Genomic DNA, 57,671 nt, shown 5'->3' on the forward strand with positions numbered 1-57,671 from the left:
CATTACGGGCAGGTGCGCAAATCCGGGGAGCCCTATATTTTGCATCCGCTCGCGGTGGCTGACATTCTCGTCAATATGCAGATGGATACGACTTCGGTGATTGCCGCACTGCTTCATGACGTGGTGGAGGATACGACCGTTTCTTTGGAAGTTGTACATGAGAAGTTCGGCGCGACATGTGCGATGATCGTTGACGGGCTGACCAAGCTGGAGAAGATCAAGTTCAAAAGCAAGGAAGAGCATCAGAATGAAAATTATCGCAAGATGTTCGTCGCCATGGCTCAGGATATTCGCGTCATCTTGATCAAGCTGGCGGACAGGCTGCATAACATGCGTACGCTGAAGCATCAGTCGGAGGAAGCGCAGCGGCGCATTGCCGACGAAACGCTGGAGATTTTTTGCCCGATCGCGCACCGGCTCGGCATATCGGCGATCAAGTGGGAGATGGAAGACATCGCACTGCGCTACTTGAATCCGCAGCAGTACTATCGGATCGTCAACCTGATGCAGAAGAAGAGGGCCGAACGGGAACAATATATCAATGACGTGATTTCCACGGTACGCGACAAACTGCATGAGATGGGGATCGATGGAGATATTTCCGGCCGGCCGAAGCACATCTACAGCATTTATAAAAAAATGACCGTAAAAAACAAGCAGTTCAACGAGATCTACGATTTGCTTGCTCTGCGGATCATCGTGGACAATATTAAGGACTGTTATGCGACGTTAGGCATTATTCATACGCTCTGGAAGCCGATGCCGGGCCGGTTTAAAGACTATATCGCGATGCCGAAGCCGAATATGTACCAGTCGCTGCACACGACGGTCATTGGCCCCAAAGGCGAACCGTTGGAGGTGCAGATCCGTACATTCGAAATGCACCGTACGTCCGAATACGGGGTTGCGGCTCACTGGGCGTATAAGGAGGGCACAAACGTACCGTCGGGCAGCTATGAAGATAAAATGCATTTTATTCGTGAGATTATTGAGCTGCAAAACGAGACGCAGGATGCCCAGGAGTTTGTAGAATCGCTCAAAATGGACTTTTTCTCCGATTTGGTTTTCGTTTTCACGCCGAAAGGGGAAGTCATCGAGCTGCCCGCGGGATCCGTACCGCTGGATTTTGCTTACCGGATCCATACGGAGGTCGGCAACCGGACGATCGGTGCCAAGGTGAACGGAAGAATTGTGCCTCTGGATCATAAGCTTAAAACAGGCGACATTGTGGAAATTCTCACCTCCAAGCATTCGTACGGCCCGAGTCAGGATTGGGTAAAGCTGGCCCAATCGTCTCATGCGCGCTCGAAAATCCGCCAATGGTTTAAGAAGGAGCGGCGTGAGGAAAATGTCTTAAAGGGCCGGGAGATGATCGAACGCGAGTTGAAGCGGCTTGGTTTGGAGCCATCCGCGCTGATGAAAGACGATGAGATGCTGGAGGTTGCCCACAAATTCAACTTCCAGGAAGTAGAGGATATGCTGTCTGCTGTCGGCTTCGGCGGGATTACGGCGGCGCAAATCGTTACGCGCTTGACGGAGAAGATCCGCAAAGAGGCCCAGGAAGCGCAGCAGCAAGCGCTGCTCACCTCCGAAGTCAAGGAGATGAAAGCTCCTGCGGAGAAGGAGCGCAAAGGCCGTCCGACGAACGGAGTTCGGGTCAAGGGCGTGGACAACCTGCTTGTCCGTTTTGCCCGCTGCTGTAATCCGGTTCCGGGCGACAGGATTATCGGATATATTACCCGCGGCCGCGGGGTCTCCGTCCATAGGGATGACTGTACGAATATTCCTTCGCCCGAGTTCAGCGATGAAGGAAACCGCGTGATTGAGGTCGAGTGGGTGGAGGATGTCGAAGCCAACTATAACGTGGAGATTGAAATTACCGGCCATGACCGGCGCGGCTTGCTCAACGAAGTGCTGCAGGTCGTGTCCGAGAGCAAAACGACGATATCCGCCGTATCCGGGCGCTCGGACAAGAACAAGATGGTGATGATCCACATGACGATCCTGATCAAGAACATTGATCATTTGCATTCGGTTGTCGAGAAAATCAAGCGGATCAAGGATGTATACTCGGTTCAGCGCATTATGCAGGCTTGACCCGCGATCTACTACGATAGGAAACGGAGATTGTTGATACATGAGAGTCGTATTGCAGCGCAGCAAGAACGCCGCGGTAACCGTGGACGGCCAAACCGTGGGCAAGATTTCTCACGGGCTGGTGCTGCTCGTCGGAATTGCCGACGGCGATACCGAACAGGATGCCGCCTATATCGCGGAGAAAGTGGCCGGATTGCGTATTTTTGACGATCAGGCCGGCAGGATGAATCTTTCCGTGCTGGAGACGGGAGGGCAGGTGCTTTCGATTTCGCAATTTACCCTTTACGGGGACTGCCGCAAAGGACGCCGCCCGAATTTTATGGGAGCTGCGCGTCCCGAACACGCCGAGCCGCTGTACGACCGGTTTAACGATTTGCTGCGGGAGCGGGGGCTTCAGGTGGAAACGGGACGCTTTGGAGCGAGGATGGACGTATCGCTCGTGAATGACGGGCCGGTGACTTTGATTGTGGAAAGCAGGCAAGCCTAACCGCGCTTTGCCGGGCAGGAAGGATAAGTCCGTAAGGTTTTGGGGAAAATGGGGACATGGCGTAGATGTTGCCGATTCGTATCTAAATAAGGAGCTGACTCCATACCATGTACCGATCTCCAAAAGAACAACGGATGTTATTGCCCGAGCTCCAATTGAGTTTGGGTTCTGGACGTACGGAAGAAGCGGCTGCGCTGCTGCCTTCCGGGCTTGCTGATGGCGAAGCGGGCTCAGCCTTTTCTTCCGTAAGCGAGCAGCTTAAGCGGACCATGCGCAAAACTTCCCGCTAACCCTTCGAAACCGCGGGCGTGTTCCAGAACTAAAGCAAACGAAAAAGGGCTCCGGATGGGGCTTTTGTTTTGTCAATATTTCATCATGGCAGGGGGATGATGGATGAAGATCGAATTTGAACGGATTGGCTTTGAAGGGCAGACGACGGAGATATTCCATATCTGTAAGCTGTTCTTTGATGAAGTCGAGGCGGTATACGAGCCTGCGTCCGATGCGCGGCTGCACATGCTCATCCAGGTGCAAGCGGATACGTCGGACGGGATGATGACGGCCTACGTGCGGATGGTCGACAGAATCGGCCGACAAACCTATGAAAACCGGCACAGCCGGGCGATAAAGTCCGGTGACGAAGGGGTTAAACGTTCCGTGAAGCGGGCCGTCGGCTATGGCCTCCTGAAAGTGCTTGGCGATTATACGGGGATGGAACAGGCCTGGGGGACGCTTACCGGCGTTAGACCTACCAAGCTGATGCACAACATGATGATGACCAAAAGCATCGAGAGCTGCAAGCAGATCCTGCGTGACGAATATTTGGTTTCGGAGGCTAAGTTGGAACTGCTTGCAGGCATTGCCGAACGTCAGCTTAGGGTGATTCCGGATTTGTTCCGTCTGGAACGCGAGGTGAGCATTTATATCGGCATCCCTTTTTGCCCGACCAAATGCGCTTACTGCACTTTTCCGGCTTATGACATCCGGGGCAGCAACGGATCTGTCGAAGCTTTTCTGGAGGGGCTGCACTATGAAATTCGCGAAATGGGACGCTGGATGCGCGAAGCCGGTGTTGCGATCACTACGATATATTGGGGCGGGGGCACTCCGACGAGCATTACCGCCGAGCAGATGGACGCGTTGTTCGTTGCGATGCATGAAGCGTTTCCCGCGATCGATAAAGTGCGTGAACTGACGGTCGAGGCGGGACGTCCCGATACGATTACCGAGGACAAGATCGAGGTGATGAAGCGCTGGAAGGTAAACCGGATCAGTATCAACCCGCAGAGCTTCACCCAGGCGACACTGGACACGATCGGGCGTCATCACACCGTGACAGAAACGATTGACACCTTCAAGCTGGCCCGTAAGCTCGGCATGAACAACATCAATATGGATCTGATTATCGGGCTGCCCAATGAAGGAATGAATGAGCTGCAGCGGACGTTGGATGAAACGGCGAAGCTGATGCCGGAGTCGCTTACGGTGCACACGCTGTCGTTCAAGCGCGCTTCCCGGATGACCAAGAACAAGGACGATTATGAGGTGGCCAAGCGAGACGAGATTACTGAAATGATCCGGGCTGCTTCGGAGTGGACGGAGCGTAACGGTTATAAGCCGTATTACATGTATCGGCAAAAAAATATTCTCGGCAACCAAGAAAATGTAGGTTATTCTTTGGAGGGCTTTGAAAGCTTGTACAATATTTTGATGATGGAAGAGCGGCAGACCATTATCGGGCTTGGCTGCGGAGCGGTAAGCAAGGTGTTGTTTCCCAAGGTAGCACACGAGGACGGCTTCGAGCAGCGTATCGAGCGTTTCCCAAATCCGAAAGAGCCGTCTGTCTATAATCAGGCCTATAAGGAATATATCGGCAAAAAAATTCGACTTTTGAATGAAGCTTACGATGTTGCGGTGAAAAAGATGTAATTTTTTGAAACCATTTGCGCCCGTTTACGTATAAACGCACTGTCTGTCCCCCTATGGCTGACTTCCGAGGCATAATTTGGAACTTACATTTTCTTTATTACATGATTAAGAGGTGTTGTATGGCGGTAAAAGCGAGAATTTCCAATGGCGGCAGCGCAAAAGGATATGTTTTGTTACTGGCGCTGATGGTGTTGATTGCGGCAGGAGCCAGCGGTTTGTATTGGTGGAAATCGGAAAGCACAAAGGCGTACGAAGGCCGTACAGGCGTACCCCAAAAGCTTACTGATGTGAAAACGGTGGAGGTTCCTAAAGACAGTTATGACGTCATTGTGGCCGGCACGGATCCTGAAGGTGTTGCAGCAGCGGTTTCCGCATCCCGCAACGGGTTGAAAACACTGCTTGTCGATGGGCACAACCGGGAAATTCTCGGTGGTTTGATGTCCCTGGGTTGGCTGAACAGCCTTGATATGAATTATGAGCCCGATAAAGGGGTGCTTCATAAAAGAGAGATTTTGAATAAAGGTATTTTCGCAGAGTGGTATGCCAAAATCGAAGGCGATTCTTTTGATGTGATTACGGCGGCAAACGCCTTCAATGAGCTTGTGGCCAATGAGAAGAACGTGGATGTGCTGCTCAAGGTGAAAGAGATGGAGCCGGTAGTCAGCGAGTCGGGATCGACGTCTACCGTCACAGGATTGAAGATCACCTTGGCTGACGGCACCGTCAAAACGGTTCAGACCAAGGCTCTGATCGATGCGACCCAGGATGCGGATATGGCCGCGGCAGCCGGCGTACCTTACACCACGGGCCGGGAGGATTTGGGCGATCAAAAGTCGCGCATGGCCGTTACGCTTGTGTTCCGTTTGAAAAATATCACGCCCGAGGTTTGGCAGAAGATGGCGCAGCGGCTGCAAAACGACAATGATCCCGGAACGGGCATCAACGAAATGAGCGCTTGGGGTTACAAGGATATGAAGGATTACCCGCCGATGAACAAGGAACGGGTCGCGATGCGCGGGCTCAATATCGGCAGGCAGAACGACGGTACGATGCTGATCAACGCATTGCAAATTTTTGGAATCGACGGCACGGATCCGAAATCGAAGGAAGAAGCGTTTCAACTTGGCAAGGAAGAGCTTCCGCATATCGTTGATTATATGAAAAAGAAGTATCCCGAGTTTGCCGGCATCGAGCTGGACGCGACTGCCCCTGAGCTGTATGTTCGTGAGACGAGGCATATTCAGGGAGAATACAGGCTGAGCATCATTGACGTGCTGGAGAACCGCGATCAATGGGACCGGATCGCCTTCGGCTCCTATCCGGTTGATATTCAGCGCATGTCGCCTGCGGATACCGGAGCTGTGGTAACCGTACCGCAGCAGTATGCCGTTCCTTTCCGCAGCATCGTTCCGCTCAAGGTGGACGGATTGCTGGTCGTCGGACGCTCGGCAAGCTTCGATACGCTTCCGCACGGTACGGCCCGCGTGATTCCTGTCGGGATGGCTACCGGTGAAGCAGCGGGAGCCGCAGTGAAGATTGCCAAAGAAAAGGGACTCACGTTCCGGCAAATGGCTGCGAATAAAGATGCGATCACGCTGCTGCAGGAAACGTTGAACAACCAAGGCATGGTGCTTCAGCCTTTCAGCATCAAGCCGCAGCCGTTCATGGAGCACAAAGCGTATGACGGACTGAAGGTTGCGGTTTCGCTGGGGCTTGCTACCGGCGGGTATGATAACAATTTTGCCCTGGACGACAAAAGCAACCAGCAGAGGGTGGCGAATATGCTGGAGGGTATGCGCAAATTCAAGCCGGAGACGCTGTCCGGCAGCCCTTCGGCTGCTTTAGGAAAAGACACGGATCCGAAAAATCTGCCGGTTTCCATCGAGCAAGCGGCATATATGGTTGCTCTGATGCTCAAGGTGGATGCCACCCGGGAAAACGCGGTTGAAGTTCTGCAAAGCAGAGGCTTCCTGAAGCCGGAAACGGTCGAGGCCATTGCGAATAAACAGGAGCTTACGAACGGTGACACTTACTTGATGATCAGGGATGTGTACAATGCCGTAAAGGATTTGAAATAACTTGTCGAATTCGTTCGATACAGAGTTAGTTTTGGCTTGACTTTGGAAATCTTCATGATTAGAATATAACGTAGTCGATTGAGTCATATTCCATGATCCGTTGAAGGGACAAAGTACTTCGAATCTTGCATAGTCAGAGAGGGAAGCCGCGGCTGCAAGCTTCCTTATGCGAATCGGACGAACAGACCTCCCGGAGGACAAGCGGGGAACACCGGAATAAGAGCAGCGGAAAAACGTACCTTGGCTGCAGGAATCTTATTCGGACAGTAGCCGTTCTTGCGCAGGCGGGCGTTATCCGCTGCTGAAGTGTGAATGGAGCTTGTGGGCCAGGCTGCCGTAAGGCCATGCGCCGCAGGATTCGTTCAAATCGTGGGTGGCACCGCGGGAGATCAAACGGTTGGTGAATCTCTCGTCCCTGAATCAAATTCAGGGGCGGGAGTTTTTTATTATAGAAAGGCGTTTTCTTGTGGTCGATAAAGAAAGGAGCGGTCGATAGATGAGTATTCAAAAACCGAAAGGTACGCAAGATCTACTCCCCGGCGAGATCGAGAAATGGCAGTATATCGAGTCCAAGGCCAGAGAGCTGTGTCTGCGTTTCAATTACCGTGAAATCCGTACACCGATTTTTGAGCATACCGAGCTGTTCAAGCGCGGGGTAGGGGAAACGACGGATATTGTCGAAAAAGAAATGTATACGTTTTTGGACAAGGGCGACCGCAGCATCTCGCTTCGTCCTGAAGGAACGGCCGGTGTCGTTCGCTCTTACGTCGAAAATAAGCTTTACGGCGAACCGGATATCAGCAAGCTGTATTATATCGGGCCGATGTTCCGGTATGAACAGCCGCAGGCGGGGCGCTACCGCCAGTTCCACCAGTTCGGCATCGAGGCATTCGGCTCTGTGGATCCCGGGCTGGATGCGGAGGTCATCGCGCTTGGGTTCACCTTTTACAAGGAACTGGGGCTCAAAGACGTGACCGTGGAGATCAACTCCGTCGGCAATCCTGCGGTGAGGGAGGTCTACCGCGAGCACGTGCAGAGATTTTTCGCTCCGGTGAAGGATCAGCTCTGCAAAGATTGCCAATCCCGTTACGACCGCAACCCTATGCGCATTCTCGATTGCAAAATCGATCAAAAGTACTGTGAAGGCGCTCCGACCATTCTGGAGCATCTGGATGAAGAATGTTCGGCGCATTTTCAGGCGGTGCAGGACCATCTCCAGGCGATGGATATCCCGTTCCGCATTAATCCGCGGCTTGTCAGAGGATTGGATTACTATACGCATACTGCCTTTGAATACAAAGCGGCGGGGATCGGCGCGATCGATACGATCGGAGGAGGAGGCCGTTACAACGGTCTCGTGGGACAGGTCGGCGGAAGCGACCAGCCTGGCGTGGGGTTGGGTCTCGGGATAGAGCGCATCCTGCTTGTGCTGCAGGCGCAGGGGATTGACATTCCGGCGGCGAAACCGCTGGACGTGTATGTCATCGGCCTGGGCGATGCGGCGGAGAAGGAGTGTGTCAGGCTTCTGCAAAGCTTGCGCCTTGCCGGTCTGGCGGCGGAGAAGGATTACCTCGGCCGCAAGATCAAGGCGAAGATGAAATCGGCCGACCGGTATCATGCGACCTATGTAGCCATTCTGGGAGACGACGAGCTTGCACGCGGTGAAATCACCGTGAAGACGATGGCTACCGGAGAACAGGAAACGCTGCCGCTTTCCAGCTTTGTTCAAACGCTGCAGAGCCGGATTCGATCATAGTTGCATCAGCTTATTTTTTATTAAACTTGGAGGTAGAAATCAACATGACCCAGATGTTAAAAACGCATCATTGCGGAACATTGAGCAAGGCAAACGTCGGAGAGACGGTCATTCTGAACGGTTGGGTGCAGCGCCGCCGCGATTTGGGCGGCGTGCTCTTCATCGACCTGCGCGACCGCAGCGGTATCGTGCAAATCGTGTTCAATCCTGCTTTTTCAGGAGATGCCTTGGCTGTGGCCGACCGTGTGCGCAACGAATATGTTTTGGCGGTTCGCGGGAAAGTCGTCGAGCGGGATGCAGAGACGGTGAATCCGAATATTCCGACAGGCGAGATCGAAGTGCAGATTACGGAGATCGAGATTATGAATGCGGCCAAAAATCCTCCGTTCTTCATCGAAGACGGCATCGAAATCGATGAATCGCTGCGTCTCAAATACCGTTATCTGGATCTGCGCCGTCCGGAAATGCAGCGCACCTTAATGCTCCGTTCCAAGGCGGCCAAGGTATTCCGCGACTTCCTTGACGAGAATGGGTTTATTGACGTCGAAACGCCGATATTGACGAAGAGCACGCCGGAAGGAGCGCGTGACTATCTTGTGCCAAGCCGCGTTCATCCGGGAGAATTTTTCGCGCTGCCGCAGTCGCCGCAAATTTTCAAGCAGCTGCTGATGGTCGGCGGCTTGGAGCGTTATTATCAGATCGCACGCTGCTTCCGCGACGAAGACCTGCGCGCCGACCGCCAGCCGGAATTTACGCAGGTGGACATCGAGACGTCCTTCTTGTCGCAGGATCAACTGCTTGAACTGATGGAGCAGCTGATTGTAAGGCTGTTCCGCGAAACGGCCGGCGTGGAAATTCCCGCTCCGTTCCAGCGCATCAGCTATGCGGACGCGATCGGCAAGTACGGCTCCGACAAGCCCGATCTCCGTTTCGGACTTGAGCTGAAGGACGTGTCTGACATTGTTGCCGATTCGGGCGTTCAGGTCTTCGCGAGCGTCATCAAGAAGGGCGGCCAGGTGAAGGCGCTGAACGCTAAGGGATGCGCAACATGGAGCCGCAAGGAGATCGACGATCTGGGTGTGTTTGCGGCCCGCTACGGTGCCAAGGGTCTTGCCTGGATGACGTACAAGGAAGGCGAGCTGAAAGGGCCGATCGTTAAGTTTTTCAGCGAGCAGGAGCTTGAAGCCCTGAAGGAACGTCTGGAAGCCGAAGAAGGAGACCTGCTGCTGTTCTCCGCCGATACGAAGAAAGTAGTCGCGGATGTGCTGGGCAACCTGCGTCTCAAAATCGGACGCCAGCTTGGGCTGATCGACGACAGCCAGTTCAAATTCGCTTGGGTCGTTGATTTCCCTCTGCTCAGCTATGACGAAGAAGAGAAGCGCTATGTGGCCGAGCACCATCCGTTTACACGTCCGAAGGAAGAGGATCTGCACTATTTCGATACGGACCCGGGCCAAATTCGCGCTCAAGCCTATGACCTCGTGCTGAACGGCTACGAAGTGGGCGGCGGCTCCATGCGGATCTATCAAAGGGAAGTGCAGGAGAAAATGTTCGCGGCTCTGGGCTTTTCCAAAGAAGACGCTCAAGAAAAATTCGGCTTCCTGCTGGAGGCTTTCGAGTACGGCACACCGCCGCACGGGGGGATCGCCTTCGGTTTCGACCGCCTGGTTATGCTGATTGCCGGACGCAGCAACCTGCGTGAGACCATCGCATTCCCGAAAACAGCCAGCGCGACGGATCTGCTGACCGATGCGCCGGGAGCGGTGGACGACAAGCAATTGGAGCAGCTTTCGATACGATTGGCGTTAAAGCCGCCGACGAACAAATAAACGAATTGGAAAAGGAGTGTGAGCTTCCCTCATGCTGCACCAATTTTCCCGAACGGAGCTCGCTATCGGTCCGGAAGGGCTTGAGGTCATGAAGAACAGTACGGTAGCGGTACTGGGTATCGGAGGCGTCGGTTCGATCGCCGCCGAAGCGTTGGCCCGCACCGGCATTGGCCGGGTCGTGATGATCGACAAGGATGTCGTCGATATCACAAACATCAACCGCCAAATTCACGCGCTGATGTCGACCGTTGGCCAGCCGAAGGCGGAGCTGATGAGAGACCGTATTCTTCAGATCAATCCGGAATGCGATGCTGTCGCTCTGCGCATGTTTTACACAGAAGAAACATATGAGAAGTTATTTGAGTACCCGCTTGATTATGTGATTGACGCATCGGATACGATCAGCTATAAGATTCATTTGATCAAACAGTGCTTGCAGCGCAAGATTCCGATCATTTCCAGTATGGGCGCAGCCAACAAGATGGACCCGACCCGCTTTCAGGTGGCCGACATCTCCAAGACCTCCGTCGATCCGCTTGCCCGTGTCATCCGGCACAAGCTGCGCAAGGAAGGCATCAAGAGAGGTGTGAAGGTGGTTTTCTCTACGGAGGAGCCGGTGAAGCCGAGAGTGGACGTGACTCAAAAAATCGTTCCGGAGAATGCGCCGGATATCCGCAAAGCCAAGCAGCCTCCGGCCAGCAATTCCTTTGTGCCGCCCGTTGTCGGACTGATCATGGTGAGTGTCGTGGTGAAGGAACTGCTGGAGAAAGCCGGCATCAAGTAAAACATCGCTCGACTGAAAAAGCAACCTTGAGCCTAACAAACTCAGGGCTGCTTTTTTTGCAATATTTGGAATGCGATAAACAAGGCGGCATCGGTTTGCGCCGCGCGTCGCGGGCGTGACGGTCTGGCGGGTGTGCTCATGAGAGGGATTTTTGATATAATAAACAGCAAACGGTAAAGTTTGAATTTATCGATGCGATAAGGCAAATGAAGCTAAGAGGTTGTGTTGTGAATGGATATGGATTTGTTTACGATGGCGGCCGAACAAAATTCGTCCGGCAAGCTGCTTGCCGACCGGATGCGTCCGGTGACGTTAGAGGAATATATCGGACAGGAGCATATCGTAGGACCGGGCAAACTGCTCCGCCGAGCGATCGAGGCCGATCAAGTGACTTCCATTCTGCTCTACGGTCCGCCCGGGACGGGAAAAACGACACTTGCCCATATTATTTCCCGCCGTACCTCCGGCATCTTCGTCAAGCTGAACGCAGTGGATGCCAGTGTCAAAGATGTCCGTGAAGTGATCGATCAGGCCAAGCGTAATCGGTCATTGTACGGCAAAAAAACGATTCTGTTTTTGGACGAGGTGCACCGCTTTAATACCTCCCGCCAGGATGCTCTGCTGCCTGCGGTAGAACAAGGGATCATCATTTTCATCGGAGCAACGACGGAAAACCCGTTTCATCATGTGAACGGTGCGCTGCTGTCCCGTTCGACGCTGTTTCAATTGCAGCCGCTCACGCATGAGCATTCCCTTATTGCGATGAGGAGGGCGCTGTCCGACAAGGAGCGCGGACTCGGATATATGTCCATCGAAGCAGAGGAAGGGGCGCTGGAGCACCTGTCGAAGATGGCGGGCGGTGACATTCGGCGGGCGCTGAATGCCTTGGAGCTTGCTGCGCTGACGACGCCGCCTGATCAGGAGGGTAAGGTTCGAATTACGCTGGCGGTGGCGGAGGAGTCGATTCGCCGGCCTACCATTAAAGCGGACGAGTCTACGCAGTATGATGTGCTGTCGGCGTTTCACAAAAGCTTGCGGGGATCCAGCGACGCAGCGCTGTTCTGGTTTATGTATGCAGTGGAGAAGCTCGGGATGGACCCGATGACGTTTTTGCGGCGTCTCATCGTCATGTGCAGCGAGGATATCGGCCTTGCAAACCCCCAGGCCATGGTCCAGGCGGTGACGGCGATGGACGCCTACCATAAAATCGGGTGGCCGGAGTCGAAATATGTGATTGCCCAAGCCATCCTGTTTGCGGTAGAAAGTCCGAAATCCAATGCCATTCCCTTAGCGCTGTCCAAGGTAACGGAGGCTATGGAAAGGTTGAGGTCCGCTGAAGTACCGCTGCATTTGCGGGACACGCATTATCAAGGGGCGGAGCAGCTCGGACACAAAGGCTACCTGTACCCGCATGATTATCCGGGGCATTATGTGGAGCAGCAGTATTTGCCGGGTCCGATAAAACACGAGCGTTTTTATATAGCCACCGGTCAGGGAACGGAAGATAAAATCCGGCAAAACCAAGAAAAGCGCCGGTCCTCCAACTCCAAACGAAATGAGTGAATAACATGAAACGAAAACGGCTTATCGCAATGATCTTGATTTTATCCGCTGTTACCGTGGTTGTTTCGGCATGCGGGAGCAAGCCGGAGCAAGTCCAGACACCAAGCGGACACCAGGGGCATGAGCATACGGCAGTTGGCGATATTCAAGAAAAAACGGCTTCGGCCGATATCCTGCCCTCTTTTTTGGACAACCAGCAAGAAGAGATACGTCTCGTGTATCAAGCGGCGGGGAAAGCGACGGACATTCTCCAATGGATGCCCTGCTACTGCGGCTGCGGTGAGAGTGCGGGACACGTCAGCAACCTGAATTGCTTCATTCAAAAAGAAAATGAAGACGGCTCCGTCGTGTGGGATGATCACGGCACGAGATGCGGTGTCTGCCTGCAGATCGCCGTTCAGTCCATCAAGATGACTCAGGAGGGCAAGTCTCTGCCGGAAATCCGTAAAGCCATCGATCAGGCTTACATGAAAGGCTTTGCGAAACCGACCCCGACGCCGATGCCGATATAACCGCATAGAGTATGAATCGTCCGGCTAACATGTGAACTTAAATAGCTGTAAGCGGGTCTAGTTGCAGTAAAAAATTGCAGTGCCAAAATGAATCAAGCCTCCTGTCCATTCGCGAACAGGAGGCTTTGTTTGCTAGCGGAGCGGAAGTCTATGTGCTATTAATGCGGCTGCTCCATTGGGACATTCACTTGGAAAGTAACCCCGAATTTGTCCTTTATGATTCCGTACATAGGGCTCCAATCCGTCTTCTGAAGGGACATGACGACTTGTCCACCGTCTTCCAAAGCGGCGAAGATTTCTCTCGCTCTTGCCTCTTCTCTGGGATGGATGGCAATCTGAACCGTATCGCCTGGCTGATAAGGCATGCCTGGGAACGTATCGGAGAACATGAGATCCGAGTCGCCGACTTTCAAGTGCGCATGCATAACGCGATCCTTCATGTCATCCGTCAACGGATGATTCGGGTCTGCCGGCATATCTCCGAACGTCATGATGCCTATCACTTTCCCACCCAGCGCTTTCTCGTAAAAATGGACCGCTTCTTTCGTGTTGCCGTCAAAAATCAAATACGGGTTCAAACTGATTGACATTGTTTAACAGCCCCTTTGGAATAATTTAAACAACCAAACTCGCAAAAGTTTTTTAATCTTCTTTTTTTGCAGTTTCCACATATTTTTTGAAATTGTCTAAAATCGCCTGCCATCCGGCTTGTTGCATCTCGATGGCGTTGGTCTCTTCCGCCTCGAACAATTCGATGATTTGCGTGTCGTTGTCTTGGCGAATAAATGCGACCTTCACTTTCCTGCCGTCGGCGATCGTATAGGAGATGCTCTCGTTAATGCTCACCTCGTCGTATACTCCGCCGAAATCAAATCCAAAGCTGCCGTCTTTGGCTTCCATTCTTGAGACGAATTTACCGCCGACCTTTAGATCATTCTCGGCGTAAGGGGTGTGCCAGTCATCGGAAGCCTTATTCCATTGCATGATATGCTTCGGTTCCGTCCAATATTTCCATACGCTTTCGACGGGACAATGAACGATCGTTTCTACTGTTATCGTTACTGGATTACCTGTTCCCATAGTTTAACCTCCTTATGAACAATTTACTACACTTATATTAGCATGTAAGTGGCAGCTAGTTTTCTTTTCGATTGCTATTGTACACAGGTACATAAGTAGTACTGTCCCATAAAAGATGTGTCACATCTATGAAGATCCAGTAAGAGGATTTACTGTCGGCCGGTCGGTTGTCATTTAATAAACTCCACTGCCGGACGTTTTTTTGTTCCGGCACCAGCTCGTCCGATGGAATAAGCTATGGCGATTTTTCGTTCTAGTCTGACGGTGGATTGTATAGTGTATTAATGTATTTGTGAAATATGATTCTGGCGAAAGCCGTCGAGCGGTTTGAAGCAATTGTAAATCCAAGGGAGGTGCGCCTGTTCGCCTGAAGCGGGTGGGTAGGTAAAAGCCATTGAGTAGCGATCCGTTGACGTTGATTTTAAACGTTAGTTTTGTTCTGTTGCTGTTGTGTCTGAACGGTTTTTTCGTTGCTGCCGAATTTGCGATGGTAAAGACGTCCCGGAGCCGGATCGAAACGTTGGCGGAGAAAGGCCCGGAGAGGGCCCGATGGTCGAAGTCCGTCATGGGAAACCTCGACGCCTATTTAACCGCTTGCCAGCTGGGCATTACGTTGACCTCACTCGGGCTCGGATGGGTAGGGGGATTTGTTGTCGCAAAATGGCTGGTACTGGCTTTGGGGCCGCTGCAGCTGCCGGATGCCGTTGTACAGACGATAGCCTTCGTCGCCGCGTTCACACTCATCACCGTACTGCATATCGCCCTTGGAGAGCAGTTGCCCAAATCGTATGCTATCCGCAGGTCCGAGCAGGTGACGCTCTATGCTTCGATTCCCTTGGCAGGCTTTTACAAGCTGATGTACCCGTTCATCTGGTTTATCAATGGGTTCTCCCATGCGCTGCTTCGTCTGGCCGGAATCGAACCTCATGCGGAGCGCCCGTCGGCTCATACGGAAGAGGAGATTCGCGTTATGATGAAGGAGAGCAACCGGAGCGGATTTATTGATAGCACGGAATTGACGCTGGTGGACAATATTTTCGATTTCTCGGAGACGAATGCAAGAGAAATCATGATTCCCCGGACGGAAATGATATGTCTATATGCAAATCGAACTTATGAAGAAAATAAAATGATCGCTATCAACGAAATGCATACGCGCTATCCGGTATGCGACCCGGATAAAGATAATATTATCGGTTTCGTACATATTAAAGACTTGTTGAAATTGCCGGAGACCGCGGAAGATATGCAGGTGATCATAAGAGAAATAATCAAAGTGCCCGAATCGATGCAAATCAGCGCATTGCTTAAATTAATGCAGAAGAAAAAGACGCAGATGGTCCTGTTGATCGATGAATATGGAGGAACATCCGGTCTTGTCACCTTTGAGGATATTATCGAAGAAATCGTCGGGGAGGTCCAGGATGAATTTGACGAGGAGCGGCCAAAGATGGAGTGGAGGGATGCAGCAACCTGTTCCATCGACGGGCGTATGCTCCTCGAGGAGGTGAACAGCTACTTTGGAATCCGGATCGAAACGGATGACTATGATACGATCGGCGGATGGATTTACTCTCAGGTGGAGATGCCCCCGCAGAAGCATCAGCAGCTGACTTGGAATGATGAATACGATTTTATTATAGATGAAATCGACCATTTGCGGATTTCGAGAATATTGGTGAAACGAAAGGCATCGGATGTCGGCCCCGATCCGTCCGCACATGAAGGATGAGCCCGAGGCGGATAAACAAAGAAGTTATGTTCATGAAGGCGAACATAACTTCTTTGTTGACGTTACAGCATTTTTAAGTGTTCAAGAGAGCGTTAAAAGGAATTTTTCTTTTACAGATTATTGTATGATTTTATCGATGGTTGCGCCGCCCAGACACTCGTCACCGTCGTAGAAGACGACCGCCTGGCCCGGTGTGATGGCCTTTTGCGGCTGGTCGAACACGACCTCGCAGGCGCCGCCTTCACCGAAATGAACGGTGACGTCCTGATCCGGCTGCCGATAGCGGAATTTCGCTGTACAGCGAAGCGGTTCCTTCGGCGCCTCTCCCTTGATCCAGGTCAAATCGGTAGCCTGGAGACCCGTTGAATAGAGGGCAGGGTGTTTTTCTCCTTGAACGACATATAAAATGTTGTTCTCAAGGTCTTTGCCGGCGACAAACCATGGTTCTCCGCTGCCCGAGCCTCCGATGCCGAGTCCTTGACGCTGGCCCATCGTGTAGTACATGAGGCCGTCATGACGGCCTTTGATCTCGCCTTCGAGCGTTCTCATCTCGCCGGGCTTGGCCGGAAGATAGCTGCTGAGAAACGCCTTGAAGTTGCGTTCGCCGATGAAGCATACCCCGGTGCTGTCCTTTTTCTTGGCCGTAGCCAATCCGGCCTTCTCTGCGATCGCGCGTACTTCAGGCTTCGGCAGATGGCCGATCGGAAACATTGCCTTGGAAAGCTGGTATTGATCCAAAGCATGGAGAAAATAGGTTTGATCCTTGTTCGAATCCAACCCGCGAAGCAGCCTGTACGCTCCGTCCCGGTGCTCCACACGGGCATAATGCCCGGTTGCGATATAATCTGCGCCGAGCTCCAGCGCTTTGTTCAAAAATTCCCCGAATTTGATTTCCCGGTTGCACATGACGTCCGGATTCGGGGTGCGGCCTTTGCGATATTCGTCCAAAAAGTATGTGAATACCTTATCCATGTATTGTTTTTCAAAATTTACCGTATAATAGGGAATACCGATTTGGTCGCAAACGCGCCTTACATCTTCCGCATCGTCCTCTGCGGTACAGTGGCCGAATTCGTCCGTATCGTCCCAATTTTTCATGAAAACGCCGATAACCTCATAGCCTTGTTCCTTAAGAAGGAGCGCCGAAACCGAAGAATCGACGCCTCCGGACATGCCGAGGACGACGCGTGCTTTTTTCGTCATATGTCTCATACCCCACTTTCCTTGACTGGCATTCTTGTATTATACATCGAATTGCAAAAAGAATAAAATTTTTCATTAATATGTCACGGTTTTTCTCCCATAATACATGGTTTTATGTTACGATAGAATCGATGCAAAATGCTTATTTAACTGAAAATTGTTTTATTGCATTTATTTCAAAGATGCCAGACTGTTAATAGAGGCAGTTTGGATTGGTACACAACGACAGAAAGCTGATCAACCAGATCAAATCTATACTTTCTGATGTCATAAACGAGGTGCTCGATTTGAAGATATCCACTAAAGGCCGCTACGGGCTTACAATCATGATGGAGTTGGCCACGAAGTTCGGAGAAGGCCCTACCTCTTTAAAAAGCATCGCGGAGAAGCACCAGCTTTCCGAGCATTATTTGGAGCAATTGATCGCACCGCTTAGGAATGCGGGGCTGGTCAAGAGCATTCGCGGGGCTTATGGAGGATATATATTATCCAAATCGCCGGAGGAAATCTCTTCCGGAGATATCATCCGGGTGCTGGAAGGACCGATCAGTCCGGTTGATTTCACAGAAGAGGACGATCCTGCAAAGCGAAACTTATGGATTAGAATCCGCGACGGTATTGCACATGTGCTTGATTCCACCACGCTCGCCGATCTGATCTCCTACAAGGAAGAAGGCAGCCAGAACGACAGCTACATGTTTTATATTTAGCCTCAGCAGATTTTTCCTCCGATCAGGTTCATTCCTAAATCCTACTAGACAGATGTGGTGAAACGCTTTGAAGTTCATTTATTTGGATCACGCCGCTACGACACCCGTACATCCGGAAGTCGTGGAGGCGATGATTCCCTATCTATCTGAAATGTACGGCAATGCCTCCAGCACGCACGCGGCAGGACGGCAGGCGCGTACGGCGCTGAATGCGGCAAGGGATCGCATTGCCGCATTCGTTGGCTGCTCTCCTTCCGAACTGGTGTTCACCGGAAGCGGGACAGAGAGCGACAACATGGCATTGTTCGGTGCGGCAGAAGCGTACCGGTCCCGCGGCAAGCATATCATTACGACAAGCATAGAGCATCACGCGGTTCTTCATGCTTGTGAGCGGCTGGAGCAGCTTGGCTATGAGGTCACCTACCTCCCGGTTGACCGTTTCGGTCAGGTTTCCTTAGCGGATGTAGAAGAAGCCATCCGTCCGGATACCATCTTGATCAGCGTCATGTATGGCAACAACGAAACCGGGACACTGCAGCCTGTTGAAGCGATCGGGCGCCTGGCAAGAGAACGGGGGATATGCTTTCATGTCGATGCCGTTCAAGCATTGGCGCATATTCCGATGGATCTGAGCCGACTGCCGGTCGATCTCATGAGTTTTTCCGCGCACAAGCTGAACGGTCCCAAAGGGATTGGTGCTTTATATATATCAAAAACAACTAAGATTTCGCCGCTTTTGTATGGCGGTTCGCAAGAACGCAAGCGCCGGGCGGGAACGGAGAATACGGCAGGCATCGTCGGCTTCGCGAAGGCTGTAGAAATCATGCAAAAAAACAGGTATGAATTGAAACAAAAGATGGAAAAACTACGTCAAGGAATGGTGAAGGAGTTAGAAAGGCGTCTGGCTGCCGATGCTTTTGTTATCAATGGCCATCCGACGGAGGTGCTCCCGCATATTTTGAATGTCAGCTTCCCGGGGATTTCAACGGAAACGATGCTGATGAATCTCGATTTGGCGGGCGTGGCTGCGGCAAGCGGGTCGGCCTGCACCTCGGGTTCATTGGAAGTCTCCCACGTGCTAAAAGCGATGAAGCTTCCGGAGGCAGTGACGGCATCGGCCATTCGTTTCAGCTTCGGCGCCGACAACACTGAGCAGCAAATTGCAGAAGTTGCGGGTATCCTTGAAACCATTGTCAGCCGTTTGCGTACTATTCGTTAAGCAAATGTTTAAAAATCTCAAGGAGGCAAACCTTGTGAAGAAAGCGCGGGATGTCATCGGTTTGCCGATCATTTGCGTTGAAACTGGTAAGCAGGTAGGCCATACGAAGGATCTCCTTATGGATGAGGGATGGCAGGTGGAGGCGCTACTTTTGGAGGCCAGGCATTGGTTTTCCGACATGACTTGTATTGCTTCGGCAGACGTCGTTGCGCTTGGCGACGATGCCGTCACCATCAGGTCGGAAGAAGCGGTTCGTTCCATTGAGGCCGACAAAGTTTTTCGGACCTTGCTATTCGGCGATTCCAAACTCAAGGGCCTTCCGGTCATTACCGTAAACGGACAGCAGCTTGGAATGGTAGAAGATGTTTATTTGGAACCGGTTGTGGGTATAAAGGTAATAGGTTATGAATTGACCGAAGGTTTCATTTCTGATTTAAAGGAAGGGCGCAGATGGCTGCCTATGCCGGATTCGGTTAAGATCGGTAAGGATGCTTTAATTGTTCCCGTACAAGCAAGCGATACGTTGGAGGAAATCTTCGTACCAAAAGAAGAATAGGGTGATTGTATGCTACGTTGTCCAAATTGCAATTCCAAGGATATTGGAAAAATCGGTTCGCACCAGTTTTACTGCTGGGGCTGCTTTATCGAATTAACCGTGAACGGAGAGAAAATGTCTGTCTTTCAAGTGGAAGAGGACGGGACTTTGAGCTCCTTGGACGATTTGTTCTTTGAGGAAGAAATAGCGCAAGTACATGCCAATTAACAAAGTCGTTGGGGTCGCCGGACCCATCCGATGAACACCGTTGCCGGGAAGCCTTAGGTTTCTTGGGGGAACGGTGTTTTTGTCTTGTCCGTAGGCTGCTTTTTATGTATTGTATTCGCCGGAAGCTCAACTATGCTAATTTTCGCGGGAAATGGCAGAACAGGGTTAAGACCGTCAGCTTGTACATATACTGTAAAGGGTGGTTTTACCCTGTTAAGCTTACAAGGTGGTGGAGGAGTCTATGGAACAGTTTCCGAAGCATCGGGTGTTCATCGGGATGATCTATACGCTGCTCGGGCTTGCCATATTGTTCATGCTGCTTCAGCTTCGTCCGATCATCGTGGGCATTTATTTATTTTTGCGCGAAATCCTGACGCCGTTTATCATTGCATTGATTATTTCGTATGTGCTCAATCCTGTGGTTTCGCTGCTTGGGGCCCGCAAGGTACCGCGTACGGTCGCTGTGCTTACGATCTATGCGGTGTTTATCATTTCCGCTACGGTAGTGCTGATGAATGTCATTCCTATGCTGGTCAAACAGCTTGCCGAGCTGAACCAGCATATGCCGGATGTGGCGTTTAAAGCACAAAGTGTCGTGGACAATTTCAACGGTCTTAAATTTTTGCCGGACAGTGTGCGGGAGGGCATCAATCAGTCGCTGGCCAAGCTGGAAAACAGCATTTCGCTTGCGATCGCCGGTTATTTGGGCGGGATCGGGAGCACCATCAATACGATGTTTCTTGTTTTAATCATTCCGTTTGTGGCCTTCTATATTTTAAAAGATCTGCAGCTCATTGAGAAAACGACACTGGCGATCGTCCCTAAAGCCCATCGCAAAGAAATTGTTTCGATGCTGGTGGACATTGATACGGCGCTGGGAAATTACATCCGCGGACAATTTACCGTATGCATGATCGTCGGACTTCTGGCGTATATCGGTTACTGGTTGATTGGACTCCCTTATGCATTGCTGCTGGCATGCGTGGTTGCGGTGTTTAATATTATCCCTTATTTGGGGCCGTTTCTGGGCGCAGCCCCGGCGCTAATCGTGGCATCCACGATATCATGGAAAATGCTGCTGCTGGTCATCCTGGTAAATACGATCTGTCAAATCCTCGAGGGCAATGTCATTTCGCCGCAAGTCGTTGGCCGCTCTCTCAACATGCATCCGCTGTTCATTATTTTCGCACTGCTGGTGGGCGGAGAAGTTGCAGGGATTGCAGGGTTGATCCTGGCTGTTCCGTTCTTCGCGGTGATGAAGGTGATTCTTCAGCACGTATTTCTGTACTTCATTCATCGCAAAACCGTCTAACCCTTTTTAGGCGGTTTCATTCTTGTCAGAAAGTGAGGTTAGGCGTATAATGTTCCATGATAACGGCTCAACGTCGATACATAGCTGGCGTACAGAGAAGGAGCTCATAGCGTGGGGCTTTTTTTCGTTTTTAAGTAATATACGTCTTACAAACAAAGCTCTGGAAGGGGTTACATTTCATGAGTCAGCAAGCGATCACTGCACTCGGATTATTTCTAATTTCTTATGCTTTTATCATTTCCGAGAAAATTCACCGTACCATCGTTGCCATGATCGGTGCCATTTTCGTAGTGGGACTTGGCATTCTGGATCAGGAGACGGCATTTCAACATATCGATTTGAATACGATCGGCCTTTTGATCGGGATGATGATTATTGTAGCAATTACGGCGAAGACGGGAGTGTTCAAATACGTGGCGGTATGGGCGGCCAAAAAAGCAGGCGGCTATCCGGTCCGCATTTTGGTTGTCCTCGGTGCCGTTACGGCGTTCTGTTCGGCATTTTTGGATAATGTCACTACGGTCCTCCTGATCGTTCCCGTCACGCTCAGCATTACACGGCGGCTGCAGGTGGACCCGATTCCTTTTTTCATCTCGCAAATTATGGCCAGCAACATCGGCGGTACGGCTACCTTGATCGGAGATCCCCCGAATATTATGATCGGCAGCGCTGTGAAGGAACTGACCTTCAATGCCTTTATTGTCCATTTGACGCCGGTCGTCATCGTCATCATGGCAGTCATTCTGCCTATATTCGCACTGCTGTACAGGAAATCGATCCAAACGACCGAAGAACTTCGTTTGAGTATCATGGAGCTTGATGAAAAGGCGGAGATCCAGGATCCTGTGCTTCTGAAAAAATGCCTGACGGTTCTCGCGCTGACGATTTTGGGTTTCTTTCTTCATCAGATCGTTCATATCGAGTCCGCCACTGTAGCGCTGGCCGGTGCCTTTCTGCTTCTGCTGCTGACAGGTGAACGTTACCTGGAGGAGGCGTTCCATCATGTGGAGTGGACAACCATCTTTTTCTTTATCGGGCTCTTCGTACTCGTAGGGGCATTGGTCGAAACGCAAATCATCGCTTCTCTGGCGGAATATGCCGTCGGGATTACAGACGGTGATCCTGCACGCTCGGCGATTCTGATCCTGTGGCTTAGTGCACTGGCTTCGTCGTTTATGGATAACATTCCGTTTGTGGCCACGATGATTCCCTTGATCCAGGAGATGGGAGCCATGGGAGTGGGCAACGTCGAACCTCTGTGGTGGAGCCTGGCGCTTGGCGCCTGCCTCGGGGGCAACGGCACGATAATCGGGGCCAGCGCCAACCTGATTGTAGCCGGGATTTCAGCGAGGGAAGGACATCCGATGACGTTCATGGGCTACCTGAAAGTGGCCTTCCCGCTCATGCTGGTGACCGTCGTGATTGCCAATATATATATCTATGTGAGATATTTAATGTAAACCGTTCCTGGAAGGCTGGGTGAGATATGCTGCAGTATGAATACGATAAAGAGCTGCTGACGATAGAAGAGCACATCAACGGGCCGGATGTGGAATTCCGGATGAAGCTGCACCGGCCCGACGTCGGGGTGGAGATAGCCGTCAAACAAATACGGGCCTTTTTCGATGATAATGATATCTACACCGACGTCCTGTTTTATGCACATCATAATGAAGAGTACCAATGGATTGTCAGAAAGGATTTCTATGTGGATTTTGTTATCCATATGTTTAAGCATCGGCTGGTAACCTGGGTCGCCTGGGCAGAGTAAAGTAACGAAGCTTTGTTGGGCTGCAGCGGATGTTGACAGCGCTGCTTGGGATCAGTATAATTTTGGTTTGAATAGGTCAATTTGATTATACAAGAAAGCGTCGAAGAAATTCAGTAGGTCATAGGCCCATTAGCCAGAGAGAAGGCTTTGGAGCGGCCCGTTCTTGCGCAAGGCGTTGAGCGATCGTTCCAGCTGTGAAAGCCTTTCTGATGAAGGATGACCGAACGCTCATTTCAGAGTGCGGATAAACTCCGCCGGTTGGACCCGTTAACGTCCGTTCAGAGGAGATTGTGCAGACGCCGCCTAGCTGCAAGCCGCACAATAACCAGGGTGGTACCGCGAGCAAATCGTCCCTGTTTATCAGGGGCGTTTTTTTGTTTTAAAATCAAGGTTGATGGAGGAACAACATCTCATGAAAGCAAGTGAAATCCGCTCCAAGTGGTTGGAGTTTTTTGAAAGCAAAGGACATAAAATCGAGCCTAGTGCGCCGCTTGTACCGCATAACGACCCGTCGCTGCTGTGGATTAACGCCGGAATGGCTCCGTTGAAGCCTTATTTCGACGGCCGCATCGTGCCGGACAATCCGCGGATCGCCAACTCGCAAAAATGCATTCGCACCAACGATATTGAGAACGTAGGCAAAACGCGCCGTCACCATACGTTCTTCGAGATGCTCGGGAATTTCTCGATCGGAGATTATTTCAAAGAGGAAGCTATCACCTGGGCATGGGAGTTTCTCACCAGTCCCCAGTGGATCGGCTTCGACCCTGACCGGCTGTCCGTCACCGTCTACCCCGAGGATACGGAAGCGTTCGAGCTTTGGAACAAAAAAATCGGTCTTCCGGAGGAGCGCATCTACAAGCTGCAGGATAACTTCTGGGATATCGGCGAAGGCCCTTGCGGTCCTTGTACGGAGATCTTCTATGACCGCGGCGATGACTACGGCGATTTGAATGATCCGGAATGCTGGCCTGGCGGTGAGAACGAACGCTTCCTTGAAGTGTGGAATCTGGTGTTCTCCCAGTTTAACCACAATAAAGACGGCAGCTATACGCCGCTTCCGAGCAAGAACATTGATACGGGAGCAGGACTGGAGCGCTTTGCATCCATTTTGCAGGACGTTGATTCCAATTTTGATACCGACCTGTTCCAGCCGATCATTCAGCAAACGTGCAAGCTGGCGGGCGTAACTTATAAGCAGAATGAAGAAACCGACGTTGCGCTGAAGGTCATTGCCGATCATATTCGCACGGTGGTGTTCTCCGTAGGAGACGGCGTGCTGCCGTCCAACGAGGGCCGCGGTTATGTCATCCGCCGCTTGCTTCGCCGCGCGGTTCGCTACGGCAAGGTGCTTGGTCTGGACAAACCGTTCCTGTACACGCTCACGCCGGTAGTCGGCGAGATCATGGGCGTTTATTACCCGGAAGTTGTAGAAAAACGCGAGTTCATTGAAAAAGTGATCCGGACCGAAGAGGAGCGCTTCCATGAGACATTGTCCGACGGATTGGCCATCCTTGCGGAAATGGTAGACAAAGCGCGTAAAGCAGGAAGTTCCGAAATCAGCGGACCCGATGCGTTCAAACTGTACGATACCTACGGCTTCCCGTTTGACCTGACCGAGGATTTCGCTTCCGAGCAAGGGATGACTGTCGATCGCGACGGCTTTGATCAAGCGATGCAGGAGCAGCGCGACCGTGCCCGTGCGGCCCGTCAAGATGCGGACAGCATGAAGGTACAGGGAGGTCCTTTGGCCGACTACACGGTTAAAAGCGAGTTTGTTGGTTATACTGATCTGGTAACAGCGGCTAAAGTGCTGGCGATCGTTCATGAGAATCGGTTTGTCGATTTGGTAGGGACCGGGGAGACGTGTCAGGTGATCCTTGATAAGACGCCGTTCTATGCCGAAAGCGGGGGGCAGGTCAGCGACCACGGTTATATCACCGCCGGAGATACAGTGCTCAAAGTAGAGGATGTCGGCAAGGCTCCGCATGGTCAGCATGTGCATACGGTCGTAGTGGAATCGGGCGTGCTGCGCAAAGGCGATCAGGTGCAGGCGACCGTAACCCAGGAAGTGCGCGAAGATATTATCAAAAATCACACGGCGACGCATCTGCTGCATAAGGCCCTGAAAGAAGTGCTCGGCGATCACGTCAACCAGGCGGGTTCTCTCGTGGCGCCAGAACGTCTGCGCTTTGACTTCTCTCATTTTGGCAGCATTTCGGCAGAGGAGCTTCAGGATATTGAGCGGCGCGTCAATGCGCAAATCTGGAGAAGCATGGATGTCGACATTTCCTTAAAGCCGATAGCGGAAGCCAAAGCCATGGGAGCCATGGCCTTGTTCGGTGAAAAATACGGCGATATCGTCCGTGTGGTGCGCGTAGGCGGTTACAGCCTTGAGCTGTGCGGAGGCTGCCATGTTCAAAATACAAGCCAAATCGGGCTGTTCAAGATTGTCGGCGAATCCGGTATCGGTTCGGGCGTGCGCCGAATTGAAGCGGTGACGGGTCGCGCCGCTTATGAATATTTGGACGGCCAACTGCAGTTCCTCAGAGACGCCGCGGGGCTGCTGAAGTCCAACATTGCAGACGTGCCTAAACGGATCAACGCATTGCTTGCACAGCTGAAAGAGATATCCCGTGAGAACGAATCGCTGAAAGCGAAGCTGAGCGGTATTGAAGCGGGATCCCTGACAGAACGGGTGAAGCAGGTGAACGGCGTGGCTGTTCTTGCTGCGGAAGTATCGGCAGGCGATATGGAGACGCTTCGGAACATCGTGGATCAGATGAAAAGCAAATTGGGCTCAGCCATCATCGTGCTTGGAGCTGCGGCAGACGGCAAGGTGAATCTTGCAGCCGCGGTTACGCCGGATTTGGTATCCAAAGGCTATCATGCTGGCAAGCTGATTAAAGAAGTGGCTGCACGCTGCGGAGGCAGCGGAGGCGGGAGACCGGATATGGCTCAAGCCGGCGGTAAAGATCCGTCGAAGCTGAAGGAAGCGATCCAAAGCGTTGAGAAGCTCTTAGAATTAAAATAATTTTGTTTGTCAAGAGGAATATTTAGGCAAATGGCGAATATGTGGAATATGTGGGTTATGATGAATACAGGGGGGTGCTTTTCCAGATGAGTTCAATGGATAAAACGATGAAATATAACGTCAAGGCGGAAGAGATCGAGACATCACCCAAAGAGGTCATTTTAACGGTGTTTGACGCGCTTCAGGAAAAAGGCTACAACCCGATCAACCAAATCGTCGGTTATCTGCTTTCCGGCGATCCGGCCTATATCCCACGTCACAACAATGCAAGGAGCATCATCCGCAAGCGGGAGAGAGATGAACTGATCGAGGAGCTCGTTCGTTCTTATCTCCAACAGTATAAATCTTAAGGTGCAGACAGGCCGATTGGAGCAGCTATGCGTTACATGGGATTAGATTACGGTGACAAGACGATCGGTGTCGCTGTCAGTGATGAGCTCGGCTGGACGGCACAAGGGCTTGAGGTGATCCGCCGAACGACGGCACAGCGGGATATGGACCGTATCAAAGCGTTGGTTCAGCAGTACGGGGTAACGGAAGTTGTGGTCGGGCTTCCGAAAAATATGAACAACACGATCGGACCCCGTGGGGAAATTTGCATCGCATTTTCTAAAGAACTGCATGAAACCCTACAAATGCCGGTGCATTTGTGGGACGAACGGCTGACGACGGCTGCGGCGCAGCGAACGCTGCTGGAGGCGGACGTCAGCCGCAAGAAACGGAAACAGGTCGTTGACAAGATGGCTGCTGCACTCATTTTGCAAGGATTCATGGATTCCCAATCTTACTCGAAGAGGTGATGGACTGTGTCCCAGAAGGATCAAGGTTCCAATCAGGAACAAGTGCTTGAAGAGCCGGAAATTATTTATATTCCCGATGATGAAGGCAATGAAGAAGAATTTGAAGTGATCATGAAATTTGAAGTGGACGGCTCGGACAATAAGTACATGATGGTTGTTCCTGTCGATGCCGATGAGGAATCCGACGAAGTGTATGCGTTCCGTTATGAAGAAGACGGCGACGACCTGCAGCTGTATACGATTGAAGATGAAGACGAATGGAATATCGTGGAGGAAACCTTCAATACGCTGATGGACGAATTCGACGAAGATGAGGAAGAGTCCAAGTAATCTGCGAAAGGAGGCCTTCATTTGAACCGCATGTCGGAAGCCGAACCTACACGTCAGTTGCGGGAAGTCTACGGAAATGATATTATTTTGTATGACGAGCATCAGGAATCCGTTGTTTACCGCATCGTCTCCGAGCTGATCGTAAACGGTCAGGCCTATGCTATGCTGGAAAAAGCGAAGCCAGGCAAGGATGACGAGCCGGAAGTGTACCGCGTATCACGCAAGGACGATGGAGAACTGGAGCTCGAAACGATCGAAGACGACGATGAATGGGAGAATATCTCCGAGCTCTTCGACGAATGGACTTTTCCGGCTGACGAACAGTTGTAAGCATACAACTTTTTACCTAATGCGTTGCCTGGAGCGGAGATAATCCGCTCTTTTTCGTTTGTTTTGCCGGGCTTGAAGAAGGGGCGGGATAGCATCATTGTGGAGAGAAGAAGGTCGATGAAACGTATCGTCTTATCGGGACTGATTATTATTATATTCCTGATGGCCGGGGCCGGAGCCGGTCTTGCTTTATATGTGGTGAAAGCGTTGGAGCCCATGCCGCCATCGGCGGAAGCGCAGCGGATTTCTTTCCCTCCGGGAACCGGAGTGGCGCAGCTGGCTCTGGAGCTCGAACAAAAGGGGATCGTGCGCAATGCCCGCATTTTTACATGGTACCTGAAGTATAAGCGGGAGGGCGCACGCTTCCAGGCGGGAGAATACGACATGACGCCGGGGATCTCGCCGGATGAGATTATCGGTCAGCTGAATCGGGGAGAGACGGTCAAGGAAGCGGGACTGCGGCTTACCGTTCCCGAGGGTTTTACGCTGCGGCAGATCGCCGAGAAGCTGGAGGCGGAACACGGAATGGACAGCACGGCCTTCCTCCAGGCGGCGCAAAGCTATAAAGCTGCGGAAGGAACGGTTGGAGCGTCTATTCCGGAGGATGCATCCATCCGTTATCGCCTTGAGGGATATCTGTTTCCCGAGACGTATGAATGGAAGAAGGACGCCGATGCGAATGAGATGATCGCCTCGATGATGCAGGAGCTCGACAAACGGCTCGCCCAGCTGCCGCAGGACTGGAAAGAAGTCATGGCGCAGCGAAATTTGACGTTCCATCAGATGCTGACCATCGCATCGCTGATTGAAAGGGAAGTGGTGGTGGACGAAGAGCGGCCTATTGTCAGCGGAATTATTCATAACCGTCTAAAGCAAGGCATGCCGCTGCAAATTGACGCCACGGTTCAATATTTATTCGATAAACAAAGGGAACGGCTGCTTTTCCAGGATTTGCTTATCGAAAGCCCGTACAACACGTATTTGAATAAGGGGCTTCCGCCAGGCCCGATTGCAAGCCCGAGTCTTGCTTCCATTCAGGCGGCCATTTATCCGGCAGAGACCAATTATTTGTTTTATGTGACCAAGAAGGACGGGACCAGGAGGCATTTGTTCGCCGAAACGTTCGAGCAGCATAATAAAAATATTGCCGAGAGCAACAAGACGGGCAATCCGTGATTCTAGATAAAGCAGGTGAGGCTGAAGATGAAGAAACCCGAGCTTTTGATCTCCGCAGGCTCCGCCGAAGAGGCTCAGCGCTACATTAAAGCCGGAGCGGACGCCGTGGTTGTCGGCGAGCACAAGTTTGGCATACGGCTCCCGGGAGAAGTGACAACGGAGGAGCTTCGCAGGCTTGTTCCCTGGGCTCACGGGCATGGGGCTAAAGTGTATGTCGCGGTAAATAATATTATGGATAATGGTGTGCTTCCCGATTTGGAGGCTTATTTGAGCAAGCTGCAAGAGATCGGGCCCGATGCGCTTGTCTTCGGCGATCCGGCTGTGTTAATGGCTGTCCGCAGCGCCGCACCCGGGATGCCGCTGCATTGGAACGCGGAGATGACATCTACGAATTATGCCACCGCCCGGTACTGGGGACGTAAGGGCGCCGTACGGATGGTGCTGGCCCGCGAACTGAACCTGGAGGAGACGATCGATATCAAGCGGCAGCTGGCCGATGAAATGGAAGTGCAGGTACAGGTGCACGGCATGACGAATATTTATCATTCCAAGCGGAGCCTGCTCACGATTTATAAAGAGCATCGGGGAAGGCCCGAGGAACTGCAAAAGTTGTCGCTGGGAATGGAAGAAGGGCTGTTCCTGATCGAACAGGAACGCCAGGACGAACGTTATCCGGTTTATGAGGATGAGAACGGTACGCACATTATGAGCTCGGATGATATCTGCATGCTGGATAGTCTTCACGAGCTGATGGAGGGCGAAATCGACAGCTTCAAGGTGGAGGGGCTGCTCAAATCCGCCGAGTACAATGAAACGGTGATCCGAAGCTACCGGCAAGCGATCGACGCTTATGTCGCGGCTCCGGAACGCTACGAATTCAATGAAGAGTGGCTGGACGCGATCCGCGCGCTGCATGATCCGCGGCGTGAGCTTTCTTACGGGTTTTTCTTTAAAGAGCAAGTGTATTAAATCGATCAAAAGAAATCAAAGCGAGGTGGAAATGATGACATTATTGCAGCAGGATCTGCTGGGCAAGCGCATCCGGCTCGAGAAGCCGGAGCTGCTGGCGCCGGCGGGCAGCTTGGAGAAGTTGAAATTTGCCGTCCATTACGGTGCGGATGCGGTATATATCGGCGGCCAGCAGTACGGTCTTCGTTCGAATGCGGACAACTTTACGTTCGAAGAGATGCGGGAAGGCGTCAAGTTTGCCGAAAAGTACGGGGCCAAAGTATTTGTGGCTACCAACATTTTTGCTCATAACGAGGATTTGCCTGGTCTCGAAGAATATTTAAAGGGAATCCAGGATGCCGGGGTTCACGCCATCATCGTTGCGGATCCGGTCATTATCGAAACGTGCAAACGCGTGGCGCCGCGGCTTGAGATTCATCTAAGCACGCAGCAGTCCACGATGAACCGTCAGGCCGTACAGTTCTGGAAGGAAGACGGAGTGGACCGTGTCGTATTGGCCAGGGAAGCTACGATGGAAGAGATCCTGGAGATCAAAAAACATGTGGATATCGAAATCGAGGTATTCGTGCATGGCGCGATGTGCAGCTCCTACTCGGGCCGCTGTGTGCTCTCGAACCATTTTACCGACCGGGATTCCAACCGCGGCGGGTGCTGTCAGTCGTGCCGCTGGAAGTACGATTTGTTCACGTCTCAAGAGGATGTGGAGCAGGAGATCGGCATGAAGGAGATCCCGCTGTTCCAGGAAGGAGATAACCCGTTCTCCATGAGCTCCAAGGATTTGTGTATGATCGAGCATGTGCCGGAACTGATTCGTGCGGGCGTCGACAGCTTCAAGATCGAAGGACGGATGAAGAGCGTACACTATGTGGCAACGGTAGTGAACGCTTATCGACAGGCGATTGATGCGTATTTTGCCGATCCGGAGCATTACGAGATGAAACCGGAATGGCTTTACGAGATCCAAAAAGCGGCTAACCGGCCGCTGAACACAGGCTTCTTCTATGGCGAGCCGGACCACGAAGACCATATCTTTGAGCCGGAGGACAAGGCTGCACCGTACGATTTTGTTGGCGTAGTTACGGATTACGATGCCAATACGCAAACGGCGCTCATACAGCAGCGCAACCATTTTAAACCGGGTCAAGAGGTGGAGTTTTTCGGACCCAAGGGAACGTTCTTTAAGCAGATCGTTCCCGAACTGCGTACGGAGGACGGTCAACCGATTGATGCGGCACGCCACCCGCTGCAGCTTATTCGAATGAAGGTGGACCGGCCGGTTCAACCGCTGGATCTGATGAGAAAGAAGATAGGCAAATAAACAGAAGGTATGGCATAAAAGGGGCCGTCCCAAAAGTAGCTTTTAGCTACGCAGGGACGGCCCTGTTTTCTTAACTTCTCGTTTCCATACAGAAAAAAGGTCGAGTAGGGGCTATACGTACTCTCTTACTCGACCTTTTTGGTTCATCGCCGCCCACTTTAATAAATTATGGGCAAGGGAAAGCCACCCGACCTCCAGGCTCACTTTGGGCAAGCTGCGAAGCAGGAAACGCCGGAAGTTCCGGTTGTTTTTCATTTGTCCAAACACACTCTCCGGTTCGATCATACGTCCATACGTCGAACCGACCACGCGTAGCAAGAAAAAAAGTGAGGGCAAGCCCCATAAAGTAGCCGTGATCGCTTGCGCCAACAAGTTATTACATCACGTCTACGCTATGCTAAAAAAAGGGCAACCCTACACTTTATAAAACACCAATCATAAGTAGAAACAACCATAAACTTCCATTGTATGGAGGTTTATTTGTCATGCTTAGAAAATAGTATACAAACTATTTATCTGTCAAGCAATCAAAAGTGTTGACAAACCATTAGCTGGTTTTTATTTGTAGTCTAAAAAGACTATAAATTTTTTGTTGATTTGTCCCGATATATAATAAGTCAGCTGTGTTTTTTGTCATATTCGCTGGAAAACTCTTTTATTGGATTGGGGCGATAGAACTATATTTTTTTGAATTGTGCAGGAAAAAGAAAAGGATTATGGCTAAACTTGTCGAATACCTATAAGCTGTGTTTTTACACATTCAGCTAACTATACCAAATCTAGGTGGTGGTCTCTGTGAAGAACTACTGGTCTTCACTCAAAGCCAGCCTGCAAAAAGCCGGCAAAGCATTTACAGCACAGATTCGTTTGAAATTTTCCAACAGGCGTAACCGTCAAGGGGCGCCCAATGCTTCACGTGCCATCGATGCGATAAAGGGGATCAGGTTGAATAACTTGTTCAAGTCGGTTGGAACAAAGCTGTTTATCATTTTTCTTTTGAGTATCTGGTTTTTCGTCTTGAGCGTGGGTTTCATTTCTTATTTCATTTCCAAAGACGTGATTCAAAGAAAGGTGGCCGAAGCCTCCGAACAGACGATTGTTCAAGCGGGGCAAAAGCTGGATATTCTGTACAATACATATGAAGATTTATCCATGCAAATTTTAATTGACGAAGATCTGAGGAACGTGCTGAAGGAGTTGAATCAGCTAGACAAAAACAGCTATGAATATCTCGTGCTTCGTCAAAAGCTTGGAGAAAGGCTAAACGTATATTCATATTCGAATAAAGCCATTACCTCCATACAATTAATGAATTCCGCCGGAGATCCGTTGGCAGGGTCAGGAGGCACCCTTAAAAGCGAGGGCTTGGGACAAGAAAGCTGGTTCAAATCTATCCTGGACAACAACGGAGCCGTTTCCTGGCTGGGGACCAAGCAGGGCGGATTCTCACAAAACGTCGGAGTCCCCGGTGCGGCCAGCTTCGCATTGGGACGGCTGTTGAAGGTTACCAACGATTATCATGTGGTCTTGTTGATGGAGATCAATCTGGACGTCATTGATAAAGAATTAAGCTCCATTAATATGGGCGAAGGCGGAAGAACGATTATTGCCGGTCCGAATATGGAATTGATTTATCATGCAGATCGGACGACCATCGGAAATGACAGCAATCTCGACGTTGCCAAGGAATCGTTTGAAAATGACATGGGCAGGCTGCTCAGCGACAATAAAAACATGCAACTGGTGTACTACAAATCCCAAAAGAACCATTGGCTGCTCGTGGGCGAGATGCCTGTGGACGAGCTGGTCAAAGACGCCAAAACGATATCCAATATGACTTGGCTGATGACCGCTGTCGCAGCGGTGATTGCAGTCATCATCGGTTATTTTATCGCCCAAATGATCGGAAGGCCGATCATTATGCTCCGGAACTTGATGAAACAGGGAGAGCAGGGAGATTTAAGAGTCCGGATGACGGTCAAACGGAATGATGAAATCGGCCAGCTGGGTGAAAGCTTCAATCAAATGATGGAGAAAATCACCGGACTCGTGCAGCAAACCAATCAGTCTGCGCAGGATGTGCTCAATACCGCCGGTGAATTGTCCGAGGCTTCGAAGCAGACGGCCATTTCCGCCAAGGAGATCGCCGTCGCAACGGAGGAAATAGCCAACGGGGCATCCAGCCTGGCTGCGGAATCGGAGCGGGGGAATGAATTAACCCACAACATCGGCTTGCAAATGAAAAACGTGGTGGATGCGAACATCGTTATGGGCTCATCCGCATCGGAAGTTCAGAAGTCGAGTAAACAAGGGATTGAATATATGTCCCAGTTGATCGGCAAGACGAATACGACGGAAGCGATGACCCGGGAAATGGTGGAGAAGGTAGATAACCTGAAGGACAGCACCAGCTCCATCCGAAAAATTCTGGAAATGCTGAACAGCATTACGAAGCAAACGAACATCCTGTCCTTAAATGCGACCATCGAGGCGGCCAGAGCGGGTGCGGCAGGCAAAGGATTCATGGTGGTAGCCGACGAAATCCGCAAGCTCGCGGATCAGTCCCGTCAATCGATTGCGGTTGTGGGTGAAATTACCGAGAAGATACAAAAGGAGATAGACGAAACGGTAAGCGTACTTTCCCAGGCTTATCCGATATTCCAGGAGCAGATTCAATCCGTTAAAGAGGCGGATTCCATCTTCAAGCAGGTTGATTCGCAAATGGGCGGGTTGATTGACAGGCTCTCGGAAGTGACGGAATCGATCAGCCAATTGGAATCTTCGCAAATGATATTGAATGACGCGATGACGAATGTGAGCGCTGTGGCGCAGCAATCGTCAGCGACCTCGGAGGAGGTTGCTTCCTTAAGCTCGGAACAGCTGAACATCAGCAGCAGTCTTGTGAAGCTGTCAGACAAGCTCGAAGAGCTGTCCAATTCGTTGAAGGAGTCTCTTTCCAAATTCCAGGTATAGCCTAAAGCCTTTCCCTGTAAGCGGGGGAAGGCTTTTTTTGCCGTCCATCGCCGTCAAGAAACGTTTGGAGCTCATGACAACTGAACATACTGTTACTAGATTATAGGCATTAAAGGAGATTCCGGCATGAATGACGAAACCGAGCTGAAAAAGCATCGCATGTTCCTTGCTTTACTTCTGATTGTCGGTCTTTTGGCCGTCTGGAACATCAGATTATTCTGGATTCAAGTCGTCGCCACCCGCAGCTTCACAGGCAGGGGCATCGATTTACTGGCGAACTCTGTGATTCAGCGAGAAAACGGAATAGTTCTGGACAGCGGCAGAGGAGATTTCGTTGACCGGAACGGCGATCCGCTCACCGGTAAAGAGTTGAAGGTGCTGACGGTGTTTCCTGTACGCGAGGAGGGCAGTGCGGGAGGACGGCGGGAGGAGTCGCTGAACCGGATTGCAGAATGGATGGGAATTCCGGGGAAAGAATGGAAAATATTCGTAAGCGGGCTAAAATCACCGGAAATCTGGTCCGAATCGGGCCGGCCCGTCGCGCTTACGGATTCCCAGGCAGAGCGGATTGAAGCGCTCGGATTACCGGATGTCCGAGTGATGCGCTACAAGCAGCGATATGCACAGCAGCAGCCGGCAAGTCATGTCATCGGTTTTATCGGACAAAATCCGGAGCGGATCATGGAGCAGTTTTCGGGCCAAATCCAAAAGGGAGAGCTTCAGCTCACAAGTAAAATCGGGAATGCCGGTCTGGAGAAAACGTTTGATTATTGGCTGCAAGGCATCGGAGCTACCTCGGTTTCTTTATTTACCGACGGGATGAAGCGGCCTTTACCCGGTTTGGATGTGAGAATAATATCGCCCGACAATCCCTACTACCCGCTAAAAATGGTTACGACACTGAACAAAGGCATTCAGAGCCATATTGAATTTCAGATGGAGCGGCTCGGGATTGCGGAAGGAGCGGTTGTCGTGCTGGATATTCGGAACGCGGATACGGTAGCCATGGCAAGCCGTCCTTCGTTTCATCCCGGACACGTCGATCCGACAGAAGGCCATTGGAGCAATAGAGCACTAAAAGCAACCGTCCCGGGCTCGATATTCAAAACAGTGACGGCTGCTGCCGCGTTGGAAGAAAAAGCGGTGCATCCGGACGAAACGTTTGAATGCAACGGAGAGCTTGGAAAGTATGGATTCACCTGCTGGAAAAAGGGGGGACATGGACACTTGACGCTGGAGGAAGGCTTTGCGCAATCCTGCAACATCGTTTTTGCGGAAGTTGCGAAACGTATCGGCGCGGAGAAGCTGGAGCAATATGCGCAAAAGCTCGGGTTGGGGACTCTCGTGGGCTGGTCGGGAGCGGTGCCGGGACAAGCGGACTTCAGGCAGTGGGACGGAGAAGAGAAGGGACAGGTGTATCACCTTTCGACCGATAAAAGAGATGAGGGGGCTTTAGTGCAGACGGCGATCGGGCAGCGGGACGTCCAGGTGACTCCGCTCCAGGTGGCCAATCTGGTCGTAAGCTTATATGCGCAAGGAAAGGTACTCTCGCCGCGCATCGTCCAGGAAATCCGGTTTCAGAACGATCGGCTTCATACCTCTTTCCCTCCAAGAGGGCTTGCACCGGAAGGTGCCGCTCCGATCAGCCCTGATACGGCACAGCGGCTGCTCGCTTGGATGAAAGAGGTGGTAGACCATGGTACCGGTACGGCGCTGCAGGCGGCCAAATGGCCGCTTGCAGGCAAATCGGGAACGGCTCAATTGACCTTGAAGAACGGGAAGCCGGGAGAAAATCATTGGTTCATCGGGTATGGTCCTGTGGATCAGCCCCGTTACGCCGTCGCCGTTCTGGTACAGAATGTGCCGCAAGGATACGGCAACAAGTCCGTTCCTTTGTTCAAGGAAGTCATGGACATTCTTGCTGCTCCGTAAGTCTAGTGATAAGCGGATGAGTGCAGGGAAGGGATCAGAATGGAAAAACAGGTGCCTTTTCCTACTTCGCTTGTCACGTCTATGCGGCCCTGAATGTTCTGAATGGTCCGATAAGTAACCATCATGCCGAGTCCTGTTCCCTTAACGCGCGTAGAATAATATGGCGTCCCCAGCCGCCTTACCTCGTCGGCCGTCATCCCGACGCCGTGGTCGATGATATCGATACATACGGTTTGATTCTGTACTACGCCGACGAGCTGCAGCTTGCCTCCGCCCGGCATCGAATCAATTCCGTTCCTGCACAAGCAAACGATGCACTGCATGAATTTATCCGTATTGGCGCTGATCATCAGCTGATCCTGCAAATGCGTCTCGATGGTCACTCCTTTAAGCTCGGCATACGCTTGCAGCGACTCTACTGCGGCAGCAATAACCGTCTTGGCATCGAACAGCTGCGTTGCATCGAATTGCGGCTTGGCGAATGTCAGGTAGTCGTTGATGATGGATTGGGCTTTGTCCATTTCTTCCAAAACCAGTTGGTTGTAAAATTGGCGTTTGTCTTCGGGCAAATGGCTTTGGCTCATCATCTGCACAAAACCGCGAACAACGGTCAACGGATTGCGAATTTCATGGGCGAACGATGCCGCAAGCTCGCTCAGCATGTTCATCTGATCGTTGTGCTGTATTCGTTTACGCAGATCAAGGTTTTTCTTTATCTGGCGAATGGTATACACGACAAGGATCGAAGTGACCGTGAATATTAAACAGTATAAAGAAAAAAAGATGAAGAAATGACTGCCCACAGGAACACCTTGCAGCCACTGGGTTAGCAGGGCGACAAAGGCCGATATAAGGGAGATCGCAAGTCCCAATAAGGCCCCCTTGACAGGGTGGAGCAGATTGGACGCATCGCCAAGCCTTTTTTGACAATACCACAGCAGTATCAGAATAAAGCTTAATAATATCGGAAGCGTATGCAGATCGGAGCTGTTCAAGTGCCAGCCGTACCCCATGATGACGGCGGAGACGCCCAGCGCCGGAACCGGGCCGGCATAAAAAAAGCAGACTGCCAGCGGAATCATGCGGAAGTCGTAGCGGTAGTCCGGATGCCATTCTAACGGGTACGACATACTGAATACGGCAACCAAAGCACAAATAGCGGCTGCGATCCAACGTTTGCTTCTTTCGTCTGTTCGCTGCAGCCGGTCGATCCAAAAAAGCTGGTAAAGCAGTACGGGTGTTATAATAATAAACATGTGAAGCAAAAGTTGACAGATCAGATTCAAAAAACATCACCTTTTAAGGGTTTAATCAAAAAACGTATATTCTTTCTTATTCGACAAAATCTTTTAATTTCCTACATCATGCCAAAAAACCTTTTTCTAACCGAAACGCATACCGGTCTGAAAAAGGTTATTGCTGGAAGAACGGGAAAGCCTAAGGATGAGAGCTCAAGAGACAAATCATTGTGGCGGACAGGATGAGTTCGATCCGTAGAGGCGGCTGTAGTATTCAATCGTTTCACGGAGTCCGCTGCGCAGCGTGACACGGGGCTCCCACCCAAGCTGTTCTTTGGCCGCCGTGTTGTCAAGCCGACTGTGGATGATGTCGCCGGCGCGCGGAGGCATGTAGCGGGGAGCGAACGGCTTGCCGCACAGCTCGCTCATTAGCTTCAGCAGATTATTTACCGAGGTCTGCTTATTCCAGCTGATGTTGTATATTCCTTTGCTCCCGCGTTCAACGGCCGCCAGGTTGGCGCTGACGATATCTTTGACATAAATGAAATCACGGGTTTGCTCGCCGTCCCCGAAGATAACGGTTTGCTTTCCTTGCAGCAGCTGATCCACGAAGACGGACACGACGCCGCCCTCTCCTTTGGGATCCTGACGAATTCCATATACATTGGCATAGCGCAATATGGTGTAATCGATTCCGAATAAATGAGAGAAGATCTCAATGTAATGCTCTGGCGTTTGCTTGGAAATGCCGTAAAAGGAAATCGGGCGGAGTGGATGCCGTTCATCCGTTCCAAGATACTCCGGAGGTCCGTACACAGCGGCAGAAGAGGCGTAGATCAGTTTGCGCACTTTATGCTCGCGGCATTGCTCCAGCAGGGCAAGGGTACCCAGAATATTGACTTTTGCATCGAGCAGCGGACGCTCTATGGAAGTTTGCACGTCGATTTGCGCCGCGTGATGAATGACCATATCCGGTTTGGCTTGCTCAAAAACAGCTCCGAGCTGATCCCCTGTAATGTCGATAAGATGAAATATTGCCTTGGGATTCACGTTCTCCCGACGGCCTGTCGTTAAATTATCGACAACATGCACCCGATGTCCCGAATCGATGAGCGCATCCACGATATGTGAGCCAATAAAACCCGCGCCTCCGGTGACCACAAAATTCATTTTCTATTCCTCCAAAGTATAAAATACAATATCGTGAATGGAGGCCAATCACGCCGCACGTTGCTCAGGTTGACTTGCCCGGAAGCAGAGGAACCTTCCAATGCGCTTCTTCGATCCAAGTCCGGGTACTGAATTCCCGTCCGCGAATCACGACTTCATGCGGGTATACCTGTACGTACATTCCCTGTACCGGCGTTCCCGATTGACCGGGGACGGGCCTTGTTTTGCCTACCGAGGCATTGTTGAACCAGTGAAAGGTGTTCTGCCGGTTGTAATGGTCTTCTCCGACAAAGTTGCGGTGACTGTGTCCGGACAGCACGAAGACGTTGATGTAAGGCTCCAGAATGGCGCGGAATCGCTTGGCGCGAATCAACCGATGCGTACCGCCGTCCGTGCCCGGCTCCGGAAGCGGTTGATGGATAAAGACAAAAACGGGCCTCCCGTCTTTGTGGGCTTTCATCGTTTCTTCAAACCAAGCCAGCTGTTCGTCGGAATACCATGCTCCTTCTCCGACCTCGGGCGTTTCCTGGACGTAAGTCTCCTGGGACAGCATGATGAGATGAACGCCCTTGATCCATACCTCATGATAAGGTTTGTCCTTATACCCGATAAACCGCATAAACCGCTCGCGTGACATGGCGTCCGTTTTGCCGTTGGGCATCGTCTCCGTAGAGAAAGCTCCTTTGGCGTTCAGCCATATATCGTAATAATCGTGGTTGCCCATATTCCCATACAGCGGTGGAAGCTTATACTCATGGAGTATCGATTGCAGACGTTTGTACTCCGACTCTCTGCCGAAGTCTGTCAAGTCGCCTCCCAGCACGATCGTGTCCACATCCGATTCGAACTTGCTGATGTCTTTCAGCGCCAAATGCAGTCTGCCGTCGAAGACGGAATCCGCCGCGGAAATGTGCAGATCGCTGAGCAGAAAGAAGGAAAGGACAGGGACGGAAAGATCGGAGGAAGCCGTCCGAGCCTCGGGCTGTTGGGAATGATTTCCTCCGGATTTGGTTTCAGTGTATGTATCCGAGGCGCCATTCCATATTTGAGATGCAGTCAGGGCGCCCCCTGACATCAACGTGAGGATGGCCAGCATCTGTTTGACAAAGAGTCTTCTGGACATCATATTCGGACTTTCCCTCCGGGTATTGTGCTAATTAGCTTCATTATAATGGAGCAGGCATAAAAATAGAATAAGCGTTTTGTAAATTTAATGTCGAACGCTGTAATAAATTCGCAGGCGAATGAACGGGTACTATAAGAAATTAGTACTTCCGTTCTTATCCGGCTTGGATATACTAAAATGAACAGTACCTTGCCGGCAGGCAGGGTCCGGGACAAAAGGTGGTGTGGCTTATGAGCAAAAAATGGGTGGAAAACCAAGCGCCTCTCTGGATCGAGCGGGGAATTGTAACCCGCGAGCAGGCGAATCAGATTCTGGATTTATATGAAGATAAAAAGCATGCCGTCGGTCTGCTTCCGATTCTCGGAAGCATTCTGCTCGGGCTTGGGATTTTGAGCTTTATTGCGGCCAATTGGCAGGATATTCCGCAGCTCGTCCGGTTGTGCCTGGTGATGGCGGCGATGGCGGGCTTCTACGTTGCGGGGGAGATCATGGTGCGCAGGGGCAGCGATAAGCTGGGCATCGCACTTGTCGCTCTCGGTGTTATTACCTTTGGCGGAGGCATCATCCTCATCGGTCAAATGTTTCATCTGATAGCTTACCATGCGGGAACGTTCATTTTGTGGTCGGCCGCGGGGGCGCTGGCAGCATTCCTCTACCGCAGCCGTTATTTATATTTGCTGAGCTTGCTGCTGGTCAATATTGCCCAGTGGTACAGTGTCAACGAGTTCGATACGTTCAGCTATACGGCTTTCGGTCTGCTGGTGCTGGCACTTGGGACTTATGTCTGGAAGCGGCGCAGCCATCTTCTGATCTGGCTGTTCAGCTTCAGCGTAACGCTGCATCTGCTGATGTGGACGACGTCGGGGCAGATTCCGTTCCTGTGGATGTTCATTCCCGCTATGTCGCTTTATGTGCTGGGCGATTGGCTTGAGGAGCGCCGCGGCGGTTACGCACTGCAGTCGGCGCCGCTTACAGCCGCGTATATATTCGGTGTGTATATGGTCCTGTTCCCGGGCGAATGGAAAGACGGGATGATGGAGCAGCTTCGGCCGGAGCCGCTGTTTTATATCGGAGCACTGGTGCTTCTGTTCGCCGTTTCGCTCGCGGGCAAAATGAAGAACGGAAAAGCTCAAAGCGCGTTCGAATGGGTATTGCTGGTACCGTTTATTTACATGCCTTCGGGGATCGAATTGTTGTACCTGCTCTCGCTGTTCTTTTTCTCGCTGTATGTTTTATGGTGCGGGTATGCACAGGAGTGGCGCTTCAAAATCAACTTCGGCACGCTGCTCTTCATCTGCAGCACGCTGGTGGCTTATGGCAAATTGACTTGGGATTTCATGGACAAATCGCTGTTTTTCATCATCGGCGGAATGATTCTTCTCGGGCTTGGCTGGTTCCTGAACCGCCGGAAAAAACAGGTTTTGGACGATACGAAGGAGGGGATTCGGCATGAGTAACGGGAGCGCGGTTTCGGTAAAGCGCCGTTCCTTGCTTGTGTATGGACTGGTGCTGCTGCAGGCGCTGGTGCTGGCCGGAGTCGCCGTATCGTATTATGCCGTCGGCTGGTTCGGTCAGGATGTCCGCGTCCGAACGGTGCCTGTCGATCCGAGAGATCTGCTGTATGGGGATTACGTGACCTTAAGTTATGACATCAGCCGGCTGGATCCCTCCTTATGGAAGGATCCCGGCAGCCGGGCGGAGCGGGGCAAAACGATTTTTGTAGTGGCGGCGCCCGGAGCCGATGGGCTGTTTGAGGCCAAGGCGGCCTATGGGTCGAAGCCCTCCGCCGGGCAGGGCGAGGTCGTCCTGAAAGGACGAATCAATTACAACTGGGACGATGCGATTGCCGTGAAATACGGGATTGAAAAATACTACGTTCCGGAGAACACAGGCCAGGCGTTGGAGGAGAAGGCGGACCGGTTGATTGTTCACCTGAAAGTGGCTCCATGGGGCCAAGCAGTGATTCAGGGGTTGGAGGACCGAAAAGACTGAGAGAAAGGGGGCGGATACGCGGATGCGCCCGCTTGCAACGGAGAGTGTTCCCTTTTACAATAGGGGGTATCTATTTTGAGACGTACTTTGAGACGTACATAAAGGGGATAGATCATGAGCGAATTCACCGATCTGCTGATCCTTGATCGGTCCAACGATCTGACGGAACCGGATGTGCTGTATCCTTTTGCCTTGGAGGAGCTGCTGTGCAGGCATGTCGGCGAGGGCGGAGCGCCGCTTGTTCATCTTTGGCGGCATCCCCGGGCGTTTGTCATGGGCCTGCGCGACAGCCGTTTGCCGGGAGCGGGGAAAGCAGCCGAATGGCTCGAAAGGGACGGCTATTCCGTGGCCGTGCGCAATTCCGGCGGTGCGGCCGTCCCGCTGGATCTCGGCGTTGTCAATCTATCGCTGATTCTGCCTAAACGCAGGCAGGGAGAAATTGATTTTCGCGATGACTTTGAGCGAATGGTCGAACTCATCCGGCTCACCCTGCAGGAAACCGGGGCGAGCGTGAGTACGGGTGAAGTCCAGGGCGCCTATTGTCCGGGTGATTTTGACCTGAGTATCAGCGGGCGCAAATTTTGCGGCATTGCCCAACGGCGTCAAGCGCACGCTTATGTAGTGCAGGCTTTTGTGGTGGCCGAAGGAACGGGCAGGCAAAAAGCGCGGCTGGCCCGCGAGTTTTATCAACGCGCATCGGATCAAGCGGGCGGCGGTTCGGATCACCCCCGGGTAACGGAGGAGAGTATGGCCAGCTTGGAGGAGCTTACCGGCATCGGCGCCGCCGCCGCGGCGAAGTTTGCCGACGGCGTCAAGCGGGTGATCCGTGACCGGCAAACTCCGGAAGGGATGGAGCGGGCCGCCTCCGGACTGTGGCTGCCTGAACGCGATCAGGTGATAGAGATGATCTGTATGCTGAAGCAGCGTTACGGCATACGAAAAGGATAGCGGCAGCTGCAATCACTTAAGAAATTGCTTCAGCATCCATGGCAGCTCGTTCTGCCAGAAGCCCCATATATGCTTCCCCGGCTTTTCCTCATAGTTGACCAAACAGCTTCTCGCTTCGAGAAGCTGTTTGGTCATTCGATTCGCTTCCACAAAATCGAAGGTCCCCCGATCCGTATGAACCTCTGTTTCATCCAACCCGATCACCATGGACACGTGCAGCCTGGATAAATCGTCCTCCTGCGCAATGCGGTCTCTTGTCGATTGGAAAAATGCGCCCGATAAGGATATAACTTTACAAAATAGGCTAGGATAATCTAAGGCGAGATGCAGGGATACGGTTGCACCCAGAGAATCGCCCGCGATCATCCGTTCGTTTAAGTCCGCCCGTACAGGGTAATGATGTTCAAGGTAGGGCACCAGCTCCCGGGCGAAAAAACGGCAGTATGCGGCAAACCGGCTGCCTTCGGGAGCGTATTCGGAGGTGCGGACCGACTTATCCACGTCCACGCCTACGATGATGGCCGGTTCTATATTCTCGTCATAAATCAAGCGGTTCATGGTGGTGGCGATCCGTCCGAAATTGAAAAAGTCTTCTCCGTCCTGACAGTAAATCACCGGGTATGACAGCAGCTCGTTGTAACCGGGCGGGAGATATATTCGCAAGGAGCGGTCTTTGCCGAGCTCAGCCGAAGATATCGTTTCTTTTACAATGGTCCGTTTGTAGTACAAGCTTTCGTCCATGATAGCCATCTCCTTTGTATTATAATAGTTTTGTCGAAAAGAGGCATCTGTATTACTTATTTTGAGAAACTGTTATAGTGTTATGCATGTGTATATATCATATTTTTCAAGTAAGTTATTGTCTTATTGATAAAAACAGGTTTATAATAATACTATAACAGAAATTTTAAATAATCGACATTTTCATGTTTCTAAAAATCTATCTTAGAGGTGAATTTGATCATGAGCAAGCCGTATATAGTTGACGTGCAAGAAGTTCAGCCGTTGTCCGTTCTGGCTGAGGATGGTACGGTAGTCAATCCGGAAGCGATGCCGAAGCTCTCCGACGATCAGTTAAAGGAAGTTATGCGCCGCATGGTATTTACGCGGACGTGGGATCAACGTGCCGTAAACCTGACCCGTCAGGGCCGTCTTGGTTTTTATGCGCCGGTATCGGGTCAGGAAGCGACGATGATCGGCAGCGAGTTCGCTCTGAATAAGGATGATTTTATTTGTCCGGGGTATCGCGACATGCCTCAGATCGTTTGGCATGGCTTGCCGATGTACCAAGCGTTTTTGTATTCCAGAGGACATCAGCATGGCGGTCAAATTCCGGAAGATGTGCACGTGCTGATGCCGCAGATTATTATCGGAGCCCAGTATCTGCACGCGATGGGTGTAGCCATGGCGTTCAAACAGCGCGGGGAAAAGCGTGTCTCCATCACGTATACCGGCGACGGCGGTTCCTCCGAGGGTGATTTCTACGAAGCGATAAACTTTGCGGGGGCCTTCAAGCTGCCGGCGATTTTCGTCGTTCAAAATAACGGTTATGCCATTACGACTCCGTTCTCCAAGCAAACGGCTGCGTTGTCCATAGCTCACAAAGCGGTAGCGGCGGGGATTAAGGGCGTGCAAGTGGACGGAATGGATGTGCTGGCTGTCATCAAAGCAGTACAGGATGCAGCGGAACGCGGACGCAATGGCGAGGGAGCCACGCTGATTGAAGCGGTAACGTACCGGTTCCTGCCGCATTCCATGTCCGGCGACGATCCGTCCAAATACCGTACGAAAGAGGAAACGGCGGAATGGGAACAGAAAGATCCGTTGAACCGCTTCCGCAATTACCTCGTGAGCAAGGGCCTGTGGTCGGAAGAAGAAGAGGCCGCTGTGATCGAGGATGCGAAGAATACGGTGGCGGAGCAAATCAAGAAAGCCGAACAGACGGAAAAAATGACGGTGCCGGGATTGATCGACAGCATGTTCGAAACGACGCCGCAGCATTTGGAAGAGCAGAAAGCGGATTATTTAGCGTAAAGGGGAGGAACCATCAGCCATGGCTCAAATGACAATGATTCAAGCGATCAAGGACGCGATGCGGGTTGAGCTTCAGCGCGATCCTAACGTGGTAATTTTCGGTGAAGACGTGGGGAAAGTCGGAGGCGTATTCCGGGCGACGGAAGGTCTTCAGGCGGAATTCGGGGAAAACCGCGTATTCGATACACCGCTGGCCGAATCGGCGATCGGCGGAATGGCCGTCGGTATGGCGATTCAAGGCTTCCGGCCGATTATGGAAATCCAATTTATCGGGTTTATTTTTGAAGCGTTTGACCAAATTGCGGTTCAGGCGGCCAGAATGCGCTACCGTTCCGGCGGCCGTTACCAGGCTCCGATCGTCATTCGCACACCGTTCGGCGGCGGAGTGAAGGCGGCGGAGCTGCACACGGATCCGCTGGAGGGTCTTTTGGTGCAAACGCCAGGGATTAAAGTGGTCGTGCCGTCCAATCCTTATGATGCGAAGGGCTTGTTGATTTCGGCCATTCGCGACAATGATCCGGTCTTTTTCATGGAGCATCTGAATTTATACCGCTCGTTCCGCGCCGAAGTGCCGGAAGGCGAATATACCGTTCCGATCGGCAAAGCCAACGTGGTTCGCGAAGGTTCTGACGTCACCATCATCACATACGGAGCTATGGTGCATACTTCGCTGAAGGCTGCGGAAGAATTGGAAAAAACCCGCGGCGCGAAGGCGGAAGTCATCGACCTGCGCACGCTGATGCCGCTGGACATCGATACGATCGTGGAATCGATCAAAAAGACGAACCGTGCGATCGTGGTACAGGAAGCGCAAAAAACGGCCGGCATTGCGGCGGAGGTCATCGCTCAGATCAACGAAAAGGCGATTTTGCATCTGGAAGCGCCCGTGCTGCGTGTGGCTCCTCCGGATACGGTATATCCTTTCGCACAGATTGAGGATCAATGGCTTCCGAATCCGGCGCGCATCGTAGCCGGTTTGAATAAGGTTCTGGATTTCTAATTCTGATAAATCGTAAGGACGGTGACTGACCGATGGCAAAGTTTGAATACCGTTTTCCCGAGCTGGGCGAGGGCATTCATGAGGGCGAAATTGTCAAGTGGCATGTAAAGCCAGGAGATACGGTAAACGATGAAACGATCCTGATGGACGTGCAAAACGATAAATCGACTGTAGAGGTTCCTTCCCCGGTGGAAGGCAAAATCGTCGAGCTGAAGGTTGACGAAGGCACGGTGTGTACGGTTGGCGATTTGATAGCCATTTTTGAAGTGGAGGGTGAAGTTCCGCAAAGTGCGGGCGGACACGGCGAAGCGCCTGGCGCCGCTGAAGCGGCAGCGCCTGCTGCGGCTGGGGCGGAAACCGGCGCCGAATGCGCGGTGGGCGGAGCTGTTGCGGCGAACGTGAACGCTGCGAAGCTGGATACGCCGATGGCAGGCGGCTCGTCCGCGGCGGCCGGAAGCCAGAAGCGTGAGGTATTGGCTACGCCGAGCGTCCGCAAGCTGGCTCGCGAGAAGGGTGTGAACATCGCGGAAGTGACGGCAACCGGGAAGAACGGGCGCGTGACGAAAGAAGATGTGCTTGGATTTGTGAACGGCGGCGGGAAAGCTGCAGCACCGGAAGCGGCGGAAACGGCGGCTCCTGCAGCATCGAAAGCTGCGCCTGCGGCTTTAACAGCCGCAAGCGGAGACCGCGAGGAAGAGCGCGTACCGCTCAAAGGCATCCGCAAGGCGATCGCCAATGCCATGGTGAAGAGCGTGTATACGGCGCCGCATGTGACGCTGATGGACGAAGTCGACGTGACGCAGCTCGTCGCGCTTCGTACGAAAGCAAAGCCGATTGCCGAGAAGAAAGGCGTCAAGCTGACATACCTGCCGTTCATCGTGAAGGCGCTGGTTGCGGCGGTTCGCCAATTCCCGGTAATGAACGCGATGATCGACGAAGAAAAGCAGGAAATCGTGTACAAAAAGTACTACCACATCGGGATTGCTACCGATACGGATAACGGTCTGATCGTTCCGGTTATTCCGGATGCCGACCGCAAGAGCATGTGGGCTATCGCCGAAGCGATTAAAGATTTGGCGGCGCGCGGCCGCGAGGGCAAACTGGGACCCAACGAGCTGAGAGGCTCGACGATCACCATTACGAACATCGGCTCCGCCGGCGGCATGTTCTTTACTCCGGTCATCAATTTCCCTGAGGTGGCGATTCTTGGAACGGGCCGGATTACGGAAAAGCCTGTAGTGAAAAACGGAGAGATCGTTGTCGCTCCTGTCATGGCATTGTCCTTAAGCTTCGATCACCGTATTATCGACGGTGCTACTGCTCAAAACTTTTTGAATTATATCAAGCAGCTGCTGGCCGATCCGGAACTGCTTGTCATGGAGGTGTAATCCGTTATGGTAGTTGGAGACGCATCAGTTGAAATCGATGTGCTTGTCATCGGAGCCGGTCCCGGCGGGTATGTCGCCGCGATCCGTGCCGCCCAGCTCGGCAAAAGCGTGCTGGTGGTGGATAAGGCCGAGCTTGGAGGCGTCTGCCTGAACCGCGGCTGCATCCCGTCCAAAGCCTTGATATCCGCGGCACATCAATATGAGCTGGTCAACCATGCCGCTTCGGTCGGTATCTCGGCGGAGAATGTCTCGATCGATTTTAACAAAGTCCAGGAGTGGAAAAACGGCATCGTCAAAAAGCAATCCGGCGGCGTCGGCATGCTGCTCAAGGGCAATAAAGTACAGGTATTCCATGGCGAGGCGCTGTTCATCAACGAGCATGAGGCGCGCGTGTTTAACGATAACGAAACGGCCCGGTACCGTTTCAACCACTGCATCATTGCGACGGGGTCCCGTCCGATCGAGCTCAAGGCGTTTCCTTTCGGCGGCAGGATCATCTCCTCGACAGAGGCGCTGTCCTTAAAGGAAATTCCAAAGAGCATGGTCGTGATCGGCGGCGGCTACATCGGAATCGAGCTTGGTCAAACCTATGCCAAATTCGGTACGAAGGTTACGGTGCTGGAGGGATCGGATTCGATTCTTCCCGGCTTTGAGAAGGATCTTACCCAGCTTGTGGCGCGCAACCTGAAAAAGCTGAATGTAGACATCGTGACGGAAGCGTTGGCGCAGAGCTCCGAGCAAACCGACAAGGATGTAACAGTGACCTACACCGTAAAAGGCGAGGAAAAGAAAATCACGGCCGACTACGTGCTTGTTACGGTAGGCCGTCGTCCCAATACGGACGGCGACCTGTCCCTGGAACTCGCCGGAGTGGAGGTTGGCGAGCGCGGCCTGATCAAGGTGAACGAAAAATGCCAGACCAACGTGCCGCACATTTATGCTATCGGCGACATCGTACCGGGTCCTGCGCTTGCGCATAAAGCTTCCTATGAAGCAAAAGTGGCGGCGGAATCGATCGCAGGTCTGCCCAGCGCAGTGGACTATAAAGTCATTCCGGCCGTCGTATTCTCCGATCCGGAAATCGCGGGCGTCGGTCTCAGCGAGACGGAAGCAAAAGAGAAGGGCATCAATGTCGTCGTAGGCAAGTTCCCGTATGGAGCTAACGGACGCGCGCAATCGATGAACGCCACCGACGGCTTCGTGAAGCTGATCGGCGACAAAGACAGCGGACTGTTGCTTGGCGGGTTTGTCGTCGGTGCAGAAGCGTCCAACCTGATCGCCGAGCTGACGCTGGCCATTGAGATGGGAGCCACGCTTGAAGATATCGCGCTCACGATCCATGCGCACCCGACGCTTGGCGAGATTACCATGGACGCTGCCGAAGGCGCGCTTGGCCATCCGATTCACCAGTTAGGGAAGTAAGAAAGAATGAAAAGCCGAGGATGAATGGAAATCCATGTATCCTCGGCTTTTTGCGTTTAAAGCAGTACGGATGCCGAGGCGCTATTTGTCCTTGTCTCAGCATGTCCGTTCCATGCAAAAGGATGTATAATAAAGACAATGACCAAGGGATAAAGGGCGTGTTCAACTATGCAAGCGCATACCTGTTTATTGGCGGATCGGGACGAAAACAAGCAAGCCGCGGACGAATGGGATCGGGAGTGCGGGACAAGGTTTATGGCTGAGCAGTTTTTGCAGTTGAATCCGGGTGCCGGCAAAGCGGAGCCGGAAAACTCATGAAGGGCGGCTCCTTTGCAGGCATTGACGGCTGCCCGGCGGGCTGGCTGACGGTGGAGCTTACGATTGACGGAAGCTGGACGGCGGGGGTGTTCGAGGACCTGGAAAGCCTATGGGCGGCGTATCGGCAGGCAGCGTTGTTGTTGATCGATATGCCGATCGGTCTGGCCGACGGCAGCGAGCCGCGACGCTGCGATGTGCTGGCGCGGCAGCTGCTGAAGCCCGGACGGGCGTCCAGCATATTCCCTGCGCCCGTCCGCGAGGTGCTGAGTGCCACGGATTATGCGCAGGCGAATGCGCTCCAGCGCAGGCTCAGCGGTCGGGGATTATCGCGCCAAACCTGGGCGCTTGTCCCGAAGATTCGCATGCTGGACCGGCTGCTCCGGCAGGATGAAGCGGCCCGCTTAACGTTTCGCGAGTCGCATCCGGAGCTTTGCCTCGCACAGCTTTTCGGCGGCCCGATGCGCAGCGGGAAGAAGAGCCAGGCGGGCTTTGACGAGCGTATGGCGCATCTGCGGGGCGTGTATGCACAAGCCGACGAGGTTGTCGAAGAGCTGATGCTGCGGTATCCGCGCAAAGCGGTGGCGCGGGACGATATCGTCGATGCGCTTGTGCTCGCGGTAACGGCATGGTTGAGTGAAGGCAGACCGAGGCAACTGCCCGAGGGCGGAGATGGGGACCGCTTGGGAATACAACGGATCATAGCTTATTACTGTTTTCTTAAAGAGGAAAGGTTGGAAAAGCACAATGCCGAATCGTTGGGCAAGCTTGATGGTTGAAAAGGCTGCGGTTGGCATCTGTCTTTGCAAATGGGATGGCCGTCAATTCATGGTCGAAGAGGCGAATCCGGCTTTTTTCCAGATCATCGGCTATACAAAAGAAGAGCTGGGGCAGGCATCCTTCTTATCTTTTCTATCGGCTGAATACAGGGATTGGGTATTGAAGCGCCCGGAGTTTTTTGAGTATGATGAGGTTCTGTTTTCGGAAGAGAGATGGACCGTAAAACACGGGCATCAAGTGGATGTGGAGCTATCTTTACGCGAAACGGTTATGGATGGGGTCTATTACTATATTATGGTTGTCAGAGACGTCAGCGACAAAAAATGGATTTTACGGCAGGGTACGGGGTATGAGGTAAGCGGAACGCTGACGACGAAATTCCGCTTTACCGATTGCTCGCTCCACGGCCCCTTGCTGGATCTGCAGAGAAAAGATTTGTTAGCGCAGCCGTTTCTTTCTTTTGTCGGATCCAAACATTTGCTTCAGGTAAGGCACTCGCTCCGCCAGGCCTTATTGTCCGCATCCGGCTTCAGTATGGCGCTGGAGTGGGTACATAACCATCGACAGGCAGATATGGAATTTCGCTTTCAACCTCTGTTAAACGGCAGGCAGGAAGTCACCCGAATTGCCTTTGTCGGCAAATGCCTGGCAAACGGGCAAACACGGGAACCGTCGGGAATAGCTGTTACGCTGCGCATGCTGATGGCGGAACGCCGTATGACGGCAACCAGGCTTTCTGAGCTGACCGGACTGTCCGTGGGCACGATCTCCAAAATGAGAAACGGAAAAATTACAAACCCGCATAAATATACCATACAATGTATTGCGGATGCACTGGGTGTTCCGATTACCGAGCTTTGGCGCGATTAGATCTGTAACAATATGTAAAAACGGGCGTAAATAATGCAATGTTTTAACCTTTTTGTCGAATCTTAGCGAAAAATGACACATAAAATACTTTCTACAAGCATGGATTAGTCCTTTTGTCTTATATCGTGTTGTCGTTTGCCGATCTGCTTGATTATAATTTAATTATAAAACGGAATATTTCATTACGATAATGGCAAACTTGTCGAAAGGCAAGGACGCAAAGCAATGGGCCTAAAGTATTTCATGCTATGGCAGCCATGCCGCCGATAATGGAAGGAACGTATTTTTCATGCACCTTTCCCCGGCTGGAGAAGGTGCATTTTTTCTAAGCTGCAAAACGCTTGATTCAGAGGAAGGAGGTAGTCCGGATGTCCGACTCTATTACGGAAATGGAATTGGTCAAAATGATAAAATCGTTGGCGTTGGATTCAGCGCCGAATGGTGCCGGTTTGTCGGATTATTCCAAAGAGGAAGCTCTCGGCGGGCATAAAGAAAATACGAACCGAGGCTGGTTTAGTGTAAGCGGAAATGAAATTTTTGTACATACGTCGGATGACGAGATGTCGCCCCTTACCATTGAGGCTATACCCCCGGTCAAGCTGACTGTAAATGGAGAAGCGGTCTCCGGTACGGTAACCGTAACATCCAAGGACAAGCTGGAGTGGTCCGTAGAGGAATCTCCATTGTTTGAAATTCAGGTATCCGAGGATCGTATGCAAGCCTACCTGCTTGTGCATTCACCCGTCAGGTATGTATGGAAGCTCAGCGAGTGCGAGCCTGCTGCCCATTTGGTTCTCAGAGCGGAAGAAGACCAATCGATTATTCTTAACAAACTGGAGTTTAACGATATTATTCTTGAGCTGGATCGTTTGTCGATCACGAAAAACCGGAACATCGGGGCAGTGTTTGAGGAAGTGCTTAATCCGACATTCGAGCCGATTTTGATCGCGCGGGGAAAGCCTCCGGTTCCCGGAAAGGATGCGGAGCTGCAGCTCTTTTTCACAGAGCAGGTGGAAAATCAGTATGTGGAAATCGGGGGCGTGGTCGATTACAGAAATCATTTAAATATTCCTTCGGTCACTCCGGGAGATGTGATCGCCCGAAAAATTCCGCCGGAAGAAGGGACCGTCGGCTACGACGTATATGGCAATTTCATTCGGCCAAAAGAACCGAAGGATATTGTTATTGTAGCCAAAGACGGGGTGCAAATCCGGGAGGACGGCTTCGTTATCGCTCTTAGAGAAGGAAGACCGCGCATCACCGGCAACCAAACGAAGTTTTTTGATATTACGAAGGCTTATATCGTACCCGGCGATGTCAATATTGAAACGGGACATATTGTTTTTTCCGGCGACATTATCATTTATGGAAACGTGATGGAAAGCATGATCGTCGAGTCGCTTGGCAATGTGTATATCTCAGGCAGTGTCTACAACGCTACCGTCACGGCAACCGGCAGCATTTACATTCAAGGCAATGCGATCAAAAGCAATCTGTACTCCGGTTATTTCGGGGTGTTGTATAACCGGCTTTACAACAATTCCAAATTGTTAATGTCCCAATTCGAACAGCTGCTTGAAGCAGCGAAGCTTCTTTTCGAGATGGTGGAAAAGAAGGGGCAGAAGCCCCATTACGGACAAATTATTTTACTGCTCGTGGAAAACAAGTTTAAAGATATTTATAAACTGGCCAAAGAAGCGTTATCGGTAATTATCAATATCCGGTCCCGAGACAAGACGGCTTGGCTGAATCTTAAAGACATGCTGGAACGGTTCCTTCAGCTCTCCCGGATGCCGCAATTGATTTCTCACGGAACGATTCTCGGCATTTTGAATTCTCTCAGGGAGACGGTCCAGCATGTCGGCAGCATGCAAGAAGCCAAAGTACGGATCGATATCGGGCAGTGCCATTTATCCACGCTCAAATCCAACGGCGACATTTTGATCCGAAAAGAAGGGGTGCTGCAAAGCGACCTGTACTCAGCGGCCAATATTGTATTTTATGACAAAGATGCCGTATGCCGAGGCTCCCGTTTGGAGGCGGACGGCATGATTTCCGCCATGATGGTCGGCGGTCAGACGGGGGCTCCGTCTGTTTTGAGGTCCAAGACGAAAATTATTCTGAAGAGCATGAGCTCCGGCAGGGTATGCATCGAAAATTACTGCATCGAAATTCTGGATCACATCGAGAATCAGACGATCGATATGGAATGGGTAAAAAGCCGCGTATATTCCGCCAGAGGCATTCAAAATCAACAGACCAACGGTAAATTGGCGTGATGACGGACGATAAAGGTTTACACCCGTTGATAGAAAAATCGCATCTGCTGGGCAAGAGGTTGAATAAAAATATATATAATCGAAATGGACTATTAATTCTGCCAGCTTCCTCCATTCTTACAACGGAAAGCCTTAAATCGCTTCAAGAGCACGGTCTTAAACTTGACAGTACGGATGTGATTCTCCCGGAATTTGAGCCTGAGCAGCTTGTACGGCTTGCTATCCGTGAGATGAAGGAGATGTTTGCGGATATCCGCGCCGCCGGAAGGGTTCCTGTCGACAAGGTATGCCGTACGGTTCTGCCGGCCATCATGCGTATTTCGGGCCGTTCGGATACGTACCGCATTTTGTTGACGCTGGAGAAGCAGGATGAAGATACGTACAAGCACAGTGTCGGAGTCGGCGTGATGGCGGGATTGCTGGCCAAATGGCTCGGCCTGTCCGTAAATGAACGGGTTCGAATCACCTTGGCCGGCCTTCTTCACGATGTGGGCAAGCTGTTCGTTCCGCAATCGATCCTTCAAAAGCCGGGCCAATTGGATGAACAGGAGTTCCGTGAAGTCAAGCGCCACGCCCGGTACGGTTATGATCTCCTCGTTCGCGAACCGGGGCTGGATCCGGTGATTGCTTTGGCCGCGCTGCAGCACCATGAACGGGAGGATGGCAGCGGCTACCCTGCGGGGTTACCGGGAAACCGCATTGAAAAGGTTAGCAAAATCGTGGCTGTGGCCGACGTGTTTCATGCAATGTCCTCTAAGAGGGCATACCGAAATGCTTTGCCTTTATTTGATGTGCTTCAAAGCATCGCCGATCATGCTTATGGTATGCTGGATCCGGGTATTGTCCGCTGCTTTGTCCGGCATGTGACCGAATGTACGATTGGAAGCCGTGTAGACTTGTCTGATGGAACGCAAGCAACGGTAGTCATGGTTCATGAAGCGGATCCTTGTCGTCCCCTGGTGTATGGGTCCGGTCAGTTTATCGACCTGAGGAAGCGGCCGGGGTTAAAGATCGGAAGGCTGCGCGACGGGGGAACCGTTTCTGTATAGTGGATGATCATCGAGGGCGCCGGGCGGTTTCTCCGCCGATAAGGGCGCTTTTTCGCGTTTTATGGCTTTCTGCGCCGATCGTCAACAATGAATATTTCCACAGAGCCTCGTAGAGGCGGCCTGTTGAGGACAACGGAAGGTGAAGGAAAGTCATATCGGGTTAGCCGGAATCATATATTATCCATTACAGGAATATGTAAACGTTTTCGGACGACCCTGGCAAAACATCAGTTGATCCGGAAGCGGTTTGCTTACCAAGCGCAGCTTGACATGACTAGCCCGATGTGGAGGTGGTTTCAATGACCAGCAAACCTTGGCTCAAGCATTATCCTGCCGAGGTGCCACCGACCTTTGATTATCCGAAGCAGAATTTGGCACATTTCTTGAAGGAATCCGCCCAGACCTATCCGAAGCATATCGCTTTAGATTTTTTGGGTAAAAAAATATCTTACCGGGAGCTGCTCGATTCAGCCTACCGGTTTGCGAATACGCTGATCCGCCTCGGCGTCAGAAAGGGCAATCGCGTAGCGATCATGCTGCCCAATTGCCCGCAGACCGTGATCGCTTATTATGGCACACTGCTGATGGGCGGAGTGGTAGTGATGACGAATCCGATGTATACACCGCGGGAGCTGGAGTACCAGCTCAAGGATTCGGGGGCGACCGTGATCGTAACTTTGGATTTGCTTTTCGACCGGGTTTACCAGGTAAAGGAGAAGGCGGAAATCCGGCAGATCATCGTCACGTCTATCAAGGACTATTTGCCGATACCGCAAAATTGGCTGTATCCCCTATTTGCCAAACTGAAGAAGATGAAACGGGATGTTATTTATGGGGAAGGCGTATATTCGTTCGTCAAGCTGCTGCGCCGGGCATCCCCGGAGCCGTGCGGCGTCAAGCTGGATGCGGAGAATGATCTCGCACTGATTCAGTACACGGGCGGGACGACAGGGCGGGCCAAAGGCGTGATGCTTACGCATTATAATCTGGTCGCCAATACGATTCAAAACCGGCTCTGGTCTTACCGTTCAAAGCAGGCAGGCGAGGTTTATTTATCTGCATTGCCTTTTTTCCATGTTTTCGGCTTAACGGTGCTGTTGAACAAATCGGTCTATTTGGCTGGAACGATGGCTCTGCTGCCGCGATTTGAGATCGCCCTGCTGGTCGAGACCGTACGACGGGTGAAGCCGACGATCTTCCCGGGCGCCCCGACGATGTATGCGGGTTTGATCCGTCATGCGCTAACCGGCAGTACATTGTCTTCTCTGGAGGTGTGTGTCAGCGGCGCGGCTCCTCTTCCGGCGGAGATTCAGCAGAAGTTTGAAGCCATGACGGGCGCCAGACTGGTCGAAGGCTATGGCTTAACAGAGGCGTCGCCGGTCACTCATGCGAACAATATATGGGAGAAACGTAAAATCGGATCGATCGGCATTCCGTTACCCGACACGGAGGCCCGGATCGTCGATCCCGATCACGATACGGAGTTGCCGGCGGGGGAAATCGGCGAGCTGATTGTTCGCGGCCCTCAGGTTATGAAAGGCTACTGGAATCGTCCGGAGGATACGGCAGCCGCTTTGCGGGATGGCTGGCTGTACACCGGGGACATGGCGAAGATGGATGAGGATGGTTTTTTTACCATTTTGGACCGAAAGAAAGATTTGATCATTGCCGGCGGCTACAACGTTTATCCACGGGAAGTCGAGGAAGTGCTTTATGAACATCCTGAGGTTGAGGAGGCTGTGGTGGCAGGAGTGAGCGACCCTTATCGCGGGGAGACGGTAAAAGCCTATTTGGTGATGAAAAAAAACAGTGAGGCAGGTGCGGAAGAATTGAACCTCTGGTGCCGGCAAAGACTCGCAGCATATAAGGTACCGCATGTTTATGAATTCCGCGAAACGCTGCCCAAGTCTCTAGTGGGCAAGGTGCTGCGCAGGAAGCTTGAGGAAGAAGAAGCGGAGAAGACGGATGACGATACGGTGGAAAGCTGATCTGAAACGATTTCGATGGGGAACAACGAGCAAGCTTGCCGGCGGAAAAGGCTTGACCGGAGGCGGCACCGGACATGTTCTGAAATGCCCGGCGGTGTCTTGGAAGAGAGCCAGCCGGAACGGGTGACGGTACGTTTCATTTGGTGTTCCGCCACTTGAATCCATTGATCTTCGAGGTGAGCTATGGCCATTCGGGATGAGCTTCAGCGACTTGTGGATCGAATGAACGGCAGCCCCGAGGCGATCCGGTCGCTGAATGCGGTATATCAATTTCATCTGGCAGATGACAATGTGCTGCAGGTACGCTTTCATGGAGGACAGGTGAGCCTCAAGGAGGGGGCGCCGGATCCTGCGGATTGCAAGCTGACGATGACGGAGGCGACGCTCCGCAAGCTGATGAACCGTCAACTGAACGCGGCAGCCGCGTATATGTCGGGGGATCTAAAGGTGGAAGGAAAAATGACGGTCGCCTTCCGGCTGCAAGAGGTATTGAAGGCTTATTCATAAATTTCAGGGTAGTTCTGACTTCAATGAGGGTGCTCCGACAGGTCGAATCCGGCCTGAGGGACACCCTGTTTTGATATGGAGACATAGATCCGGAGCCAATTCAATACAGCTGATCAAAAATGGGGAAAAAATGCGGCTGGCCGAAAAGAACGGAGTATAGGGACCGGGTAAATCCGATTCCTAAAGGCTGTCGGTAGAGCATCATTTGCGGTATGTTGAGCAGCGGTTCATGATCTGGAAGCCGACAGAAGCAAGGCCGATTGCTGCCGCCCATAAATTGCAGTTGTCAACCCGAAGTCATATTGCTATAATTCATAATTGATAATGATAACCATTATCAATTATGAAATGATCGAATCCGTACATTCATAAGCGGACAAAGCGTACCAAGTGAACAAGGCGGACAAACCTATTTGTCAGCATGATTCGGTTAAAAGGAGAAGGTGAAGGCCGATGAATTCGATCCGGACGGAAAGCACAGGACCGTGGGCTCATGAGGCGGAGGGTTTGATGGTTCATCTTCTGGACATCGATTTGATGAAAGGCGGCTGCGAATGGAGGATGGAACAGCGGTTCACCGAATCATATGTCTTAATCGTTGCCACGTTAGGGCAAGGACGGTTATCGATCGGCAGCCAACATTATCGGCTGAGGCAGGATGCGGTTTATGTTTGTCCTCCGGGAGAGACGTTCGGGGCTGCGGCGAAGTCCGAGGATGGGCTTGGATTGTTTCTGCTTCGCTACGAGCTTTACCGCATAGCCGGTTCAAATCGCGATGCCGTACGCTGCAGCGGCGGAGCCGGCTTCTTCCCGGAGCGTGGCGAAATCCCGGTTCCATCCGGGGCTCGTTTGGCCGCATTGTGTCATACCGCCTATCTGCACAGGCAGAGTCGTGACAGCCTGGAGCGTTTCCGCGGGCAGCTTGTGTTCCAGGAACTGCTGTACTCTATCTTGGAGAACAGACGCCACTCGGCCGAAGATTCGCATTCGGCGCTGGAGCGCGCGAAAGCGTACATGGACAGCCATTACCAGCAAAATCTTTCGATCGAGCAGCTGGCCCGTCTGGCGGATATAAGCCCTAAGTATTTTGTGGACCTGTTTAAAAAATTGTACGGCATCAGCGCCGTCGATTATTTGACAGCCCTGCGGATGAACAAGGCGAAGCAGCTGATGGCAAGATCCAACGCGAGGCTGAAGGATATCGCCCATCAAGTCGGCTATAACGATGAATTTTATTTTAGCCGCAAATTCAAAAAGGAGACGGGCTGCCCGCCGACGACCTACATGTCGAAACGCCGCCGCAAGATCGCTGCATACGGTGCCGGGGTGACCGGGCACCTGCTTGCGCTCCATATGATCCCTTACGCCGCTCCTCTTAACCCCAAGTGGACAGCGTATTATTACCGAACATACCGTTCGGATATACCGGTCCATCTTAGTGCGTACCGCCATAACGAGCACTGGAAATCCAATATTGAAACGCTGTTTCAGGTGCGCCCCGATACGATCATCAGTACCGACGAACTGCAGGACGGGGAGAAGGAGATGCTCGAACAGGCGGCTCCCGTATATTATATCCCGCGGAAGCATACCGACTGGCGGGAGCAGTTGAGGCTGACCGCCGAATATCTCGATATCCCCAAGGAAGCGGAGCTGTGGCTTAACAATTATGACCGGAAAGTCAAAGCCGTACGGGAGCGTTTGAAGCACAAAACGAAGAACGAGACGTTCCTGACGCTGAGCATATACAAGGACCGCTGTCAGGTTTATGCCAACCGGAGCATCATCGAGGTATTCTACGGGGATCTCCAGCTGACTCCCGCGCATGCGATCGATCAAGTTTTTACTGGAGAACCGGTAACCCCGGAGCGGCTGCAC

Annotated in this window: 50 protein-coding genes, 1 pseudogene and 1 riboswitch (2 of these 52 only partly in view); of the genes and pseudogenes, 43 read left to right on the forward strand and 8 right to left on the reverse strand. The window is 52.0% G+C overall.

From position 1 onward, the window contains the following. The 10 genes from BLT35_RS05015 to BLT35_RS05060 form a co-directional block, all read left to right on the forward strand. A protein-coding gene (locus BLT35_RS05015) for a RelA/SpoT family protein (RefSeq protein ID WP_062409223.1) crosses the window boundary here: on the forward strand, nt 1-2,097 show its 3' portion. Its footprint begins 96 nt before the window's first position; only the last 2,097 of its 2,193 coding nucleotides appear in the window; its start codon lies beyond the left edge, outside the window; its stop codon occupies nt 2,095-2,097. A 40-nt stretch (nt 2,098-2,137) separates the two neighbouring features. Continuing rightward, a complete protein-coding gene (gene dtd, locus BLT35_RS05020) occupies nt 2,138-2,584 on the forward strand; it encodes a D-aminoacyl-tRNA deacylase (RefSeq protein ID WP_062409222.1) in 447 nt (148 codons plus the stop codon). A gap of 155 nt (nt 2,585-2,739) precedes the next feature. Next, nucleotides 2,740-2,874: a hypothetical protein gene (locus tag BLT35_RS27770; protein ID WP_256846966.1), complete on the forward strand. Its 135-nt coding sequence runs from the start codon at nt 2,740-2,742 to the stop codon at nt 2,872-2,874. A 103-nt stretch (nt 2,875-2,977) separates the two neighbouring features. Beyond that, nucleotides 2,978-4,513, forward strand: a complete 1,536-nt coding sequence (locus BLT35_RS05030; protein ID WP_074727176.1) for a coproporphyrinogen III oxidase — start codon at nt 2,978-2,980, stop codon at nt 4,511-4,513. Nucleotides 4,514-4,632: 119 nt separating this feature from the next. Next, nucleotides 4,633-6,591, forward strand: a complete 1,959-nt coding sequence (locus BLT35_RS05035; protein ID WP_062409220.1) for an FAD-dependent oxidoreductase — start codon at nt 4,633-4,635, stop codon at nt 6,589-6,591. A 496-nt stretch (nt 6,592-7,087) separates the two neighbouring features. Further along, nucleotides 7,088-8,347 (forward strand): histidine--tRNA ligase, encoded by a 1,260-nt coding sequence (gene hisS, locus BLT35_RS05040; RefSeq protein ID WP_074727177.1) that lies wholly within the window; start codon nt 7,088-7,090, stop codon nt 8,345-8,347. A gap of 44 nt (nt 8,348-8,391) precedes the next feature. Then, a complete protein-coding gene (gene aspS, locus BLT35_RS05045) occupies nt 8,392-10,176 on the forward strand; it encodes an aspartate--tRNA ligase (protein WP_062409218.1) in 1,785 nt (594 codons plus the stop codon). Nucleotides 10,177-10,207: 31 nt separating this feature from the next. Beyond that, nucleotides 10,208-10,960: a tRNA threonylcarbamoyladenosine dehydratase gene (locus BLT35_RS05050; protein ID WP_074727178.1), complete on the forward strand. Its 753-nt coding sequence runs from the start codon at nt 10,208-10,210 to the stop codon at nt 10,958-10,960. 237 nt (nt 10,961-11,197) lie between these two features. Then, complete coding sequence (locus BLT35_RS05055; protein WP_083351199.1) at nt 11,198-12,523, forward strand: replication-associated recombination protein A; 1,326 nt, start codon at nt 11,198-11,200, stop codon at nt 12,521-12,523. A 5-nt stretch (nt 12,524-12,528) separates the two neighbouring features. Beyond that, nucleotides 12,529-13,035: a PCYCGC motif-containing (lipo)protein gene (locus tag BLT35_RS05060; RefSeq protein ID WP_074727180.1), complete on the forward strand. Its 507-nt coding sequence runs from the start codon at nt 12,529-12,531 to the stop codon at nt 13,033-13,035. 158 nt (nt 13,036-13,193) lie between these two features. On the opposite strand, the gene BLT35_RS05065 is transcribed toward BLT35_RS05060, so the two are convergent. Both BLT35_RS05065 and BLT35_RS05070 read right to left on the reverse strand, forming a co-directional pair. Further along, nucleotides 13,194-13,625 (reverse strand): VOC family protein, encoded by a 432-nt coding sequence (locus tag BLT35_RS05065; RefSeq protein ID WP_074727181.1) that lies wholly within the window; start codon nt 13,623-13,625, stop codon nt 13,194-13,196. Between the two features lie 52 nt (nt 13,626-13,677). Next, nucleotides 13,678-14,115, reverse strand: a complete 438-nt coding sequence (locus BLT35_RS05070; protein ID WP_054819006.1) for an SRPBCC family protein — start codon at nt 14,113-14,115, stop codon at nt 13,678-13,680. A 394-nt stretch (nt 14,116-14,509) separates the two neighbouring features. Here BLT35_RS05070 and BLT35_RS05075 point away from each other — a divergent pair, with 394 nt between their 5' ends. After that, the gene (locus tag BLT35_RS05075) at nt 14,510-15,847 is read left to right on the forward strand and encodes a hemolysin family protein (RefSeq protein ID WP_302848184.1); all 1,338 of its coding nucleotides are present in this window, start codon (nt 14,510-14,512) and stop codon (nt 15,845-15,847) included. Nucleotides 15,848-15,964: 117 nt separating this feature from the next. Here the strand turns inward: BLT35_RS05075 and mnmA are convergent, their stop codons facing one another. Further along, a complete protein-coding gene (gene mnmA / locus BLT35_RS05080) occupies nt 15,965-17,050 on the reverse strand; it encodes a tRNA 2-thiouridine(34) synthase MnmA (RefSeq protein WP_137670132.1) in 1,086 nt (361 codons plus the stop codon). Between the two features lie 287 nt (nt 17,051-17,337). Between mnmA and cymR the strand changes: the two genes are divergently transcribed. The 15 genes from cymR to BLT35_RS05155 all read left to right on the forward strand — a co-directional run bounded on the left by cymR (nt 17,338) and on the right by BLT35_RS05155 (nt 30,782). Then, entirely contained in the window at nt 17,338-17,760 is a 423-nt protein-coding gene (gene cymR, locus BLT35_RS05085; protein ID WP_054819017.1) for a cysteine metabolism transcriptional regulator CymR, read from the forward strand. 67 nt (nt 17,761-17,827) lie between these two features. Beyond that, nucleotides 17,828-18,979: a cysteine desulfurase family protein gene (locus tag BLT35_RS05090; RefSeq protein ID WP_074727184.1), complete on the forward strand. Its 1,152-nt coding sequence runs from the start codon at nt 17,828-17,830 to the stop codon at nt 18,977-18,979. Between the two features lie 34 nt (nt 18,980-19,013). After that, a complete protein-coding gene (locus BLT35_RS05095; protein WP_054819004.1) occupies nt 19,014-19,535 on the forward strand; it encodes a PRC-barrel domain-containing protein in 522 nt (173 codons plus the stop codon). Nucleotides 19,536-19,544: 9 nt separating this feature from the next. Beyond that, nucleotides 19,545-19,742 (forward strand): YrzR-like zinc ribbon domain, encoded by a 198-nt coding sequence (locus BLT35_RS05100; protein WP_054819003.1) that lies wholly within the window; start codon nt 19,545-19,547, stop codon nt 19,740-19,742. A 241-nt stretch (nt 19,743-19,983) separates the two neighbouring features. Continuing rightward, a complete protein-coding gene (locus BLT35_RS05105) occupies nt 19,984-21,054 on the forward strand; it encodes an AI-2E family transporter (protein ID WP_062409196.1) in 1,071 nt (356 codons plus the stop codon). Between the two features lie 179 nt (nt 21,055-21,233). Continuing rightward, nucleotides 21,234-22,514 (forward strand): ArsB/NhaD family transporter, encoded by a 1,281-nt coding sequence (locus tag BLT35_RS05110; RefSeq protein ID WP_062409195.1) that lies wholly within the window; start codon nt 21,234-21,236, stop codon nt 22,512-22,514. A gap of 26 nt (nt 22,515-22,540) precedes the next feature. Next, complete coding sequence (locus BLT35_RS05115) at nt 22,541-22,825, forward strand: hypothetical protein (RefSeq protein ID WP_054819002.1); 285 nt, start codon at nt 22,541-22,543, stop codon at nt 22,823-22,825. Between the two features lie 412 nt (nt 22,826-23,237). Continuing rightward, on the forward strand, nt 23,238-25,859 hold the full coding sequence (gene alaS / locus BLT35_RS05120) for an alanine--tRNA ligase (protein WP_074727185.1): 2,622 nt from the start codon (nt 23,238-23,240) through the stop codon (nt 25,857-25,859). Between the two features lie 86 nt (nt 25,860-25,945). Beyond that, nucleotides 25,946-26,209 (forward strand): IreB family regulatory phosphoprotein, encoded by a 264-nt coding sequence (locus BLT35_RS05125; protein ID WP_054819016.1) that lies wholly within the window; start codon nt 25,946-25,948, stop codon nt 26,207-26,209. A 27-nt stretch (nt 26,210-26,236) separates the two neighbouring features. Then, entirely contained in the window at nt 26,237-26,659 is a 423-nt protein-coding gene (gene ruvX / locus BLT35_RS05130) for a Holliday junction resolvase RuvX (protein WP_054819001.1), read from the forward strand. 6 nt (nt 26,660-26,665) lie between these two features. Further along, nucleotides 26,666-26,989: a DUF1292 domain-containing protein gene (locus BLT35_RS05135; RefSeq protein ID WP_054819000.1), complete on the forward strand. Its 324-nt coding sequence runs from the start codon at nt 26,666-26,668 to the stop codon at nt 26,987-26,989. A 30-nt stretch (nt 26,990-27,019) separates the two neighbouring features. Next, a complete protein-coding gene (locus tag BLT35_RS05140) occupies nt 27,020-27,319 on the forward strand; it encodes a DUF1292 domain-containing protein (protein WP_373864973.1) in 300 nt (99 codons plus the stop codon). A gap of 117 nt (nt 27,320-27,436) precedes the next feature. Further along, nucleotides 27,437-28,495 carry an endolytic transglycosylase MltG gene (mltG, locus tag BLT35_RS05145; RefSeq protein WP_082660806.1) on the forward strand — a complete coding sequence of 353 codons (1,059 nt, stop codon included), beginning with the start codon at nt 27,437-27,439 and terminating at the stop codon, nt 28,493-28,495. A 27-nt stretch (nt 28,496-28,522) separates the two neighbouring features. After that, a complete protein-coding gene (locus BLT35_RS05150) occupies nt 28,523-29,464 on the forward strand; it encodes a peptidase U32 family protein (protein WP_074727186.1) in 942 nt (313 codons plus the stop codon). Between the two features lie 34 nt (nt 29,465-29,498). Beyond that, nucleotides 29,499-30,782: a peptidase U32 family protein gene (locus tag BLT35_RS05155; RefSeq protein WP_062409193.1), complete on the forward strand. Its 1,284-nt coding sequence runs from the start codon at nt 29,499-29,501 to the stop codon at nt 30,780-30,782. Between the two features lie 111 nt (nt 30,783-30,893). On the opposite strand, the pseudogene BLT35_RS05160 reads toward BLT35_RS05155, so the two are convergent. Further along, nucleotides 30,894-31,070, reverse strand: a pseudogene (locus BLT35_RS05160) (transposase); the annotation flags it as partial. 507 nt (nt 31,071-31,577) lie between these two features. Between BLT35_RS05160 and BLT35_RS05165 the strand changes: the two are divergent. Together BLT35_RS05165 and BLT35_RS05170 are read left to right on the forward strand one after the other, a co-directional pair. Continuing rightward, nucleotides 31,578-33,755, forward strand: coding sequence for a methyl-accepting chemotaxis protein (locus BLT35_RS05165; RefSeq protein ID WP_254777513.1), 2,178 nt, complete (start codon nt 31,578-31,580; stop codon nt 33,753-33,755). Between the two features lie 126 nt (nt 33,756-33,881). Then, nucleotides 33,882-35,687 (forward strand): peptidoglycan D,D-transpeptidase FtsI family protein, encoded by a 1,806-nt coding sequence (locus tag BLT35_RS05170; RefSeq protein ID WP_074727187.1) that lies wholly within the window; start codon nt 33,882-33,884, stop codon nt 35,685-35,687. Between the two features lie 2 nt (nt 35,688-35,689). Here the strand turns inward: BLT35_RS05170 and BLT35_RS05175 are convergent, their stop codons facing one another. The 3 genes from BLT35_RS05175 to BLT35_RS05185 all read right to left on the reverse strand — a co-directional run bounded on the left by BLT35_RS05175 (nt 35,690) and on the right by BLT35_RS05185 (nt 39,221). Then, nucleotides 35,690-36,943: an ATP-binding protein gene (locus tag BLT35_RS05175; RefSeq protein ID WP_254777514.1), complete on the reverse strand. Its 1,254-nt coding sequence runs from the start codon at nt 36,941-36,943 to the stop codon at nt 35,690-35,692. A 207-nt stretch (nt 36,944-37,150) separates the two neighbouring features. Beyond that, nucleotides 37,151-38,095 (reverse strand): NAD-dependent epimerase/dehydratase family protein, encoded by a 945-nt coding sequence (locus BLT35_RS05180; protein WP_074727189.1) that lies wholly within the window; start codon nt 38,093-38,095, stop codon nt 37,151-37,153. 64 nt (nt 38,096-38,159) lie between these two features. Next, nucleotides 38,160-39,221, reverse strand: coding sequence for a metallophosphoesterase family protein (locus BLT35_RS05185; protein WP_083351192.1), 1,062 nt, complete (start codon nt 39,219-39,221; stop codon nt 38,160-38,162). A gap of 230 nt (nt 39,222-39,451) precedes the next feature. On the opposite strand from BLT35_RS05185, the gene BLT35_RS05190 reads away from it, so the two are divergent. From BLT35_RS05190 to BLT35_RS05200, 3 genes are all read left to right on the forward strand, one after another. Then, on the forward strand, nt 39,452-40,678 hold the full coding sequence (locus tag BLT35_RS05190) for a DUF2157 domain-containing protein (RefSeq protein ID WP_074727190.1): 1,227 nt from the start codon (nt 39,452-39,454) through the stop codon (nt 40,676-40,678). Next, nucleotides 40,671-41,213: a GDYXXLXY domain-containing protein gene (locus BLT35_RS05195; protein WP_083351193.1), complete on the forward strand. Its 543-nt coding sequence runs from the start codon at nt 40,671-40,673 to the stop codon at nt 41,211-41,213. The genes BLT35_RS05190 and BLT35_RS05195 overlap by 8 nt, the downstream gene beginning before the upstream one ends. Before the next feature lie 114 nt (nt 41,214-41,327). Further along, nucleotides 41,328-42,161: a lipoate--protein ligase family protein gene (locus BLT35_RS05200; RefSeq protein WP_074727191.1), complete on the forward strand. Its 834-nt coding sequence runs from the start codon at nt 41,328-41,330 to the stop codon at nt 42,159-42,161. Nucleotides 42,162-42,173: 12 nt separating this feature from the next. Here BLT35_RS05200 and BLT35_RS05205 read toward each other — a convergent pair whose 3' ends face one another. Then, nucleotides 42,174-42,902 carry an alpha/beta hydrolase gene (locus tag BLT35_RS05205; protein ID WP_074727192.1) on the reverse strand — a complete coding sequence of 243 codons (729 nt, stop codon included), beginning with the start codon at nt 42,900-42,902 and terminating at the stop codon, nt 42,174-42,176. 222 nt (nt 42,903-43,124) lie between these two features. Here BLT35_RS05205 and pdhA point away from each other — a divergent pair, with 222 nt between their 5' ends. The 12 genes from pdhA to BLT35_RS05260 all read left to right on the forward strand — a co-directional run. After that, entirely contained in the window at nt 43,125-44,195 is a 1,071-nt protein-coding gene (pdhA, locus tag BLT35_RS05210; RefSeq protein WP_062409188.1) for a pyruvate dehydrogenase (acetyl-transferring) E1 component subunit alpha, read from the forward strand. Nucleotides 44,196-44,214: 19 nt separating this feature from the next. After that, nucleotides 44,215-45,195 (forward strand): alpha-ketoacid dehydrogenase subunit beta, encoded by a 981-nt coding sequence (locus BLT35_RS05215; protein ID WP_054820342.1) that lies wholly within the window; start codon nt 44,215-44,217, stop codon nt 45,193-45,195. 32 nt (nt 45,196-45,227) lie between these two features. Continuing rightward, a complete protein-coding gene (locus BLT35_RS05220; protein WP_074727193.1) occupies nt 45,228-46,583 on the forward strand; it encodes a dihydrolipoamide acetyltransferase family protein in 1,356 nt (451 codons plus the stop codon). Between the two features lie 6 nt (nt 46,584-46,589). Then, nucleotides 46,590-48,005 (forward strand): dihydrolipoyl dehydrogenase, encoded by a 1,416-nt coding sequence (gene lpdA / locus BLT35_RS05225; protein ID WP_054819157.1) that lies wholly within the window; start codon nt 46,590-46,592, stop codon nt 48,003-48,005. Between the two features lie 168 nt (nt 48,006-48,173). Next, nucleotides 48,174-48,323, forward strand: coding sequence for a hypothetical protein (locus tag BLT35_RS26775; RefSeq protein WP_175471927.1), 150 nt, complete (start codon nt 48,174-48,176; stop codon nt 48,321-48,323). Then, entirely contained in the window at nt 48,320-49,099 is a 780-nt protein-coding gene (locus tag BLT35_RS05230; RefSeq protein ID WP_054819158.1) for a DUF429 domain-containing protein, read from the forward strand. The genes BLT35_RS26775 and BLT35_RS05230 overlap by 4 nt, the downstream gene beginning before the upstream one ends. Then, entirely contained in the window at nt 49,068-49,970 is a 903-nt protein-coding gene (locus BLT35_RS05235) for a helix-turn-helix domain-containing protein (RefSeq protein WP_074727194.1), read from the forward strand. Before BLT35_RS05230 ends, BLT35_RS05235 begins: the two co-directional genes overlap by 32 nt. Before the next feature lie 182 nt (nt 49,971-50,152). Next, nucleotides 50,153-50,238: riboswitch (cyclic di-GMP riboswitch) on the forward strand. 100 nt (nt 50,239-50,338) lie between these two features. Beyond that, nucleotides 50,339-52,249, forward strand: coding sequence for a flagellar assembly protein A (locus BLT35_RS05240; protein WP_074727195.1), 1,911 nt, complete (start codon nt 50,339-50,341; stop codon nt 52,247-52,249). Continuing rightward, on the forward strand, nt 52,249-53,298 hold the full coding sequence (locus BLT35_RS05245; protein ID WP_074727196.1) for an HD-GYP domain-containing protein: 1,050 nt from the start codon (nt 52,249-52,251) through the stop codon (nt 53,296-53,298). The genes BLT35_RS05240 and BLT35_RS05245 overlap by 1 nt, the downstream gene beginning before the upstream one ends. Before the next feature lie 299 nt (nt 53,299-53,597). Beyond that, the gene (locus tag BLT35_RS05250; protein WP_074727197.1) at nt 53,598-55,286 is read left to right on the forward strand and encodes a long-chain-fatty-acid--CoA ligase; all 1,689 of its coding nucleotides are present in this window, start codon (nt 53,598-53,600) and stop codon (nt 55,284-55,286) included. 183 nt (nt 55,287-55,469) lie between these two features. Further along, nucleotides 55,470-55,793 (forward strand): SCP2 sterol-binding domain-containing protein, encoded by a 324-nt coding sequence (locus BLT35_RS05255; RefSeq protein ID WP_062409181.1) that lies wholly within the window; start codon nt 55,470-55,472, stop codon nt 55,791-55,793. A 453-nt stretch (nt 55,794-56,246) separates the two neighbouring features. Continuing rightward, nucleotides 56,247-57,671 carry the 5' portion of an AraC family transcriptional regulator gene (locus BLT35_RS05260; RefSeq protein WP_083351194.1) on the forward strand. It continues 225 nt past the right edge of the window, so 1,425 of the gene's 1,650 nt are visible here — the first part of the coding sequence; its start codon is at nt 56,247-56,249; its stop codon lies off the right edge, out of view.

The organism is Paenibacillus naphthalenovorans (genome assembly GCF_900099895.1).
GTDB classification, from domain to species: Bacteria; Bacillota; Bacilli; order Paenibacillales; family NBRC-103111; genus Paenibacillus_G; species Paenibacillus_G naphthalenovorans.

Excerpts from the sequence above, each read along its gene's own strand:
- BLT35_RS05195 (WP_083351193.1), top strand. The coding sequence starts at position 40,671 with ATGAGTAACGGGAGCGCGGTTTCGGTAAAGCGCCGTTCCTTGCTTGTG.
- BLT35_RS05050 (WP_074727178.1), top strand. The coding sequence starts at position 10,208 with ATGCTGCACCAATTTTCCCGAACGGAGCTCGCTATCGGTCCGGAAGGG.
- BLT35_RS05170 (WP_074727187.1), top strand. The coding sequence starts at position 33,882 with ATGAATGACGAAACCGAGCTGAAAAAGCATCGCATGTTCCTTGCTTTA.
- BLT35_RS05140 (WP_373864973.1), top strand. The coding sequence starts at position 27,020 with ATGTCGGAAGCCGAACCTACACGTCAGTTGCGGGAAGTCTACGGAAAT.
- dtd (WP_062409222.1), top strand. The coding sequence starts at position 2,138 with ATGAGAGTCGTATTGCAGCGCAGCAAGAACGCCGCGGTAACCGTGGAC.
- BLT35_RS05185 (WP_083351192.1), bottom strand. The coding sequence starts at position 39,221 with ATGATGTCCAGAAGACTCTTTGTCAAACAGATGCTGGCCATCCTCACG.
- BLT35_RS05245 (WP_074727196.1), top strand. The coding sequence starts at position 52,249 with ATGACGGACGATAAAGGTTTACACCCGTTGATAGAAAAATCGCATCTG.
- BLT35_RS05235 (WP_074727194.1), top strand. The coding sequence starts at position 49,068 with ATGCCGAATCGTTGGGCAAGCTTGATGGTTGAAAAGGCTGCGGTTGGC.
- BLT35_RS05110 (WP_062409195.1), top strand. The coding sequence starts at position 21,234 with ATGAGTCAGCAAGCGATCACTGCACTCGGATTATTTCTAATTTCTTAT.
- BLT35_RS05155 (WP_062409193.1), top strand. The coding sequence starts at position 29,499 with ATGACATTATTGCAGCAGGATCTGCTGGGCAAGCGCATCCGGCTCGAG.
- aspS (WP_062409218.1), top strand. The coding sequence starts at position 8,392 with ATGACCCAGATGTTAAAAACGCATCATTGCGGAACATTGAGCAAGGCA.
- BLT35_RS05205 (WP_074727192.1), bottom strand. The coding sequence starts at position 42,902 with ATGGACGAAAGCTTGTACTACAAACGGACCATTGTAAAAGAAACGATA.
- BLT35_RS05175 (WP_254777514.1), bottom strand. The coding sequence starts at position 36,943 with ATGTTTATTATTATAACACCCGTACTGCTTTACCAGCTTTTTTGGATC.
- pdhA (WP_062409188.1), top strand. The coding sequence starts at position 43,125 with ATGAGCAAGCCGTATATAGTTGACGTGCAAGAAGTTCAGCCGTTGTCC.
- BLT35_RS05220 (WP_074727193.1), top strand. The coding sequence starts at position 45,228 with ATGGCAAAGTTTGAATACCGTTTTCCCGAGCTGGGCGAGGGCATTCAT.
- BLT35_RS05035 (WP_062409220.1), top strand. The coding sequence starts at position 4,633 with ATGGCGGTAAAAGCGAGAATTTCCAATGGCGGCAGCGCAAAAGGATAT.
- BLT35_RS05180 (WP_074727189.1), bottom strand. The coding sequence starts at position 38,095 with ATGAATTTTGTGGTCACCGGAGGCGCGGGTTTTATTGGCTCACATATC.
- BLT35_RS05215 (WP_054820342.1), top strand. The coding sequence starts at position 44,215 with ATGGCTCAAATGACAATGATTCAAGCGATCAAGGACGCGATGCGGGTT.
- BLT35_RS05190 (WP_074727190.1), top strand. The coding sequence starts at position 39,452 with ATGAGCAAAAAATGGGTGGAAAACCAAGCGCCTCTCTGGATCGAGCGG.
- BLT35_RS05255 (WP_062409181.1), top strand. The coding sequence starts at position 55,470 with ATGGCCATTCGGGATGAGCTTCAGCGACTTGTGGATCGAATGAACGGC.
- BLT35_RS05150 (WP_074727186.1), top strand. The coding sequence starts at position 28,523 with ATGAAGAAACCCGAGCTTTTGATCTCCGCAGGCTCCGCCGAAGAGGCT.
- BLT35_RS05070 (WP_054819006.1), bottom strand. The coding sequence starts at position 14,115 with ATGGGAACAGGTAATCCAGTAACGATAACAGTAGAAACGATCGTTCAT.
- BLT35_RS05100 (WP_054819003.1), top strand. The coding sequence starts at position 19,545 with ATGCTACGTTGTCCAAATTGCAATTCCAAGGATATTGGAAAAATCGGT.
- BLT35_RS26775 (WP_175471927.1), top strand. The coding sequence starts at position 48,174 with ATGCAAGCGCATACCTGTTTATTGGCGGATCGGGACGAAAACAAGCAA.
- BLT35_RS05055 (WP_083351199.1), top strand. The coding sequence starts at position 11,198 with ATGGATTTGTTTACGATGGCGGCCGAACAAAATTCGTCCGGCAAGCTG.
- alaS (WP_074727185.1), top strand. The coding sequence starts at position 23,238 with ATGAAAGCAAGTGAAATCCGCTCCAAGTGGTTGGAGTTTTTTGAAAGC.
- ruvX (WP_054819001.1), top strand. The coding sequence starts at position 26,237 with ATGCGTTACATGGGATTAGATTACGGTGACAAGACGATCGGTGTCGCT.
- BLT35_RS05060 (WP_074727180.1), top strand. The coding sequence starts at position 12,529 with ATGAAACGAAAACGGCTTATCGCAATGATCTTGATTTTATCCGCTGTT.
- lpdA (WP_054819157.1), top strand. The coding sequence starts at position 46,590 with ATGGTAGTTGGAGACGCATCAGTTGAAATCGATGTGCTTGTCATCGGA.
- BLT35_RS05065 (WP_074727181.1), bottom strand. The coding sequence starts at position 13,625 with ATGTCAATCAGTTTGAACCCGTATTTGATTTTTGACGGCAACACGAAA.
- BLT35_RS05115 (WP_054819002.1), top strand. The coding sequence starts at position 22,541 with ATGCTGCAGTATGAATACGATAAAGAGCTGCTGACGATAGAAGAGCAC.
- BLT35_RS05125 (WP_054819016.1), top strand. The coding sequence starts at position 25,946 with ATGAGTTCAATGGATAAAACGATGAAATATAACGTCAAGGCGGAAGAG.
- BLT35_RS05105 (WP_062409196.1), top strand. The coding sequence starts at position 19,984 with ATGGAACAGTTTCCGAAGCATCGGGTGTTCATCGGGATGATCTATACG.
- mnmA (WP_137670132.1), bottom strand. The coding sequence starts at position 17,050 with ATGACGAAAAAAGCACGCGTCGTCCTCGGCATGTCCGGAGGCGTCGAT.
- BLT35_RS05240 (WP_074727195.1), top strand. The coding sequence starts at position 50,339 with ATGTCCGACTCTATTACGGAAATGGAATTGGTCAAAATGATAAAATCG.
- BLT35_RS05030 (WP_074727176.1), top strand. The coding sequence starts at position 2,978 with ATGAAGATCGAATTTGAACGGATTGGCTTTGAAGGGCAGACGACGGAG.
- mltG (WP_082660806.1), top strand. The coding sequence starts at position 27,437 with ATGAAACGTATCGTCTTATCGGGACTGATTATTATTATATTCCTGATG.
- BLT35_RS05230 (WP_054819158.1), top strand. The coding sequence starts at position 48,320 with ATGAAGGGCGGCTCCTTTGCAGGCATTGACGGCTGCCCGGCGGGCTGG.
- hisS (WP_074727177.1), top strand. The coding sequence starts at position 7,088 with ATGAGTATTCAAAAACCGAAAGGTACGCAAGATCTACTCCCCGGCGAG.
- BLT35_RS05250 (WP_074727197.1), top strand. The coding sequence starts at position 53,598 with ATGACCAGCAAACCTTGGCTCAAGCATTATCCTGCCGAGGTGCCACCG.
- BLT35_RS05200 (WP_074727191.1), top strand. The coding sequence starts at position 41,328 with ATGAGCGAATTCACCGATCTGCTGATCCTTGATCGGTCCAACGATCTG.